Source organism: Micromonospora sp. NPDC051925, assembly GCF_044548625.1.
In the GTDB taxonomy this organism is placed as follows: domain Bacteria; phylum Actinomycetota; class Actinomycetes; order Mycobacteriales; family Micromonosporaceae; genus Micromonospora.
The window spans coordinates 187,461-244,366 of record NZ_JBIUCH010000012.1 but is presented as its reverse complement, the minus strand read 5'-3'; the positions used below and the strand labels follow the sequence as shown (position 1 = coordinate 244,366).

General features: G+C 72.1%; 53 protein-coding genes and 1 tRNA gene (2 of these 54 cut by a window edge). 35 read left to right on the top strand and 19 right to left on the bottom strand.

What is annotated here, in order from left to right:
- The 4 genes from ACIG87_RS18675 to ACIG87_RS18660 form a co-directional block, all read right to left on the bottom strand.
- Positions 1 to 236, bottom strand: partial view of a 4'-phosphopantetheinyl transferase gene (locus ACIG87_RS18675; RefSeq protein ID WP_396851804.1) — the start only. The gene continues 421 nt to the left of window position 1, outside the view; the window shows 236 of its 657 coding nt (coding positions 1-236); the start codon lies at positions 234 to 236; its stop codon lies off the left edge, out of view.
- A gap of 199 nt (positions 237 to 435) precedes the next feature.
- A complete protein-coding gene (locus ACIG87_RS18670; RefSeq protein WP_396851843.1) occupies positions 436 to 1,215 on the bottom strand; it encodes a peptidase in 780 nt (259 codons plus the stop codon).
- Positions 1,216 to 1,217: 2 nt separating this feature from the next.
- Complete coding sequence (locus ACIG87_RS18665) at positions 1,218 to 2,495, bottom strand: VWA domain-containing protein (protein ID WP_396851841.1); 1,278 nt, start codon at positions 2,493 to 2,495, stop codon at positions 1,218 to 1,220.
- A gap of 616 nt (positions 2,496 to 3,111) precedes the next feature.
- Positions 3,112 to 4,878 carry a dolichyl-phosphate-mannose--protein mannosyltransferase gene (locus tag ACIG87_RS18660; RefSeq protein WP_396851803.1) on the bottom strand — a complete coding sequence of 589 codons (1,767 nt, stop codon included), beginning with the start codon at positions 4,876 to 4,878 and terminating at the stop codon, positions 3,112 to 3,114.
- A gap of 92 nt (positions 4,879 to 4,970) precedes the next feature.
- On the opposite strand from ACIG87_RS18660, the gene rsmI reads away from it, so the two are divergent.
- On the top strand, positions 4,971 to 5,810 hold the full coding sequence (gene rsmI, locus ACIG87_RS18655) for a 16S rRNA (cytidine(1402)-2'-O)-methyltransferase (protein WP_396851840.1): 840 nt from the start codon (positions 4,971 to 4,973) through the stop codon (positions 5,808 to 5,810).
- A 51-nt stretch (positions 5,811 to 5,861) separates the two neighbouring features.
- Here rsmI and ACIG87_RS18650 read toward each other — a convergent pair whose 3' ends face one another.
- Positions 5,862 to 6,740, bottom strand: a complete 879-nt coding sequence (locus ACIG87_RS18650) for a hypothetical protein (RefSeq protein ID WP_396851802.1) — start codon at positions 6,738 to 6,740, stop codon at positions 5,862 to 5,864.
- A gap of 144 nt (positions 6,741 to 6,884) precedes the next feature.
- On the opposite strand from ACIG87_RS18650, the gene metG reads away from it, so the two are divergent.
- Positions 6,885 to 8,687: a methionine--tRNA ligase gene (gene metG, locus ACIG87_RS18645; protein WP_396851800.1), complete on the top strand. Its 1,803-nt coding sequence runs from the start codon at positions 6,885 to 6,887 to the stop codon at positions 8,685 to 8,687.
- A gap of 244 nt (positions 8,688 to 8,931) precedes the next feature.
- On the opposite strand, the gene ACIG87_RS18640 is transcribed toward metG, so the two are convergent.
- Positions 8,932 to 9,783, bottom strand: a complete 852-nt coding sequence (locus tag ACIG87_RS18640) for an alpha/beta fold hydrolase (protein ID WP_396851798.1) — start codon at positions 9,781 to 9,783, stop codon at positions 8,932 to 8,934.
- A gap of 65 nt (positions 9,784 to 9,848) precedes the next feature.
- Positions 9,849 to 11,093, bottom strand: coding sequence for a hypothetical protein (locus ACIG87_RS18635; protein WP_396851796.1), 1,245 nt, complete (start codon positions 11,091 to 11,093; stop codon positions 9,849 to 9,851).
- Between the two features lie 277 nt (positions 11,094 to 11,370).
- Here ACIG87_RS18635 and ACIG87_RS18630 point away from each other — a divergent pair, with 277 nt between their 5' ends.
- Entirely contained in the window at positions 11,371 to 12,270 is a 900-nt protein-coding gene (locus ACIG87_RS18630) for a TatD family hydrolase (RefSeq protein ID WP_396851795.1), read from the top strand.
- Between the two features lie 13 nt (positions 12,271 to 12,283).
- Here the strand turns inward: ACIG87_RS18630 and ACIG87_RS18625 are convergent, their stop codons facing one another.
- From ACIG87_RS18625 to ACIG87_RS18595, 7 genes are all read right to left on the bottom strand, one after another.
- Complete coding sequence (locus ACIG87_RS18625; RefSeq protein WP_396851793.1) at positions 12,284 to 13,318, bottom strand: Lrp/AsnC family transcriptional regulator; 1,035 nt, start codon at positions 13,316 to 13,318, stop codon at positions 12,284 to 12,286.
- An 11-nt stretch (positions 13,319 to 13,329) separates the two neighbouring features.
- Positions 13,330 to 14,178 (bottom strand): alpha/beta fold hydrolase, encoded by an 849-nt coding sequence (locus ACIG87_RS18620; RefSeq protein ID WP_145917809.1) that lies wholly within the window; start codon positions 14,176 to 14,178, stop codon positions 13,330 to 13,332.
- Between the two features lie 5 nt (positions 14,179 to 14,183).
- Positions 14,184 to 15,347 carry a M24 family metallopeptidase gene (locus ACIG87_RS18615; protein WP_396851791.1) on the bottom strand — a complete coding sequence of 388 codons (1,164 nt, stop codon included), beginning with the start codon at positions 15,345 to 15,347 and terminating at the stop codon, positions 14,184 to 14,186.
- A gap of 7 nt (positions 15,348 to 15,354) precedes the next feature.
- Positions 15,355 to 16,239 carry an ABC transporter permease gene (locus ACIG87_RS18610; RefSeq protein WP_396851790.1) on the bottom strand — a complete coding sequence of 295 codons (885 nt, stop codon included), beginning with the start codon at positions 16,237 to 16,239 and terminating at the stop codon, positions 15,355 to 15,357.
- Positions 16,236 to 17,201, bottom strand: a complete 966-nt coding sequence (locus ACIG87_RS18605; RefSeq protein ID WP_396851788.1) for an ABC transporter permease — start codon at positions 17,199 to 17,201, stop codon at positions 16,236 to 16,238. Before ACIG87_RS18605 ends, ACIG87_RS18610 begins: the two co-directional genes overlap by 4 nt.
- Before the next feature lie 71 nt (positions 17,202 to 17,272).
- Complete coding sequence (locus tag ACIG87_RS18600; protein ID WP_396851787.1) at positions 17,273 to 18,874, bottom strand: ABC transporter substrate-binding protein; 1,602 nt, start codon at positions 18,872 to 18,874, stop codon at positions 17,273 to 17,275.
- Positions 18,874 to 20,082, bottom strand: coding sequence for a dipeptidase (locus ACIG87_RS18595; protein ID WP_396851785.1), 1,209 nt, complete (start codon positions 20,080 to 20,082; stop codon positions 18,874 to 18,876). Before ACIG87_RS18595 ends, ACIG87_RS18600 begins: the two co-directional genes overlap by 1 nt.
- 217 nt (positions 20,083 to 20,299) lie before the next feature.
- On the opposite strand from ACIG87_RS18595, the gene ACIG87_RS18590 reads away from it, so the two are divergent.
- From ACIG87_RS18590 to ACIG87_RS18555, 8 genes are all read left to right on the top strand, one after another.
- Complete coding sequence (locus tag ACIG87_RS18590; RefSeq protein WP_396851783.1) at positions 20,300 to 21,343, top strand: ABC transporter ATP-binding protein; 1,044 nt, start codon at positions 20,300 to 20,302, stop codon at positions 21,341 to 21,343.
- Positions 21,330 to 22,364: an ABC transporter ATP-binding protein gene (locus tag ACIG87_RS18585; RefSeq protein WP_396851782.1), complete on the top strand. Its 1,035-nt coding sequence runs from the start codon at positions 21,330 to 21,332 to the stop codon at positions 22,362 to 22,364. The genes ACIG87_RS18590 and ACIG87_RS18585 overlap by 14 nt, the downstream gene beginning before the upstream one ends.
- A gap of 34 nt (positions 22,365 to 22,398) precedes the next feature.
- Positions 22,399 to 23,271 carry a 16S rRNA (adenine(1518)-N(6)/adenine(1519)-N(6))-dimethyltransferase RsmA gene (gene rsmA / locus ACIG87_RS18580; protein ID WP_396851781.1) on the top strand — a complete coding sequence of 291 codons (873 nt, stop codon included), beginning with the start codon at positions 22,399 to 22,401 and terminating at the stop codon, positions 23,269 to 23,271.
- 9 nt (positions 23,272 to 23,280) lie between these two features.
- Entirely contained in the window at positions 23,281 to 23,421 is a 141-nt protein-coding gene (locus ACIG87_RS18575) for a hypothetical protein (RefSeq protein ID WP_396851780.1), read from the top strand.
- The gene (locus ACIG87_RS18570) at positions 23,418 to 24,371 is read left to right on the top strand and encodes a 4-(cytidine 5'-diphospho)-2-C-methyl-D-erythritol kinase (RefSeq protein ID WP_396851778.1); all 954 of its coding nucleotides are present in this window, start codon (positions 23,418 to 23,420) and stop codon (positions 24,369 to 24,371) included. The genes ACIG87_RS18575 and ACIG87_RS18570 overlap by 4 nt, the downstream gene beginning before the upstream one ends.
- Positions 24,372 to 24,611: 240 nt before the next feature.
- Positions 24,612 to 26,414, top strand: coding sequence for an ABC-F family ATP-binding cassette domain-containing protein (locus ACIG87_RS18565; RefSeq protein WP_396851776.1), 1,803 nt, complete (start codon positions 24,612 to 24,614; stop codon positions 26,412 to 26,414).
- A gap of 90 nt (positions 26,415 to 26,504) precedes the next feature.
- Entirely contained in the window at positions 26,505 to 26,960 is a 456-nt protein-coding gene (locus ACIG87_RS18560) for a DUF4383 domain-containing protein (RefSeq protein WP_396851775.1), read from the top strand.
- Positions 26,961 to 27,058: 98 nt separating this feature from the next.
- A complete protein-coding gene (locus tag ACIG87_RS18555) occupies positions 27,059 to 27,535 on the top strand; it encodes a DUF4383 domain-containing protein (protein ID WP_396851774.1) in 477 nt (158 codons plus the stop codon).
- A gap of 18 nt (positions 27,536 to 27,553) precedes the next feature.
- Here the strand turns inward: ACIG87_RS18555 and ACIG87_RS18550 are convergent, their stop codons facing one another.
- Entirely contained in the window at positions 27,554 to 28,246 is a 693-nt protein-coding gene (locus tag ACIG87_RS18550) for a TetR family transcriptional regulator (RefSeq protein WP_396851839.1), read from the bottom strand.
- 180 nt (positions 28,247 to 28,426) lie between these two features.
- Between ACIG87_RS18550 and ACIG87_RS18545 the strand changes: the two genes are divergently transcribed.
- From ACIG87_RS18545 to ACIG87_RS18500, 10 genes are all read left to right on the top strand, one after another.
- On the top strand, positions 28,427 to 28,834 hold the full coding sequence (locus ACIG87_RS18545; RefSeq protein ID WP_396851772.1) for a helix-turn-helix domain-containing protein: 408 nt from the start codon (positions 28,427 to 28,429) through the stop codon (positions 28,832 to 28,834).
- On the top strand, positions 28,831 to 29,064 hold the full coding sequence (locus tag ACIG87_RS18540) for a hypothetical protein (RefSeq protein WP_396851771.1): 234 nt from the start codon (positions 28,831 to 28,833) through the stop codon (positions 29,062 to 29,064). Before ACIG87_RS18545 ends, ACIG87_RS18540 begins: the two co-directional genes overlap by 4 nt.
- A gap of 46 nt (positions 29,065 to 29,110) precedes the next feature.
- Positions 29,111 to 29,182, top strand: a tRNA-Gln gene (locus tag ACIG87_RS18535).
- A 103-nt stretch (positions 29,183 to 29,285) separates the two neighbouring features.
- Entirely contained in the window at positions 29,286 to 30,785 is a 1,500-nt protein-coding gene (glmU, locus tag ACIG87_RS18530; protein ID WP_396851769.1) for a bifunctional UDP-N-acetylglucosamine diphosphorylase/glucosamine-1-phosphate N-acetyltransferase GlmU, read from the top strand.
- A gap of 87 nt (positions 30,786 to 30,872) precedes the next feature.
- Positions 30,873 to 31,853 (top strand): ribose-phosphate diphosphokinase, encoded by a 981-nt coding sequence (locus ACIG87_RS18525; protein WP_396851768.1) that lies wholly within the window; start codon positions 30,873 to 30,875, stop codon positions 31,851 to 31,853.
- A 227-nt stretch (positions 31,854 to 32,080) separates the two neighbouring features.
- Positions 32,081 to 32,764: a 50S ribosomal protein L25/general stress protein Ctc gene (locus ACIG87_RS18520; RefSeq protein WP_396851766.1), complete on the top strand. Its 684-nt coding sequence runs from the start codon at positions 32,081 to 32,083 to the stop codon at positions 32,762 to 32,764.
- 97 nt (positions 32,765 to 32,861) lie between these two features.
- Positions 32,862 to 33,452, top strand: a complete 591-nt coding sequence (gene pth / locus ACIG87_RS18515) for an aminoacyl-tRNA hydrolase (RefSeq protein WP_396851764.1) — start codon at positions 32,862 to 32,864, stop codon at positions 33,450 to 33,452.
- A 120-nt stretch (positions 33,453 to 33,572) separates the two neighbouring features.
- A complete protein-coding gene (locus tag ACIG87_RS18510) occupies positions 33,573 to 34,376 on the top strand; it encodes a 3'(2'),5'-bisphosphate nucleotidase CysQ (protein ID WP_396851838.1) in 804 nt (267 codons plus the stop codon).
- A gap of 78 nt (positions 34,377 to 34,454) precedes the next feature.
- Positions 34,455 to 35,369 (top strand): sulfate adenylyltransferase subunit CysD, encoded by a 915-nt coding sequence (cysD, locus tag ACIG87_RS18505; protein WP_396851763.1) that lies wholly within the window; start codon positions 34,455 to 34,457, stop codon positions 35,367 to 35,369.
- On the top strand, positions 35,369 to 36,664 hold the full coding sequence (locus ACIG87_RS18500; protein WP_396851762.1) for a sulfate adenylyltransferase subunit 1: 1,296 nt from the start codon (positions 35,369 to 35,371) through the stop codon (positions 36,662 to 36,664). Before cysD ends, ACIG87_RS18500 begins: the two co-directional genes overlap by 1 nt.
- A 195-nt stretch (positions 36,665 to 36,859) precedes the next feature.
- Here ACIG87_RS18500 and galK read toward each other — a convergent pair whose 3' ends face one another.
- Together galK and galE are read right to left on the bottom strand one after the other, a co-directional pair.
- A complete protein-coding gene (gene galK / locus ACIG87_RS18495; protein ID WP_396851760.1) occupies positions 36,860 to 38,065 on the bottom strand; it encodes a galactokinase in 1,206 nt (401 codons plus the stop codon).
- Positions 38,062 to 38,991: a UDP-glucose 4-epimerase GalE gene (galE, locus tag ACIG87_RS18490; RefSeq protein ID WP_396851837.1), complete on the bottom strand. Its 930-nt coding sequence runs from the start codon at positions 38,989 to 38,991 to the stop codon at positions 38,062 to 38,064. The genes galK and galE overlap by 4 nt, the downstream gene beginning before the upstream one ends.
- A gap of 227 nt (positions 38,992 to 39,218) precedes the next feature.
- Here galE and ACIG87_RS18485 point away from each other — a divergent pair, with 227 nt between their 5' ends.
- The 6 genes from ACIG87_RS18485 (at position 39,219) to ACIG87_RS18460 (ending at position 43,961) form a co-directional block, all read left to right on the top strand.
- Positions 39,219 to 40,265, top strand: a complete 1,047-nt coding sequence (locus ACIG87_RS18485; RefSeq protein WP_396851759.1) for a hemolysin family protein — start codon at positions 39,219 to 39,221, stop codon at positions 40,263 to 40,265.
- A 33-nt stretch (positions 40,266 to 40,298) separates the two neighbouring features.
- Positions 40,299 to 41,324, top strand: a complete 1,026-nt coding sequence (trpS, locus tag ACIG87_RS18480; protein WP_396851758.1) for a tryptophan--tRNA ligase — start codon at positions 40,299 to 40,301, stop codon at positions 41,322 to 41,324.
- Positions 41,325 to 41,356: 32 nt separating this feature from the next.
- A complete protein-coding gene (locus ACIG87_RS18475; RefSeq protein ID WP_396851835.1) occupies positions 41,357 to 41,926 on the top strand; it encodes a 2'-5' RNA ligase family protein in 570 nt (189 codons plus the stop codon).
- A 143-nt stretch (positions 41,927 to 42,069) separates the two neighbouring features.
- Positions 42,070 to 42,981 carry a YhjD/YihY/BrkB family envelope integrity protein gene (locus ACIG87_RS18470; protein ID WP_396851834.1) on the top strand — a complete coding sequence of 304 codons (912 nt, stop codon included), beginning with the start codon at positions 42,070 to 42,072 and terminating at the stop codon, positions 42,979 to 42,981.
- Positions 42,981 to 43,349, top strand: a complete 369-nt coding sequence (locus tag ACIG87_RS18465) for a GntR family transcriptional regulator (RefSeq protein ID WP_396851756.1) — start codon at positions 42,981 to 42,983, stop codon at positions 43,347 to 43,349. The genes ACIG87_RS18470 and ACIG87_RS18465 overlap by 1 nt, the downstream gene beginning before the upstream one ends.
- A gap of 174 nt (positions 43,350 to 43,523) precedes the next feature.
- Positions 43,524 to 43,961 carry a hypothetical protein gene (locus ACIG87_RS18460; RefSeq protein WP_396851755.1) on the top strand — a complete coding sequence of 146 codons (438 nt, stop codon included), beginning with the start codon at positions 43,524 to 43,526 and terminating at the stop codon, positions 43,959 to 43,961.
- 148 nt (positions 43,962 to 44,109) lie between these two features.
- Here ACIG87_RS18460 and ACIG87_RS18455 read toward each other — a convergent pair whose 3' ends face one another.
- Together ACIG87_RS18455 and ACIG87_RS18450 are read right to left on the bottom strand one after the other, a co-directional pair.
- Positions 44,110 to 45,747, bottom strand: a complete 1,638-nt coding sequence (locus ACIG87_RS18455) for a glycoside hydrolase family 13 protein (RefSeq protein ID WP_396851753.1) — start codon at positions 45,745 to 45,747, stop codon at positions 44,110 to 44,112.
- A 245-nt stretch (positions 45,748 to 45,992) separates the two neighbouring features.
- Positions 45,993 to 47,057, bottom strand: coding sequence for a LacI family DNA-binding transcriptional regulator (locus ACIG87_RS18450; protein ID WP_396851752.1), 1,065 nt, complete (start codon positions 47,055 to 47,057; stop codon positions 45,993 to 45,995).
- Positions 47,058 to 47,255: 198 nt separating this feature from the next.
- Between ACIG87_RS18450 and ACIG87_RS18445 the strand changes: the two genes are divergently transcribed.
- The 8 genes from ACIG87_RS18445 to ACIG87_RS18410 all read left to right on the top strand — a co-directional run.
- Positions 47,256 to 48,509 (top strand): extracellular solute-binding protein, encoded by a 1,254-nt coding sequence (locus tag ACIG87_RS18445; protein WP_396851750.1) that lies wholly within the window; start codon positions 47,256 to 47,258, stop codon positions 48,507 to 48,509.
- The gene (locus ACIG87_RS18440) at positions 48,509 to 50,146 is read left to right on the top strand and encodes an ABC transporter permease subunit (protein WP_396851748.1); all 1,638 of its coding nucleotides are present in this window, start codon (positions 48,509 to 48,511) and stop codon (positions 50,144 to 50,146) included. Before ACIG87_RS18445 ends, ACIG87_RS18440 begins: the two co-directional genes overlap by 1 nt.
- Complete coding sequence (locus tag ACIG87_RS18435) at positions 50,143 to 51,102, top strand: sugar ABC transporter permease (protein ID WP_396851746.1); 960 nt, start codon at positions 50,143 to 50,145, stop codon at positions 51,100 to 51,102. The genes ACIG87_RS18440 and ACIG87_RS18435 overlap by 4 nt, the downstream gene beginning before the upstream one ends.
- Positions 51,103 to 51,121: 19 nt before the next feature.
- A complete protein-coding gene (locus tag ACIG87_RS18430; protein ID WP_396851745.1) occupies positions 51,122 to 53,029 on the top strand; it encodes a glycoside hydrolase family 13 protein in 1,908 nt (635 codons plus the stop codon).
- 96 nt (positions 53,030 to 53,125) lie between these two features.
- On the top strand, positions 53,126 to 53,467 hold the full coding sequence (locus ACIG87_RS18425; protein ID WP_396851744.1) for a hypothetical protein: 342 nt from the start codon (positions 53,126 to 53,128) through the stop codon (positions 53,465 to 53,467).
- A 271-nt stretch (positions 53,468 to 53,738) separates the two neighbouring features.
- Positions 53,739 to 54,809, top strand: coding sequence for a BMP family protein (locus ACIG87_RS18420; protein WP_396851833.1), 1,071 nt, complete (start codon positions 53,739 to 53,741; stop codon positions 54,807 to 54,809).
- A gap of 83 nt (positions 54,810 to 54,892) precedes the next feature.
- Positions 54,893 to 56,572: an ABC transporter ATP-binding protein gene (locus tag ACIG87_RS18415; protein ID WP_396851743.1), complete on the top strand. Its 1,680-nt coding sequence runs from the start codon at positions 54,893 to 54,895 to the stop codon at positions 56,570 to 56,572.
- A gap of 76 nt (positions 56,573 to 56,648) precedes the next feature.
- Positions 56,649 to 56,906 carry the 5' end (the start) of an ABC transporter permease gene (locus ACIG87_RS18410; protein WP_396851741.1) on the top strand. The gene runs 1,062 nt beyond the window's last position, so 258 of the gene's 1,320 nt are visible here — the first part of the coding sequence; it begins with the start codon at positions 56,649 to 56,651; its stop codon lies off the right edge, out of view.

Here is a 56,906-nt window from a genome sequence, read left to right as displayed (position 1 = left end):
ACCAGCCCGGCCGGCCAGACCGGCGCGCGGTTGGACGCGGCCGGCACCGGCGCGGCCGGTAGGCCGAGGGCGGTCATCGCCCGCCGGGCGCAGACCCGACCGGCGGTGAAGTCCCGCCGCCGGCTCTCCACCGCCCGCTCGCTCAGCCCGGCCCGCTCCGCCGGGAGCAGCTCACCCACCCAGTCGGCTTCCTCGGCCACCGCCACCGAGACCGTCGCCGGCAGCAGGTCGCGCATCGCCCACCCCTTTCCGGTACGACCACCGTCGCGCCCGTCCGGCAGGAAGGTGCGCGACAGCCATGGCTGGTGAACGTACCGCAGGGGGTGACGCCGGAGGGCCCCGACCGGCGGTCCGGGTGACCCGCCGGTGGCCGCCCCCGACCCGGGGACGGCCACCGGCCCTGGCCAGAACCGCCTTTCGGGGCCGCCCTCCGGGTCAGGGCCGGCGGGGGCGGCGAGTAAGCGCGAAACCGACCACCCCGGCGACGGCGGCGAGCGCGCCGCCGACGGCGCTCCACGCCCAGCGCGAGCCGAGCGCGGGCAGCCAGTCGCCGTCGAACCAGTCGTCGTCCTCCTCGACGGGGGCCGCCGCCGGCTCACCGGTCAGCACCGCGCCGGCCTTGGTGTTCGGCACCAGCGGCGCCTTCAACTCGCCGTCGTCGCGCGAACCCTCGCCGTCCGCGGAGACCAGCAGCTCCACGTCGATCGGGAGGCCCAGGTCGGGTTCGGGCAGGTCGGTCACGGACAGCCGGACGAAGTAGGTGCCGGGCAGCGGGTCGGCCGACCACGGCTCCGCCCAGGACCGCACCTGGCGCAGCGTGCAGCCCAGCGCCACGCTGCCGGCCGACGCGGCCACCGTCGGGGTCTGCGCCCCGGCCGTGCACGCCTGCCGGCGGCGCAGCCCGTCGAAGACCTCCACCGTCCAGGTGGACGCGCCGGTACGGGCCTTCGGCAGGGACACCGTCGCGGTGATCTCGTGGCGTTGCCCGGCCGACGCCGGGAACGACCAGTACAGGAAGTCGCCGGTGGAGGCGCCGACCCGGACCGGCTGACCGGCCGTGATGCCGGTGGCGGTGAGGAACGACGTCCCGGCCCGGGTGACCGGGGTGGCGCCGGGGGAGGGGGTGGGCGCGGCTGTGGCCGGGGCCGGGGCGGCGAGCAGGGCCAGCCCGGCGGCGGCCAGCGCCGCCCCGGCCCGGATGATCGGGGTACGCATCGTCAGTTCGTCCTCCACGTCGCCACCCACCAGCGGGTGAGCAGCCCGACGACCAGGCCGGTGAGCAGGCCGGCCAGGGTGAGCAGGAGCAGCAGCACCCAGCCGCGCCCCAGGTCCGGCGCGGCCGGGGCGGGTGACGAGGCGACCACGTCGATGGTCAGCTCGACCGGCATGCCCGGCTCCGCCCGGGTGCCGGGACGGGGCGAGAAGGCGTTGCTGACCACCAGGCAGACCGTGGTGGCCGGCACCGGCGTGTCGGTGGCCGACGGACTCGGCGTCGCCCCCTCCTCCGTCCCCGACCAGCGCAGCCCCGCCGACACCACGTCGGTACGGCCGCTGCCGGCGTCGACGCCCCGGACCAGTTCCCGGCCGTCGGTGGCGGTGGCTCGCAGCAGCACCGCGTGGTCGGGGTTGACCGGTCGGTCCAGCGCCACGCTGACCGACGCGCGCAGCTCCTGCCCCGGCCGGACGGGCACCCGGTACCAGCGGTGCTCGGAGAACGCCTCCCGGTCGGTGTAGACGCCGGGGGCGAGCAGCGGCGCGTTGGCGCACTCGGCCCTGCCGGCCACCACGGTCGGGGCGGCGGTGTAGGTGTCCTTCGCCCGGTCGACGAGCTGCTTGATCCGGCCGGTCAGCTCGTCGGCGCTCTGTGCCGCCGTGTAAGTGCCGCCGGTCGCGGTGGCGATGCAGAGCAGTTGCTTGCGAACCTTCTCGTCCGGGGCCAGGCCGAGCGTGTCGACCACCAGCTTGGTGCCCTGGGCGGCCAGTTCCCGGGCCACCTCGCACGGGTCGGGTGGGGCGCAGGTGTCCTCGCCGTCGGTGATCAGCACGATCCGTCGCGCGGTCGTGCCGGTGCCGAGATCCCGGGCGGCGGAGCGCAGGGCCAGCCCGACCGGGGTGAAGCCGGTCGGTCGCAGCGTCGCCACCGCCGCCTTGGCCGCGGTACGGTCCACCGGCCCGACCGGCACGATCTGCTGGGTGTCCAGGCAGCCCTGCTTCTTGTCCTTGCCCCGGTAGGTCGCGCCGAGCACCCGGATGCCGAGCTGGGTCTCCTCGGGCAGCGCGTCGACCACCTCGTTGAACGCCTGTTGGGCGACCGAGATCCGGCTGCGCCCGTCGATGTCGTTGGCCCGCATCGACCCGCTCACGTCGAGCACCAGCTCGACCTTGGGCGGCTCGGCGGGCTCCTCGTCATCGGCGAGGGCCGGTGCGGGGCCGGTCAGCGCGGTCGCCGCCAACACTCCGATCAGGACGGCCGTCGATCGTCGTCTCGTGATGATCACCGGGCGAGTGTAGTGAGATCCACTGTGGAGCTTCACCGGGGATCACCCAGCGGGTCTCGACGCCGAAGGCTCGGCACCCGGATGGGCCGAGCGGACGATTCGGGCGCCCGGTCGGCCGGAGACGACCGTCCGTTAGATGCTAGATGTAAACCATTTGCCGCGCGATGCGTCGGTCGGAAATCTGACCCAAGTCGACCCGTTGTGCCGGTGGCACAACGTGGTTAAGCTCTCCTTGCGCGCCCCAATCGCCCGCTTCCCCCGTGGCAGGCGATCGGGGCGCGCCCTTTTCTGCGGCATTGCTCCGCGAGGCCCGTCCCGGCGGGCAGGGCGCGTTGCGTCTGCCCGAACCCGGTGGCCGCCCAGCTCCGAACGCCGCGGTGCCCGTCCCGCCGCCCGGTAGGGCGCGCGCCGTTGATCTTCCTCGCCGACCAGCAAGGCGGCCCTGTCCGCGCCGAGTGCGGCATGCCGGTCGGACACCCGGTACGTGGGCGGGACTCGGCCTGCTGCGACCGTCTGGTCCACAGTGGCGGCGACTACCCGGAAACGGACACCGCCCCGACCGGGAGACGCCGATGCCAGCCAGGCCGGCGGCGGCTCCCGGACGGGGCGCGGGTCAGATCCAGCGGCCGTCCAGCCACATCCGGGCGGACCAGTCGTCGTACGGCAGGAGGTTGCCGACGAAGATCGGGTAGAAGTACGCGAAGCAGAGCGCCACCAACAGCACGTAGGCACCGACGATGACGCCACCGATCAGTCGCCGGTCAGCGAGCTGCTCGGCCGCCGCCGCATCAGCCTCCGCGACCAGGACCGCGGCCTTCGGGTCGGCCGGGTCGGCCGGGTCGGCCGGTGCGAGCCTGCCTGAGGCGGTGGTGCCCGGGGCGGCTCGGGCGGGACCGGTGGTGGTGGGGGTGGCGATCGCGCCGAGCACATAGACCACCGCCAGCACCAGGAACGGCAGCGCCGGGGCGGTGTAGAAGGAGAACATCGTCCGGCCGTCGAGGGCGTACCAGAACCAGGGCAGCAGGCCGGCGGCCACGCCCGTCAGGATCGCCCCGGCCCGCCAGTCCCGCCGGGCCACCCCGAGCCAGAGCGTGGCGCCCAGCGCCGGCAGGAACGACCACCAGAGCAGCGGCGTGCCCAGCAGCAGGATCTCGGAGGCGCAGGTCGGGGCGCCGCAGGCGCCCTCTCCGGACCAGTGGAACGCCACCGGTCGGCCCAGCAGCAACCACTGCCAGGGCCACGACTGGTACTTGTGCGCGGTCTCCAGGCCGGTGTGGAACTCGAACGCCGCCTTGTGGTACTGGAACAGGTTGTTCAGCGCTCCGATGTACGGGGTGTCGCTCAGCCCGGGGAGGGTCGGGTAGCGGGCGGCCAGCCGGTAGTAGCCGGCGTCGGAGAGCAGCCAGCCCGACCAGGTGAGGATGTACGTCCCGACCACCAGCAGCCCGGCGAGCACCAGCCAGGGCAGCTCGTCGAGGAGGGCGTCGCGCCACGGCCGGCGGACCCCGGCCGACCGGCGGACGCCGACCTCCCAGAGCAGGGCCAGCAGCCCGAAGGCCGGTACGAAGTAGATCCCGCTCCACTTCACCGCGCACGCGCAGCCGAGCAGCACGCCGACGAGCAGCCGCCACCAGGGCCAGTTCCGCCAGCCGCCGGCGGGGCGACCGGCCCGGCCGGCGACGGTCGGGTCGAGGCCCTCGTCCAACGCTCGGGCCCAGCGCCGTCGGCGGGCGTCCCGGTCGAGCACCAGCGCGCCGAAGGCGGCGAGCACGAACAGCAGCAGGAAGATGTCGAGCAGCGCGGTGCGGGAGAGCACCAGGTGGAAGCCGTCCAGGGCGAGCAGCAGGCCGGCGGCGCAGCCGAGCGTGGTGGAGCGGAACATCCGGCGGGCGATGCGGGTCAGCATCAGCACCGAGAGGATGCCGGCCACCGCCGCGCCGATCCGCCAGCCGAACTCCGGGGCGGTGGTCATCAGGTGGCCCGGGACGGAGATGTTGGTCTCCGCGTCCTGGTAGCCGAAGGCCCACTCGCCGAGCCCGATCAGCCACTTGCCCAGCGGCGGGTGGACCACGTAGGACGGGCCGTTGTCCTTGTAGTTCCACTCGACGCCTTTGTCGATCAGGCCGTAGCCGTCCCGGGCGTAGTAGATCTCGTCGAAGATCTTGCCCTTCGGGCTGCTCAGCCCGAGCAGGCGCAGGATGGCGGCGATCGTCACCACCACGGCGGTGGCGATCCACGAGTTCACGTCCAGCCGGGCCTCGACGGTGGCGAGTCGTCGACGGACGATCGCCGGCACGCCACCTCCTCCGCCCTCGGGAGGGGGTGCCTCCTGGCCGGACCGGTCCGCGCTCGCACTCTGTGCTGTCGACGCACTCGTCACCCGGCGATCGTAGGCTGCGAAGGTGCCCGGTGGCGTCCATCGTCCCCGGAATTGGTACGAGTGTCGATGAAGGAGCGCGCTTCGTGGGTGAAATGTCCGAGATTGGACGCCTGATTCTGCTCGGTGCACCGCTGGGCAACCCCGCCGACGCGTCCACTCGGCTCCGCGAGGTCCTCGCCACCGCCGACGTGGTCGCCGCCGAGGACACCCGCCGGCTCGCCCGGCTCGCCCGCGACCTCGACATCACCGTCGGCGGCCGGATCGTCTCCTACTTCGAGGGCAACGAGGAACGTCGTACCCCGGAACTGGTCGACGTGCTCCGCGAGGGCTACCTGGTCGCGCTGGTCACCGACGGCGGCATGCCCAGCGTCTCCGACCCCGGCTACCGACTGGTCACCGCCGCGCTCGACGCCGGGGTGCCGGTCACCGCAGCGCCCGGTCCGAGCGCCGTCACCACCGCCCTGGCCCTGTCCGGGCTGCCCTGCGACCGGTTCTGCTTCGAGGGCTTCCTGCCCCGCTCGCCCGGCGGCCGGCGGGCCCGGCTGAAGGCTCTCGCCGCCGAACCGCGCACCCTGGTCCTCTTCGAGGCCCCGCACCGGATCGCCGCCGCGCTGACCGACCTGGCCGCCGCGTTCGGCGACGACCGGCCCGCCGCGCTCTGCCGGGAGTTGACCAAGACGTACGAGGAGGTCGTCCGCCGGCCGCTCGGCGAACTGGCCGACTGGGCCGCCCGGGGCGAACCGCGCGGCGAGATCACCCTGGTGGTCGCGGGAGCGCCGGAGACCCCCGCCGAGCGCCCCGACGACGACACGCTGCGGGCCGCGGTGACCGACCGGGAGGCCGCCGGGCTGTCCCGCCGGGACGCGATCAGCGAGGTGGCCACCGGGTACGGGCTGCGTCGCCGGGACGTCTACGCCGTCGTGCACCGCTGACCGGGTTGTCTGTCCCACCGGCGCGGCCGGGTCGTCCGGCCGACTGCCCGTTCACCAGGCGGCGACGAGGAAGCCCAGGGTGATCAGCATCGGCCCGAGGTAGCCACCGACGGTCGCCCAGCGGCGCTGTCGAGGGTCGGCCAGCAGGGTCGGCCCGGTCCACCGGGCGATCCCCGCCCCGCAGCCGGCCACCGCCAGCAGGCCGAGCAGCCAGCGCAGGTGCCGACCCGCCCCGGTGTCCACGTACGCGGTGTCCGCGCCCGGCCCGGTCACCCGGGCCGCCAGCACCGTGCCGGTGGCGTTTCGCTCGGCCGGCACCCCGCTGACCCGTACCCCGTGGGTCAGGAACCGGTCGTCGTCGGCGGCGAAGATGCCCCGGCAGCGCTGGGTGATCCCACCGCCCGAACAGTCGGTGATCATCACCGTCCCCGCCGTGGAGTGCCCGACGGCCAGCCAGAGCGGCCCCGCGCTCACCCAGGCGAAGAATGCCGCCACCAGGCTCAACGCCAGCAGTACGGCGAGCCCCTGCACCGGGTCCGGCGGATGGGCGACGCGGGCGGGTTGACGCCGCCGCGGTGACCGCAGCCGCTGCTTCGGCTCCTTGCGCAACGGTGTGCCGTCCCAGTGCACCTGTTCGATCGGCGCCCAGAAGAACGCGTCGTCGTCCTCCGGCGTGTCGCCGTCGCCGGTGCGGCGGGTGCGGTGGGTGCGCGGCTGGCGTACCGGAACCCGCTGCGGCACCGCGTCGACCGGCGCCCCGGTGGTCGGCTCGACCTCGACGGTCGCCGGCTCCCGGCCCGGCACCGGGCGAGGCTGGGGGGCGACCCCGCCCGCCCGCGCCCCCGGGGTCTCGGCGCTGTCCGCCGGCGACGTCCGGGCGCTGGGTGTCGGCTTGTCGTGCCCCGCTCGTCTGCCCGTCACGACAGTCATTGGACACCGGGTGGCGGTCGGTGTCCGTCAGCTGACTCCGCGTGTTGGTGGGCAATTGGGGCGAACACCCGATTCCCGCCAGCGCGGTGCGGTGCGCCCTATTGGTTCGCGGGCCCCCGGTGCGGGTCACTAGGCTTGCTGGTCATGAGTCACGTTCTCGCTGCGGTCGCCTGGCCCTACGCCAACGGTCCGCGCCACATCGGCCACGTGTCCGGCTTCGGCGTTCCCTCCGACGTCTTCGCCCGGTACATGCGGATGGCCGGCCACGACGTGCTCATGGTCTCCGGCACCGACGAGCACGGCACCCCGATCCAGGTGCAGGCCGACGCCGAGGGGGTCACCCCGCGCGAGCTGGCCGACCGGTACAACCGGGTGATCGCCGAGGACCTGCTGGCGCTCGGGTTGTCGTACGACCTGTTCACCCGGACCACCACCCGCAACCACTACGCGGTGGTGCAGGAGCTGTTCACCGGGCTGCACCGCAACGGCTACATCGTCCCGAAGGTCACCACCGGGGCGATCTCCCCGTCCACCGGGCGGACCCTGCCCGACCGCTACATCGAGGGCACCTGCCCGATCTGCGGTTACGACAGCGCCCGTGGCGACCAGTGCGACAACTGCGGCAACCAGCTCGACCCGATCGACCTGATCAACCCCAAGTCCAAGATCAACGGCGAGACGCCGGAGTTCGTGGAGACCGAGCACTTCTTCCTCGACCTGCCCGCCCTCGCCGACGCGCTGCGCCAGTGGCTGGACACCCGCGAGGGCTGGCGGCCCAACGTGCTGCGCTTCTCCCGCAACCTGCTCGACGACCTCCAGCCCCGGGCCATCACCCGGGACCTGGAATGGGGTGTGCCGATCCCGCTCGAAGGCTGGCAGGACCGGGGCGACAAGCGGATCTACGTCTGGTTCGACGCGGTCATCGGCTACCTGTCCGCGTCCATCGAGTGGGCCCGGCGCACCGGCGACCCGCAGGCGTGGCGGAAGTGGTGGTCGGCCGACGGGGAGGGCAAGGACTCCCCGAGCCACTACTTCATGGGCAAGGACAACATCGTCTTCCACTCGGTGATCTGGCCGGCGCTGCTCGGCGGCTACTCCGGGGCGGGGACGCACGACGGCCAGCCCGGCGAGCTGGGCCGGCTCAACCTCCCCACCGAGGTGGTCTCCAGCGAGTACCTGACCATGGAGGGGCGCAAGTTCTCCTCGTCCCGCAAGGTCGTCATCTACGTCCGCGACTTCCTGGCCCGGTACGACGCCGACGCGCTGCGCTACTTCATCGCCGTCGCCGGGCCGGAGAGCAACGACACCGACTTCACCTGGGCCGAGTTCCTCCGCCGCAACAACGACGAGCTGGTCGCCGGCTGGGGCAACCTGGTCAACCGGTCGATCTCCATGGCGGCGAAGAACTTCGGGGCGATCCCGCCGGTCGACCCGGCCGGGCTCACCGAGGCCGACGAGGCGCTGCTCGCGGTGGCCCGCGCCGGCTTCGCCACGGTCGGCGACCTGATCGGCCGGCACCGGCAGAAGCAGGCCATCGGCGAGGCGATGAAGGTCGTCGCCGAGGCCAACCGCTACCTGTCCGAGCAGGCCCCGTGGAAGCTCAAGGCCGAGGCCGACAAGCCCCGGATGGGCACCATCCTGCACGTCGCCCTCCAGGTGATCAGCGACGCCAACACGCTGCTCACCCCGTTCCTGCCGCACGCCGCGCAGCAGATCCACGAACTGCTCGGCGGCACCGGCGTGCACGCCCCGATGCCGGTGCTCGAGGAGGTCGACGACCTCGACGGCGGGCCGGGCTACCCGGTGCTCACCGGCGACTACACGGTCGGCGCACGCTGGGAGTCCGTGCCGTTGGAGGCCGGCCTGCCGCTCGCCGCGCCGAAGCCGGTCTTCCGCAAGCTCGACCCGTCGATCGTCGACGAGGAGCTGGCCAGGCTGGAGAGCTGACCGGCCCGGCCCACCGGCCCGCGCAGCGCGCCCGACCCGGCCCGCCGCCGACCCGGCCTGACCCGGCTCACCGCCGACCCGGCCTGACCCGGCTCACCGCCGATCCGACCCGATCCGGCTCACCGTCGACCCGGCCTGACCGGGGGCGGCCTGCCGGCCGCGCGTTCGGCTTCGGCGGCGTCGGCAACCCGCCACGACGGACGCGGCCCCGGGGGGAATTCCCCGGGGCCGCGTCGGCCGTACGTCAGGCGCGGGCCATCGCCGGTGCGCCGATGAACTCCATGAGCGCCTTGTTCACCTCGGTCGGGTGCGTCCACGGAATGCCGTGCGGCGCACCCTTCAGGGTGACCAGCTTGCCGTTGGGCAGCATCGGGGCCAGCCGCTGACCCGTCTTCGGGTACGGCAGCACGTTGTCCTTGTCGCCCTGGATGATCAGCACCGGGACGTCGATGTTCGGCACGTCGGCCCGGAAGTCGGTCTGCCAGGCGTCCACCGAGTCGTGGGTGCCCTTCGCCGACGCCTGCGCGCCGATCTGCCAGTGCGCCCGGAACGCCTCCTCGCTGACCCACTTGCCCTTGTTCTCGCTGTAGTTGAAGAACGCATCGCAGAACTGGGTCAGGTAGGCGAACCGGTCCGCGATGATCGCCTGCTGGAACCCGTCGAAGAGGCTCTTCTCGACGCCCTCCGGGTTGTCCTTCGTCTGCAACAGGTACGGCGCGAGCGGCGCCATCAGCACCGCCCGGTCCACCCGGTCCGACCCGTACGCGCCGAGGTAGCGGGTCACCTCGCCGGTGCCCATCGAGTGGCCCACCAGGATCGCGTTGCGCAGGTCCAACTCGTTCATCAGCACGTCAAGGTCGGCGGCGAAGGTGTCGTAGTCGTACCCCATCGCCGGCTGCGCGGAACTGCCGTAACCACGCCGGTCGTAGGTGATTACCCGGTACCCGGCCGCGAGCAGCGGACCCGACATCTTCTCCCAGGTCGCCCCGTTGAACGGGAAGCCGTGGATCAGCACGATCGGCTGACCCTGGCCGTGGTCCTCGTAGTACAGGTCGATGGGGGCGGAGTTCTCCGTACCCACGGTGATGAAGGGCATGCTCGTCTCCTGATCCGTCGGTGTCGGACGCCCGCGCTTTCCCCGGCCGGCCACCGTTATGCCCTTCAGAGCGCGTACGGCAGGTCCACCACCTGGTCGTCGGTCACCTCGGCGGTCGGGGCCCACGTCTCGTACACGCCCCGTTCGTGGCACTGCGCCCCGGTGTCGAGCACCGAGTCCGGATCGGGCCGGCGCAGCCGCAACCGCAACCAGTCCCCCTCCTCGCGGAGCACCAGGCACGCCACGCCACGCCACCGCGCGTACCGCAGCCGCCGGGCCACCGACTCCACCGGATAGCGGGCCGCCCGGGTCATCGCCAGCACCCGGAACTCGCCCGGCAGATCCGCCACCGCCTCGTACTCGCCGCCCGCGTACCCGCCGACGAGCTGGGTGGAGCGCGGCACCTCACCGGTCGGCACGTACTCCTGATCGGGAGAGAGCCCCGGCACCGCGGCCAGCAGGTGCCGCCACTGCGGCCCCACCATCCGCAACCAGCCCCGCTGCTCCGCCTGGTAGCTGTAGAGCACCACCTCGGCACCCTCGGCGGTGTACGCCAGCAGGCTGGCGTTGGCGGGCATCGGCAGGTCGGCGAAGTCCCGGGTGACGAACTCGGGGATCAGCTGCGCCGAACTCGGCACGAACCCGGTGCCCAGCACCGGCGGGCCGAGCCGGTCCCGGGGCGGCAGCCCCAGCAGGCCGCGGTGCGCCGCGCCGACCGGGACGTCGTAGTCACCGGGGTCGGCGGCCCGCCAGCGCAGCGCATACCCGATGTCGGTGCCGTCGCCGCTGGTGCCGTCGCCGCGCAGCACCGCCAGGGCATTCGGCGTCCGCAGGTGGGCCACGTCGTGCTCGCGGTAGCAGAAGCCGTGCGGCAGCCAACCCCGCACGTACCCGGCGAGCTGCCGGGCGGAGAGCACCTTGACCATCCGGGTGCCCCGCCGGAGCACCGCCGAGCCGCGTACCGCAGCCAGCGTCGGATCGCCGGCCGCCGTCGGCTGCTGGCTGAGCTGATGCACGTACGACCAGCCCCGGTCGCGGTGCAGCGGCATCAGCAGCGACGCCTCCGGCTCCTCGACCGGATCACCGCCACCTGACACCTCGGTGACCTCGGTCACGTGCACGAACCGCCGCCACGGCCAGGCCGAGCCCGGCCGGGGCGCCCACTCGAAACCGGGCGCCGCCTCGGCGCTGAACAGCTCGTAGGCCGCCCCCCGGGCCAACTCCTCCGCCGGGTGGACCACCCCGCCGTACGTCACGCGCAACCCGGTCCGCTCGGAGGCGGTGCCGCTGGCCCGGTCGGTGACGCTCATCCCCGCGACGCTAAGCCGGCCAGGTGCCGACCCGGTGAACAGCCGGTGGCCGCCCGGGAACACCCCCGGACGCGGCACGGCCCGCCGAGCCGACGGCACGGCCCGCCGGACCGACCCGGGGCGTGCCACCCGGCGACCCGGACCGGTCCGGGCGTGCCGTCGAGCGAACCCGGACCGGTCCTGGCTGTGCCGTCCGGCGAATGCGGACCGGTCCCGGTGTGCCGTCCGGCGACGCGGACCGGTCCGGGTCGGCGCGGTCGGTGCTGCCGGGTGTGTGATGCTGACCGCGATGACCGAACCGACCGCCTCCCGCAAGCAGCGTGCCGCCCGCCGGGCCGGTGAGTTCCCGCCCGCCCCGCCGCCGCTGCCCCGTCCCGTGCTGGACAGCCACACCCACCTCGACATCACCGTCAGCGAGGCCGGGGTGCCCGGCGGCGGCGACGCCGCCGACCCGGTGGCCGCCGCGATCGAGCTGGCCGCCACCGTGGGTGTCGACCGGCTGGTGCAGGTCGGGGTGGACGTCGACTCGTCCCGCTGGGGCGCCGACGTCGCCGACCGGTACCCGGCGGTGCTCGCCACCGTGGCGCTGCACCCCAACGAGGCCCCCCGGCTGGCCGACCTGGACGCCGCGCTGCGCGGGATCGAGGCGCTCGCGGCCCGGGACCGGGTCCGGGGCGTCGGCGAGACCGGGATGGACTTCTTTCGCACCGGGGACGACGGCCGGGCCGCCCAGGAGGAGAGCTTCCGGGCGCACATCGCCATCGCCAAGCGGTACGGCAAGGCCCTGGTCATCCACGACCGGGACGCCCACGCCGACGTGCTGCGCATCCTCGACGACGAGGGCACCCCGGACACGGTGGTGCTGCACTGCTTCTCCGGCGACGCCGACTTCGCCCGCGAGTGCGTCCGCCGGGGGTACCTGCTCAGCTTCGCCGGCACGGTCACCTTCGGCAGCGCCGCCGGGCTACGCGAGGCCGCCGCGCTCACCCCGATCGACCAGCTTCTCGTCGAGACCGACGCGCCGTACCTGACCCCGATGCCGCACCGGGGCCGGCCCAACGCGTCGTACCTGATCCCGCTGACGGTGCGGTCGCTGGCCGAGACCACCGGTGCCGACCTCGACGCGCTCTGCGCGGCCATCTCCGCCACCGGGGACCGGGTCTTCGGCCCCTGGTGACGGGGGAGCGGCGTCAGCCGCGGCGGGCCCGGGGGGTGCGGGGGGCCGGGGCGGCGGGGCGCTGTTCCGGGGCCGTGCCCAGCCGGCGGGCCGCCCACGGGGTGACCACGAAGCCCCGCTTCACGGTGAGCAACTGCACCCCGGCGGTCCACGCCTGGATGCCGTCGATCCCGGCCAGCGTCTTGGTGGTGAACTCGAAGACGTCGGCGTGGGTGGGCAGGATGACCTCGCACATCAGCGACTCCTGCCCGAGGGTGGCCGCCACGTAACGCACCCCGCGCAGCGCGGCCAGTTCCCGGGCCACCCCGTCGAGCCGGGCCGGCGCCACCGACAGCCAGAACAGGATCTCCGCCTCGAAGCCGAGCGCCGCCGCCGGCACCAGCGTGATCACCTGTACGCAGCCGGCCTGGTGGAGCGCCTCGAACCGGCGGCGGACGGTGCTCTCGCTGACCCCGAGCCCACCGGCGACGGCCTGGAAGCTGGCCCGACCGTCGGCCTGGAGGGCGGCGACGATCCGCTCGTCCACCTCGTCCAGGTGGTTGGCCGAGCAGTTGTGCACCGGGGGCGGGCCGGCGAGCTGGCCGGCCTCGCCGAGCAGGTGCTGACTCCACTCGTGGCTGGCCTTGTAGGTGTGCAGCTCCAGGTCGGCCACGCTGCCCTGCACCCCCTCGATGGCCTGTAGGCCGCTGAGCAGCACGCTGTGCATGCTGGTGCCCTTCGGCACCAGCACCTCGGCGACCAGGTCGTACACGCCGGTGACCAGGGCGACGAAGCGGACCTCGGGCATCGCGGCGAGCGCCTGCGCGGCGGGCAGCTGACTCCCCGGCGAGCAGCGGAGCCGGACGATCAGCAGATCGCCGGGGCCGCCGCCGCCCGGCTGGGGCACGGCGGCGACCTTGACCAGCTCGTCGGCGAGCAGATGCTGGGCCCGGCGGGCCACAGTGGTCACCGAGGTGCCGGTGAGCTGGGCGATGTCCGTCCAACTCGCCCGGCCGTCTACCTGGAGCGCCGCCACGATCCGGCGGTCGGTGGAATCGAGGTCATACATCTCGATCGGCATCATGCCGTAGTGGCCGGCAACTCGGCCAGGAAGGCGCGGACCACCGCCTGGAACTTCTCCGCCTCCTCCACCTGCGGCGAGTGTCCGGAGTGCTCGAAGATCTCCAGCCGGGCCTGCGGGATCAGCGCCGCGATGGTCTCGCTGCACGCCACCGGCGTGATCCAGTCGTGCCGGCCCACGGTGACCAGGGTCGGGCAGGTGATCCGGGGCAGCAGCGGCGTGATGTCGTACTGCGGCTGGTTGACGGAGAAGGCGAAGTTGTGCGTGGCGTACCGGTAGGGGGTGGTCTCGACCCGCTGCCGGACCTTCGCCCAGTCCAGGTCGTGGTCGTAGAGCGGGAGGATCTCCGCCCAGCAGTCCCGCAGGTCGGCGTCGTCGCGCACGGTCCCGGACATGATCCGGTCCAGCTTCGCCCGGTCGATCTCCACCCGGGACGAGGCGAGCGCGTTGCGCAGCGCCAGCTCCTGGTTGGCGTTGTCGGCGGCGGTGTCCCGCAGCACCAGGCCGGCGACCCGGTCCGGGTAGCGGATCGCGTACTCCATGGCGATGAAGCCGCCGTACGAGCCGCCGGCCATCACGATCCGCTCCGCGCCGGCCCAGGCCCGCAACCCGTCCACGTCGGCCGCCCACTGCTCGTGGGTGAACGGCGGGTTCCCCTCGCTCGCCCCGGAGCCGCGGGCGTCGAACACCACCACCCGGTACGTGTCGGCGAACGCCGCGAACGAGGCGCGCGGTTCGGCCTTCGAGCCCAACCCGGGTGCGCCGTGATGCACGATCATGGTCGGCTTGCCGGGCGCGTCGCCGAGCACCTCGACGTCCAGCCGGTTGTCGTTGATCTCCACGAACATGTCAGTCAGGCTCCGATCACGATGTCGTCGAGCTCCCGGGGGTAGCCGGTCAGCCGGCGCGGTCCGGCCGCGGTGACCAGCACGGTGTCCGAGATCCGGTAGCCGGCGTGGCCGGGCACGTACAGGCCGGGTTCGCTGGAGAGCACCATTCCCGGCTCCAGCACGGTCTCGTCGCCGTCGGCGACCCAGGGCGGCTCGTGGAAGCCGAGCCCGATCCCGTGCCCCTGCCGGTGCCGCAGGAACCGGGCCAGCCCGGCCCGGCGGATCACGTCCAGGCAGGTCCGGTTGGCGTCGACGCAGCGGACGCCGGGGCGCAGCGCCTCGGTGCCGGTCTCCTGCGCCTCGCGGACCACCTGGTAGTACCGCCGCTGCTCGGCGGTGGGCTCGCCGAGCAGGAAGGTCCGTTCGCTCTCCACGAACCGGCCCCCCACCGCGCAGCCCAGCGAAAGCATGAACGGCTCGCCCCGGCGCAGCCGGTCCCCGGTGGGCAGCCGGTGCGGCTGGGCCGAGTTCGCCCCGCCGTAGACCAGCCCGCCGGTGAGCATCGGCACCACCACGACGTCGTCGTGCTCGGCGTACATCATGGTGGTGCCGAACCGGGTGACGTGCCCGGCGAGTTCGGTCTCGGTGGGCAGGTCGTCCGGGCCGGTGGCGGCGGCGACCAGCCGGGCACCCTCGGCGAGCATCGCGTCGGCGATCCGGGCCGCCTCGGTGTGCAGCGTGATCTCCTCCGGCGTCTTGCGCAGCCGCAGCCGCCCCACCAGGTCGCTGGTCACCGGCTCGACGCCGGGGAACGCGGCGGCGAGCGCGGCCACCCGACCGGTCGAGGTGGACGGCGCGTGCCCGACCCGCCGGACGGCACCGGTCACGGCGTCGGCCAGCACCGTGAACGGGCCGCGTTCGCCGGGGAACTCGGGGTAGACCACCAGCCGGGCGGCGGCCCGCTGGTCGAGCGCGTACTCCCGTTCCAGGTCCGGCACCAGCAGCAGCACCTCGCCGTCGCGGGGCACCCAGGCGGCCACCGGCCGCTCGTTGGGGAAGTGCGCGAACCCGGTCAGGTACGCGACGTCCAGCGGGTCGTCCAGCAGCAGCGCGTCCAGTCCGGCCCGGTCCAGGGCGACGCGGACCCGGTCGTGCAGGGCGGGGTAGAAGGTCGGTGGCAGTCGCACCGGGTGGTCACCTCGTCCGGGGGTTGCGGGCGTCGTTGTACGCCACGGCGAGCAGGGTGGTGGCCACCACCAGCAGCAGGATGGCCAGGGAGGGGAAGAGCGTGGTCCACCACGCGGTGGCCAGCGACCCGGAGCGCTGCGCCTGGTGCAGGATCGTGCCCCAGGACCAGCTGTTCGGGTCGCCCAGACCGAGGAAGGAGAGGCCGGCCTCGGAGAGCACCGCGCGGGAGGTGGTCAGCACCACCGACACCGCGATGACCGGGGCCACCCCGGGCAGGATGTGCTTCCGGATGATCCACAGGTGCGAGCCGCCGATCACCCGGGCCGCCGACACGTACGGCATCGGCACCACGGCCAGGCCCTGCGAGCGGACCACCCGGGCCACCTCGGGCCAGCTGAACAGGGCGATCACCACCACCAGGGTCGGCACGCTCGGCCCGGCCAGCGCCGCGACCAGGATCATCAACGGCAGCACCGGCAGGGACAGCGACAGGTCGACGACCATGCCCAGGACGGCGTCGGCCCACCGGAAGTAGGCGGCGGCCACCCCGACCACGACGCCGATCACGATGGCCAGCACGCTGGCCGCCAGCCCGACCACGATGCTGACCCGGGTGCCCCAGACCACCTGGGCGAAGACGTCCCGGCCCAGGTCGTCGGTGCCGAACCAGTGCGCGGCGCTCGGCCCGACGAGCACGTCCTCGCCGTACCCGCTGGGGTAGTCGGCGATCAGCCCGGCGGCGACGGCGACCACCATCAGCACCAGCAGGACGGCGGCGCTGGCGAGGCCGAGCGGGTTGCGCCGGAACGCCTGCCAGGTCTGCTGGGCCACCGACTCGGGTGGCGGCAGGGCGGTGGCCGGTTCGGTGACGGGAGCCAGTGGAGTGGTCATGTGGTCCGTACCCTCGGGTCGAGCAGCCCGTACGCGATGTCGGTGAGCAGGTTCGCCACGATCACGGCGAAGGCGAGCATCAGGAAGGCGCCCTGGAGCACCGGGAAGTCGAGCTGCCCGACGGCCTCGAAGATGCTCCGTCCGACACCCGGGTAGGCGTAGATGGACTCGGTGAGCACCGCGCCGCCGACCAGGAAGCCGAGTTGCAGGCCGATCAGGGTGGTGGTGGGCAGCAGCGCGTTGCGCAGGGCGTGCCGCCAGACCACCGTCCGGTTCGGCAGCCCCTTGGCGCGGGCCAGCGCGCAGTAGTCCTCGCCGAGCGCGTCGATGAGGGTGCTGCGCAGGGTGAGCACGTACGAGCCGAGTTGCACCAGCACCAGCGACAGGCAGGGCAGGATCAGGTGCCGGCCGATGCTCAGGTAGGCCGCGAAGCCGGTCACGTCGTCGTCGATCGCCCCGCCGATCGGCAGCAGCCCGAACTGCACCCCGAACAGGTAGAGCAGGAACACCCCGATGCTCGGGACGAACAGCGACTGGCCGGTGATCCCGCCGACCTGGATGAGCCGGTCCACCGGCCCCTTGGCCCGGGTGGCGGCGAGCACGCCGAGCGGGATGCCGAGCGCGACGGTCACCACGAGCGCCGACCCGGCCAGCAGCAGCGTCCACGGCAGCCGTTCGAGCAGGATGTCCAGCACCGGCTGGTTCTGCCGGAACGACATCCCCAGGTTGCCCTGCGCGAGCTGGGTCAGGAACTCCCAGTACTGCACGCCCAGCGGTTGGTCGAGGCCGTAGTCGTTGAGCAGCTTGGCGCGCAGTTCCTCGGTCATCCCGGGGTCGGCGATGGCCAGCGCCGGGTCGCCGGGCAGGAGTCGGAGCAGGAAGAACGTCACGGTCACCGCGAACCACATGGTGAGCAGGCCGCGCAGCAGGCGGCGCAGGATGAAGCTGGTACCGGCGGGCACGGTGCCTCCTTCGCAGGTCGTGCCGGTGCCCGCCGGGCCGGGGTGCGGCCGGCCCGGCGGGCGTCTGGGGGTCAGTCCCCGGTGGCCTGCGCCAGGGACTGCGGGTTGACGATGGAGAGCAGCTCACTCGGCTGGACGAGGAAGTTCGACCACTTCGCGGAGTGCGCGAAGGTGAACTCCTCGACGTAGAGCACGTTGTCGTACACCTGGTCCGAGATGATCTTCGCGGCGGCCTGGATCGAGGTCTTCTGCGACGGCTGGTCGAGGTGGCTGCGGGACTCGTCGATCAGCTTGTCGAGCTGCGGGTCACAGGCGTTGGCGTAGTTGATGAACCCCTCGCATTTGAAGGCCAGGGTGAGGTTGGCCGGCGGGTTCTCCATGATCGCCCAGGAGCCGGCGTAGATGTCGAAGTCCCGCTCCTTGGTCTTGGCCAGGTAGGTGTTGCGCTCCAGCCCCTCCAGCTTGATCTCGATGCCGGCCTCCTTGGCGGAGTCCCGCACGAGCTGCGCCCACTTGGCGATGTTCGGGTCGGCCTGGTCGTAGATCATCCGCAGGCTCAGCCCGTCGAACAGGCCGTCGCCGTTGCCGTCGGCGTAACCCGCCCCGGTGAGCAGGGACTTGGCCCGCGCCGGGTCGTGGGTGTACTCCTTGGCCGACGGGTCCTGCCACTGCTTGAGCGTCGGGGTGAGCACCGAGGAGTTCGACGACACCGCCGAGCCCTGGAGGGCGACCCGGCGGATCGCCTCGTAGTCCACCGCCGCGGCGAGGGCCTGCCGGACCTCCAGCTTGTCCAGCGGCTTGCGGGCCAGGTTGTACTGCATGTGCGCCCAGCCCAGCGACGGCACCTTGACCAGCTTCAGCTTGTCGTCGTTCTCCAGAGTCTTGGCCAGCGCCGGGGGCAGCGCGTTGGCGATCAGGTCGATCTCGCCGTTGCGCAGCGCCAGGGCCTCGGTGTTGACGTCCGGGAAGACCCGGAAGACCACCTCGGCGGTCTTCGGCCCGCCGTCGACCAGCGGGTAGTTCGCCACCTTCTTGAGCACGTACCGCTGACCCCGCTCCACGGTGGTGAGTTGGTACGGGCCGGCGGAGACCCAGTCGGCGTCGTTGGCGAACTCGGCGACCTTGCCCACCTTGCCGAAGACGTGCGCGGGCACCACCGGCATCCAGAAGCCGACGTTCTCCAGGAACGTGCCGTCGGGCTGGGACAGGGTGAACTCCACCTCGGTGGGGGAGACCGCGGTCGCCTTCTGGAACGCCGGGATCAGGCCGGCGACCACGCCGATCTTCTCCTTGGCCACCGCCTCGATGGTGAAGACCACGTCGTCGGCGGTGACCTTCTTCCCGTCGGTCCAGGTGAAGTCGTCGCGCAGGGTCACCTTCGCGCTCCTGCCGTCCGGGGCGTACTCCCACTTGGTGGCGAGGTACGGCGTCCGGACGCCGTCGAGGCCCATGCCCATCAGGCGCGGGTACATCAGGTTGGTGACCCAGGTGTCGGTCCGGCTGTTGCCGACCAGCGGGTTGTAGTTGACCACGTCGGCCGTGGTGCCGACGACGATCCGGTCGGCCCCGCCGGACCCACCGGAATCGGGGCTGCTGGGCGAACACGCGGTCGCCGCCAGCCCTATCGAGAGCAGCCCCACCGCCGTGGCGAGGGCGCGCAGTGTGCCACGCATCAGTGCCAGACCTCCTCAAGAACGCGCAGGATGTTGCCCCCCAGGACCTTGCCGATCTCGTCGTCCGAGTAGTCGTGGCTGACCAGCCAGGAGACGATGTTCCAGTAGCACTCGGCCGGGTTCTCCAGCCCGTCGACGTAGGGCACCCGGGGGTGGTCGACGTGGCCGTGCACCTCGGCGATGGACAGGTGGGCGGCGAAGGTGTCGTGCAGCCCGACGTGGTCACCGAAGAGGGTGTCCGGGCCGAACGCCACGTGGTCGATGCCGACCAGGTCCACGCAGTGGACGAAGTGGTCCATCACCGAGTCGAGCGAGTGCCGGGGGTGGGCGGCGGAGAGGGTGGTGTGCGGTGCCGCCTCCAGGCCGATCACGCCGCCCCGGTCGGCGCAGGCCACGATCACCTCGTCCGGCTTCATCCGGTTGGTCGGCCAGACCGTGCGGGAACCGGCGTGGGTGATGAAGATCGGCTTGCTGGAGTGGGTGATCACGTCGAGTGACGTGCGGTCCCCGGAGTGCGAGACGTCGATGGCGATGCCCAGCTTGTTCATCCGCCGGACCGCCTTCTCGCCGAAGTAGGTCAGCCCGCCGTCGGTGCGCTCCTTGAGCCCGCCGCCCAGGGTGTTCGCCTCGCTGTAGGCGATGCCCATCTGCCGGACGCCGAAGCCGTACAGCATGTCCAGCCGGTCCAGCTCGTTCTCGATCATGGTGGCCGCCTCGGTGGCGAGCACCAGGCCCATCCGGCCGGTCTCGTGCGCGTACCGGATGTCGGCCAGCCGCTCCACCCGGATCAGGAAGTCCTGGTGCGCCAGGTCGGACAGGCGCATCCCCAGGTCGGCGATGACGTCCGTCCACTTCCAACCCATCTGGCTGGTCACGCAGCAGGTGCCGTCCATCAGGTTGTCGAAGACGGCGGTCATGCCGGAGCGGGCCAGCCCGGCGTAGCCGGTGTGGTGGCGGGCGGTGCGGTTGTAGTCGACGGTTTCCCGAATGTCCTCGGGGAAGACCGACGGGTGGTCGTGCAGGGAGATCACGATCTCGTCGGTGAGCAGCCGGACGACCCGGGCGCGCTGGGCCTCCGTCAGCGTCACCCCCTGGTACGCGGGCACCCGGCCGAGTTCGGGCGACAGCTTGAACTCTCGGTAGTCGGTGCCGGCCTCCAGGTAGCCGTAGGAGGTGTACCCGGTGTAGCGCGGCGCGGAGTTGAGCACGCGGCCTCTCCCTTCGTGTGGTGGTCCGGCCCGGGGGGAATGGTGGGAGATTCCGTCGTCCGGTCTTGGTCTGGGTGCCGATTCTCGGCGCTGTGAGACGGAAGATTGCCAGGATTAGGCGCGACGTGTCAATATCCTGAGCAACTCCGGCGCCGATCGCCGGATCGGTGCCAGAAGTCGTTACGCCCGGAAATCTGCCGGAAACCAGGGGGCCACAGTGGCTCGACGATCAACACAGCCAGTAGCCGGTCCCGCGCCGGCCACCGTCCCGACCGACGCCGCGCTGCGGGTCCGCGGGCTGGACGTCACCTTCACCACCCGCCGCGGCGACGTGCCCGCCGTCCGCGGGGTCGACCTGGACATCGCGGCCGGCGAGGTGCTCGTCCTGCTCGGCGAGTCCGGCTCCGGCAAGTCGGTCACCGCCCGGGCGGTGATGGGCCTGCTCGACTCCGGCGGGGTCCGGGTCGACGCCGGGGAGATCCGGGTCGCCGGCCACGACGTCGCCACCGGCGACCCGGACCACGTCCGGTCCCTGCGCGGCAGCACCATGGCCCTGGTCTTCCAGGACGCGCTCTCCGCCCTCAACCCGGTGCTCTCCATCGGCGACCAGCTCGGCGAGGTGTTCCGGCTGCATCGGGGCGCGTCCCGGCGGGCCGCCCGCGCCGAGGCGGTGGAACTGCTCCGGCTGGTCGGCATCCCGGCCCCACAGCGCCGGGTCCGCGACTTCCCGCACCAGTTCTCCGGCGGGATGCGGCAGCGAATCCTGATCGCGATGGCCGTCGCCCTCGGCCCCCGGCTGCTGATCGCCGACGAACCCACCACCGCCCTCGACGTGACCGTGCAGGCGCAGATCCTCGACCTCATCGACCGGCTCCGCCGGGAACTCGGCATGGGCGTCCTGCTCATCACCCACGACCTCGGCGTCGCCGCCGAACTCGCCGACCGGGTCGCCGTCATGTACGCCGGCCGGATCGTGGAGACCGGCACCGTCACCGAGACGCTCGACGCGCCGGCCCACCCGTATACCGCCGCCCTGCTGCGCTCCGTCCCCGACCTGGCCGACCCCGGCGAACCGCTGCGGCCCATCCCCGGCAGCCCACCCAACCTGCTGGCGCTGCCCACCGGATGCGCGTTCCACCCCCGCTGCCTCCGGGCGGACGACCGGTGCCGCGCGGACCGGCCACCCCGCCGGGCCCTCGCCCGCCCCGGCCGGACCACCGCCTGCCACCACGCCGAGGAGGACGTCGATGCCACCGTCTGAGTCACCCACCGCGACCCGCCCACCGGTCCCGACCGGCGAGCCGCTGCTGGTCGCCACCGGCCTGCGCAAGACCTACCGGGCCGGTCGCGGCACCGGCCGGTCCGCCCGGGTGCACGCCGTCGACGGGGTCGACCTGAGCGTCGCCGCCGGGGAGACCCTCGGCGTGGTCGGCGAGTCCGGATGCGGCAAGTCCACCCTGGCCCGGATGCTGGTCGGGCTGGAACGCCCCGACGCCGGCACGGTCCGCTACGCCGGCTCGGACGTCGCCACCGCCCGCGGCACCCGCCGCCGCGACCTGCGCCGCGCCGTGCAGATGGTCTTTCAGGACCCCCTGACCTCGCTGAACCCCCGACTGCCGGTGCTCGACCTGGTGGCCGAACCGCTCGACGTGCACCGGCTGGCCCGGGGTGCCGCCGCCCGCCGGGACCGGGTCGCCGAGCTGCTGGAACTGGTCGGCCTGGCCCCGGAGATGATGCACCGCTTCCCGCACGAGTTCTCCGGCGGGCAACGTCAGCGCATCGGCATCGCCCGCGCCCTGGCCACCGAACCCCGGGTGGTGGTCTGCGACGAACCGGTCTCCGCGCTCGACGTGTCGGTGCAGGCCCAGGTGGTCAACCTCCTCGCCGAACTCCAACGACGGCTCGGGCTGACCCTGGTCTTCATCGCCCACGACCTCGGCGTGGTGCGGCACGTGTCACACCGGGTGGCGGTGATGTACCTGGGCCGGCTGGCCGAGATCGGCCCCGCCGCCGCCGTCTACCAGCAGCCCGCGCACCCCTACAGCCGGGCCCTGCTCGGCTCGGTGCCGGTGCGGCACCCGTCCCAGCGCGGCCGGCAACGGGTCACCCTGGCCGGCGACCCGCCCAGCCCGGTCGACCCACCCGCCGGCTGCCGCTTCCACACCCGCTGCCCGATCGTCCACGACCTCTGCCGGACCGGCGAACCACCGCTGCTGGCCGGGCCCGGCGGCAGCATCGCCGCCTGCCACTTCGCCGCCGAGGCGAAACCACCGGTCGGCTGAGCGGGTGCGCGGGCGGCCCGTACCCTGTCGGGTTATGGCCGCAGACCTGCTCGGCCCGGCGGAGATCCGGGAACTCGCCGCGCGTCTGGGCGTCAACCCGACCAAGAAGCTCGGCCAGAACTTCGTGCACGACCCGAACACCGTCCGCCGGATCGTCACCGCCGCCGGTCTCACCCCCGACGACGTGGCGCTGGAGGTCGGCCCCGGCCTCGGCTCGCTCACCCTGGCCCTGCTGCCGGCCGCCGCGCACCTGCACGCGGTGGAGATCGACCCGGTGCTGGCCGGCGCGTTGCCGCAGACCGTCGCCGGGCACGCCGGCCCGGACGCCGGCCGGCTCACCGTGCACCGGGCCGACGCGCTGCGGATCACCGCCGCCGAGCTGGCCGACCCGCCGCCCACCGCGCTGGTGGCGAACCTGCCCTACAACGTCGCCGTGCCGGTGGTGCTGCACCTGCTCGCCGAGCTGCCCACCCTGCGGCACGGACTGGTGATGGTGCAGAAGGAGGTCGCCGACCGGCTGGTCGCCGGCCCCGGCTCCAAGGTGTACGGCATCCCGTCGGTCAAGCTCGCCTGGTACGCCCGGTCCCGGGCCGCCGGCCGGGTGCCACCGAACGTGTTCTGGCCGGTGCCGAACGTCGACTCCGGCCTGGTCGCCTTCACCCGCCGCGAACCACCCCGGGACGACGTCCCCCGATCGGCCGTCTTCGCCGTGGTCGACGCCGCGTTCGCCCAGCGGAGGAAGACGTTGCGGGCCGCGCTGGCGGGCTGGGCGGGTGGCCCGGACCGGGCCGCCGCGGCGCTCACCGCCGCCGGGGTCGACCCCGGCGCACGCGGGGAGTCACTCACCGTGGAGCAGTTCGCCGCGATCGCCGCGTCGGCTCCGACCGCCGCGTCCGGCGCACAGTAGGCTGACGCCGTGCCTGCCGAGGGTACGCCGCACCTGCGCGCGTACGACCTGGTTGCCGGCCGGTTCGGGCCGGCCGCCGACTCCGCCGAGGAGCTGATCGTGGAGATGCCGTTCGACATCCGCCTGTGCCGGTGGGACGTCACCCGGTGACCGAGGCCTGGCGACCGGACGACGATGACGACCAGCGCCGGGGCAGCAGCGGCCCGGTCCGGGTCCGGGTTCCCGCGAAGGTCAACCTGCACCTCGGGGTGGGCCCGCTGCGCCGGGACGGCTACCACGAGCTGAACACCGTCTACCACGCGATCTCGATCTACGACGAGCTGACCGCCCGACGCGGTGACACGCTCACCCTGACCATGGAGGGTGAGGGCACCGGCGAGCTGGCCCTGGACGACTCCAACCTGGCGATCCGGGCCGCCCACGCCCTCGCCGGGTACGCCGGTGTCCTGCCGCACGTCCGGCTGCACCTGCGCAAGCAGATCCCGCTCGCGGGCGGGTTGGCCGGGGGCAGCGCCGACGCCGCCGCCGCGCTGGTCGCCTGCGACGCCCTGTGGGGCACCGGGCTGTCCCGCGACGAGTTGGCCGGGATCGCCGCCGACCTCGGCTCCGACGTGCCGTTCCTGATCCACGGCGGCACCGCGCTGGGCACCGGCCGGGGCGAGGCGGTCAGCCCGGTGCTGGCCCGCCCCACCTCCTGGCACTGGGTGGTGGCCGTCGCCGACGGGGGGCTGTCCACCCCCGCCGCCTACCGGGAGCTGGACCGGCTGCGCGACGCCGGCACCGCCGGTGCGCCGTTGGGCAGCACCGACGGCCTGCTCGGCGCGCTGCGCCAACGGGACCCCCGGGTGCTGGCCGGCTGCCTCGGCAACGACCTCCAGGACGCCGCGCTGTCGATGCGCCCGGCCCTGGCCGACACGCTGAAGGCGGGGGAGGCGGCCGGTGCGCTCACCGGCATCGTCTCCGGCTCCGGCCCGACCTGTGTCTTCCTGGCCCGTGACGCCGTCGACGCGGAGCGGATCGCCGCCGAGCTGGCCGGCACCGGGGTGTGCCGGGAGGCCCGGGTGGCCCACGGCCCGGTCCCCGGCGCCCGCGTCGCCTGACCTTCCGCCCCGACCCGGTCCGCCCCACCCCGTGGGAGATCCACTCCGTAGGGGCAATGGTGCGGTGTCCCGCCTCGGGCGATACCGCCACACCGCCCCGCGAAGGTCGGTCAACACGGCGGTCGGCCCCGAAGGGTGGGTGGGACGGCGTGGGCGGGCGGGGTGTCCGCGTACCCTTGCCCCAGGCGTCCCGAGGTGCCCGCCGGCACCGGGACGCCTTGATCATGGGAGGTGAGGTACGTGGCCAACATCGTCAACCTGGACCGGGTGTCCAAGGGGTACGGCGCCGCCGGGCCGCTGCTCACCGACGTCTCGCTCGGCCTCGACGACGCCGACCGGATCGGTGTGGTCGGCCTCAACGGGGCCGGCAAGTCCACCCTGCTGCGGCTGCTCACCAAGCAGGAGGACCCCGATGACGGCCGGGTCACCCACCGCCGCGACCTGCGGGTGCTCTGGCTGCCGCAGGCCCTCACCCTGACCCCCGAGGCCACCGTCCGGGACGTGGTGCTCGGCACCGCCTGGCTCGGCGAGAGCATGGGCGCCGAACACGAGTGGGCCGGCGACGCCGGGGTCCGGGCCATCCTCGACGGCCTCGGCATGCCCCACCTCGGCCTCGACCAGCCGGTCGGCCCGATGTCCGGTGGCGAGCGCCGCCGGGTGGCGCTGGCCGCGCTGCTGGTCCGCGAGTCGGACCTGCTCATCCTCGACGAGCCCACCAACCACCTGGACGTCGGCGGGGTGGACTGGCTGGCGAAGCACCTGGTCGGCCGCCGGGGCGCGCTGGTCGTGGTCACCCACGACCGGTGGTTCCTCGACGCGGTCTGCACCACCACCTGGGAGGTCGCCGACCGGACCGTCCGGGCGTACGAGGGCGGCTTCGCCGCCTGGACCCTGGCCCGGGTCGAGCGGGAGCGGGTCGCCGCCGCCACCGAGGCCCGCCGGCAGAACCTGCTCCGCAAGGAGATCGCCTGGCTGCGGCGCGGCCCGCCGGCCCGTACCTCCAAGCCGAAGTTCCGGATCGACGCGGCCAACGCGCTCATCGACGACGTGCCGCCGCCGCGCGACACCATGTCGTTGCAGCGGATGGCGACCGCCCGGCTCGGCAAGCAGGTGTACGACCTGGAGCACGTCCGGCTGCACGCCGGGCCGAAGGAGATCCTGCACGACACCACCTGGCAGGTCGGCCCCGGCGACCGGATCGCCATCCTCGGCCGCAACGGCGCCGGCAAGACCACCCTGCTGCGGCTGCTGGCCGGGATCACCCGCGCCGACGGCGGCCGGTTCCACACCGGGTCCACCGTCAAGCCGGCGTTCCTCTCCCAGGAACTCGCCGAACTCCCCGGCCACCTGCGCGTCCTGGAGGCCGTCGAGGAGGTCGCCCGCCGGGTGCAGCTCGGCGACCGGGAGATCTCCGCCGCCCAGCTCGCCGAGGTGTTCGGCTTCGACGACCGGCGGCTCTGGACCCCGGTCAGCGACCTCTCCGGCGGGGAACGCCGCCGACTCCAGATGCTCCGGCTGCTCGCCGGGGAACCCAACGTGCTCCTCTTCGACGAGCCCACCAACGACCTGGACACCGACACCCTCGCCGCGCTGGAGGACCTGCTCGACTCCTGGCCCGGCACGATCATCGTGGCCAGCCACGACCGGTACCTGATCGAACGGGTCACCGACACCGCGTACGGGATGTTCGGCGACGGACGGCTGGTGCACCTGCCCGGCGGCGTCGACGAGTACCTGGCCCGCGCCGGTGGACCCGGCCCGGCCCGTACCGTGACCGGCACCGCCGCCACGCCCACCGCCCCGGCCGGGGGCGGCATGTCCGCCGCCGACGCCCGGCAGGCCCGCAAGGAGCTGACCCGGCTGGAACGGCAGATCGGCAAGCTCGACCAGCGGGAGGCCGCCCTCCTCGACCAGCTCGCCGCGCACGCCACCGACTACGCCAAGGTCGCCGAACTCGACGCGCAGCTCAAGGAGGTACGCGCCGAACGGGAACGGACCGAGGAGACCTGGCTGACCCTGGCCGACGAGATCCCGCCGCTGTAGACCCGGACGGCCCCCCGTGTGCGGCGTCACACCCCGGCGTACGGGACAATCGTCGGCGACCCTCAACCGAACGGCGTTGGAGACACAGTCATGGCCCACACCCCCGTCAACCACCCCGCGCGGCCGGTCTACCGGGCGATCGGCGGGCTCCTCGGTCTGTACCTGGTGGTCTTCGGCGCGCTCGGCGTCATCGCCAGCGCCGGCAACGACTTCTTCGCCCAGGACGACACCAAGGTCCTCGGCCAGGGCACGAACCTCGGGTTCTCGCTGCTGTCCGTCCTGTTCGGGGTGGTCATCCTGGCCGGCACCGCGATCGGCCGCAACCTCGACGTGGCGATCAACCAGTGGCTGTCCTACACCCTGATGGTGATCAGCCTGGCCGGCCTGGCCTTCATCGAGACCGACGCCAACGTCGGCAACTTCAGCATCGTCACGGTGATGGTGCTGATGACGCTCAGCCTCGTCCTGCTGATGGCCGGCATGTACGGCAAGGTCGGCACCGACGACGAGAAGGAAGCCTGGCAGAAGGCCCGCCTGGTCCTCTGATCCACTCCGGGCGTGCGGGGTGGCCTGGCGTTTTGCCGACGTCGGACGGCGGTACGGGAGACAATCGTCCCGGAACGCCGTCCGACTCAGGAGGGGCCATGGCGCACTTTCCGGTCAACCATCCGGCCCGCCCGCTGTACCGGGTCTTCGCCGGGCTCGTCGGCGTCTACATCCTGGTCTTCGGCGTCTGGGGCGTCATCGTGACCTGGGGCGAACCGCTCTTCGACCGGGGTAGCCACTGGGCGCTGGGCCTGCGTACCAACCTGGCGTTCTCGCTGGCGTCGGTGATCTTCGGGATCGTCCTGATCGTCGGGGCGTCCCGGCGCGGCAACCTCGGCCACTTCATGAACCTCGCCGCCGGGGTGGTCTCCATGGTCACCGGGATCGCGATGATGAGCGTGCTCCAGACCCGCGCCAACTTCCTCAACTTCTCCATGTCGACGGTGATCGTCTCGCTGCTGTTCGGGCTGCTGCTCCTCGCCACCGGCCTGTACGACAAGATCGGCACCGACGAGCACGCCGAACGGGAGAAGGCCGACCGGCTCCACCCGGCCAGGGGGGCCGGCGCCCACTGACCCCTGACCGCCCGCCGCTCAGGTGCGCTTGCGGACGGTGATCAACCCCGGCTTGGCCTCCAGGTGGGACAACCCGTTCCAGGCCAGGTTCACCAGGTGCGCCGCCACCGTCTCCTTGCCCGGCTTGCGGACCTCCAACCACCAGCGGCCGGTCAACGCCACCATCCCCACCAGCGCCTGCGAGTACAGCTCGGCCAGCTTGGGGTCGTAGCCCCGGCTGGAGAACTCGGCACCCAGGATGTGCTCCACCTGGTGCCCCACGTCGTTCATCACGCTGCTGAAGTTGCCCGTCGCCGACATCAACGGCGACTCCCGCACCAGCACCCGGAACCCGCTGGTCTCCTCCTCGATGTAGCCCAGCAGGGCCAGCGCCGCCTGCTCCAGCAACTCCCGGGGATGACCGGCGGTCAACGCCGTGGTGATCCGGTCCAGCAGGGCCCGCACCTCGCGGTCGACGACCACCGCGTACAGGCCCTCCTTGCCGCCGAAGTGCTCGTAGACCACCGGCTTGGAGACCCGCGCCCGCGCCGCCACCTCCTCGATCGAGGTCGCGTCGAACCCCTTCTCGGCGAAGACCTGCCGACCGATCGCGATCAGCTGCTCGCGCCGCTGCGCGGCCGACATCCGTACCCGGGACGTCGGTTTCCCGCCTGTCGCCGGCACCGCCCGCTGCCGCGGACCGGTGTCCTTCCCGCCCGAGGGCTGCGCCATCTCGTCACCTCGCCGGCGCTCGGTGACGCCCTGTCGTGGAATGCTCCGGTCGTGCCCGTCTGTCTCGGTCACCCGGCCATCCTGCCAGGTGATCCACCCGGGCACCGCCGGGTTCGGCGCCGTACGGTTCCCGCACCCGCCTGCCGACCGGTGTCATACGGGTGTCCTAACCTGCCGGTCATGACCGATCCGACGGCCGCCGAGGTGCGCCGGCTGCGTGCCGAGGAAGGTCTCTCCGTCCGGCAGATCCAGGCCCGCACCGGCCTCGGCCGCAACCGGGTGTACGCGCTGCTGCGCGGCGTCCCGCCCCCGGCGTGGACCCGGCGGCCTACCGCCAAGGACGGGCTGCGCGCGGCGGCGGTGGCGCTGCGGGGCGAGGGCTGCTCGGTCAACGACATCGCCACCCGGCTCGGGGTGGCGAAGTCGACCGCCTATCTCTGGGTGAAACATGCGAAGGCACGAAGTCCAAACCCTGGCGACGCCATGACCATGTGCAGTTCGTCAACACCGACGCGGGGCTGCTGCGACTGTTCCTCCGCTTCCTCGCCGCCTGCGGCGTCGCCCGGAGTGTGCCCACCTACCGGGTGAGCATTCACGAGTCGGCCGATGCCACGGCGGCCGAGCACTGGTGGGCCGAGACCCTCGAGCTGCCTCCGGACCGGTTCCGGCGGGCCACCCTCAAACGTCACCATCCGACGACCAGGCACCACACCGGGGAGGACTACCGAGGCTGTCTGGTGATCGACGTGCCGAGGAGCAGGGAGTTGTACTGGAGGATCGAGGGCATCGTGGCGGGGTTCACCGAGGAGATCACGTAGGGGTGGGGACCGTCCGGCGGAGGCGCTAAGCTGTCTTGCGTCACATTCGGCCGTGGTGTAATTGGCAACACCCGGGTCTTTGGTACCCGTGTTTCAGGTTCGAACCCTGGCGGCCGAGCCGTCCGTTCCATCTCTCCCCGATCGGGGTAAAGGGCGAGAAGTCCCCACGGTCTGGTTAGCATGGCGGCGAGACTGTCGCCTTCCCCGACGGGAGCCCACCCGTGTCCCAGCCCCACCGCCGTACCGTCGTCGTGCTCGCCGCCGGGGAGGGCAAGCGGATGAAGTCGGCGCTGCCCAAGGTGCTGCACCCGTTGCTCGGCCGTACGCTGCTCGGTCACGTGCTGGCCGCGGCCGGGCCGCTCGGCGCGGACCGCACCGTGGTGGTGGTCGGGCACGGTGCCGAGCAGGTGCGTGCCCACCTGACCGGGATCGCCCCGGACGCCACCCCGGTCCTGCAGGCCGAGCAGCTCGGCACCGGGCACGCCGTGCGGATCGCGCTGGATGCCGTGCCGGAGGCCACCGGCACCGTCGTGGTGATCAACGGGGACGTGCCGCTGCTGCGGGCCGAGACGGTGGACGCGCTGGTCGCGGCACACGAGGGTGAGGGCGCGGCGGCCACCGTGCTCGCCGCCGAGGTGCCCGACCCGACCGGCCTGGGGCGGATCGTCCGGGACGCCGCCGGCCGGCTGGAGCAGATCGTCGAGGAGCGTGACGCGACCCCGGCCCAACGGGCGCTGCGGGAGATCAACGCCGGCATCTACGCCTTCGACGTCCCCCGGCTGCGGGCCGCGCTGGGCAAGCTCTCCGCGGACAACGACCAGGGCGAGGAGTACCTCACCGACGTCTTCGGGCTGCTCTTCTCGGCCGGGGAGCCGGTCGGCGTGCACGTGGCCGCCGACCACGTCGAGACGCTGGGCTGCAACGACCGGGTGGAGCTGGCCGGGCTGCGCCGGATGCTGCGGGACCGGGTCAACGAGGCGTGGATGCGGACCGGGGTGACGATCCTGGACCCGGCGACGACCTGGATCGACGTGACCGTCACCGTCGAGCGGGACGCGGTGCTCGACCAGAACACCCAGCTGCGAGGTGCCACGGTGGTGGGCGCCGAGGCGGTGGTGGGGCCGGACGTGACGCTTGTCGACACGGTGGTGGGTCCGGCGGCGACCGTGTTGCGCAGTCACGCGGTGGGCGCGGAGGTGGGCCCGGGGGCGAGTGTCGGCCCGTACGCCTACCTGCGGCCGGCGGCGCGGCTGGCCGAGAGGGCGAAGGTGGGCACCTTCGTCGAGGTGAAGAACTCGGAGGTCGGGCCGGGCGCGAAGGTGCCACACCTGTCGTACGTGGGGGACGCGACGATCGGGGCGAAGGCGAACATCGGCGCGGCCACGATCTTCGTGAACTACGACGGGGTGAACAAGCACCGCACGGTGGTCGGTGAGGGCGCGTTCGTCGGCTGTGACACCAACCTGATCGCGCCGGTCGAGGTGGGTGCGGGGGCGTACGTGGCGGCGGGCAGCGCGCTCAGCCAGGACGTGCCGCCGGGGGCGTTGGGGGTGACCCGGGCGCCGCAGCGCAACATCGAGGGCTGGGTGCTGCGCAACCGGCCGGGCACGGTCTCCGCGCAGGCCGCCGAGCGGGCCCGGACGGCTGACGAGGGTGCGTCGGGCGGGTCGCCGTCGGCAAGCGAAGGTGAGGCAATCCACCGGGGTGCCGAGACGGTGTGAGGGTCGTCGGGGTCGGGGGATACTGCAACCGAATAGCCCCGGCCCACCGCCGCCGGGCACCACCGACCAACAGGAGCAGACGGGCCCATGGGCAGCATCGTCGCCGAAAATCGCAAGAGCCTGATGCTCTTTTCCGGACGTGGCTTTCCGGAGTTGGCCAAGGAGATCGGTGAGGTGCTCGGTGTAGCGCCGACCCCTTCCGACGCGTACGAGTTCGCCAACGGCGAGATCTTCGTACGGTTCCGGGACTCGGTGCGTGGTTCGGACGCCTTCGTGGTGCAGTCCGTCACGCACGGGGTCAACACCTGGGTCATGGAGACCCTGATCATGATCGACGCGTTGAAGCGTGGCTCGGCGAAGCGGATCACCGTGGTCCTGCCGTTCTACCCGTACTCCCGGCAGGACAAGAAGCACCGGGGTCGGGAGCCGATCTCGGCCCGGCTGGTGGCCGACCTGCTCAAGACAGCCGGGGCGAACCGGATCCTCACCGTCGACCTGCACACCGCGCAGATCCAGGGCTTCTTCGACGGCCCGGTGGATCACCTGTTCGCGATGGACATCCTCGCCGAGTACGTGGAGCACAAGTTCGCCGGCCGCCCGATGACCGTGGTGGCACCGGACTCGGGCCGGGTGCGGGTGGCGGAGCGGTGGACGGACCGGCTCGGCGGCTGCCCGTTGGCCTTCATCCACAAGACCCGGGATCCGTTGAAGCCGAACCAGGTGGTGGCGAACCGGGTGGTCGGCGAGGTCGAGGGACGGGTCTGTCTGATCGTCGACGACATGATCGACACCGGTGGGACGATCAGCAAGGCGGCGGACATCCTCAAGGAGTCCGGCGCGGCGGAGATCGTGGTGGCCTCCACCCACGCCCTGCTGTCCGACCCGGCGACCGAGCGGTTGAAGAACAGCCCGATCACCGAGGTCGTGGTCACCAACACGCTGCCGCTGCCGCCGGAGAAGCAACTGGACAAGCTCACCGTGCTGTCGATCGCGCCGCTGTTGGCGCGGGCGATCCGGGAGGTCTTCGACGACGGGTCGGTGACCACCCTCTTCGGCGGCCTGAGCTGAACTCCTGACTGGGGGACTGCCGGAAAGCGCGGAAAGACCTCGGGTAGACTGGTGCGGTTGCCACGGCGAGGGTGCCCGGCGGGCCGCTGATAGAGCGCCGCACGGAGGCACCGTCATCGACGCGGTGCTCCGGGCAGTCGTTCATGACGCATGAGCCCCAAGCGAGCCCCTCGCCCCAGCACCGCCAGACGACAAGCCGCCGTAGCGTTAGCATCAGGAGTTTCCCCGTGTCCGAGGTAAAGATCAGCGCCGAGCCCCGTACGGAGTTCGGCAAGGGTGGTGCCCGTCGTACCCGCCGAGCCGGCAAGGTGCCCGCTGTGCTGTACGGCCACGGCGAGAAGCCCAAGCACATCGCGCTGCCGGCGCGCGAGTTCGCCGCCGCGATCCGCAAGGGCGGCGCCAACCAGCTCTTCGCGATCGAGGTCAGTGACGGCACCCAGGTGCTGGCGCTGCCGAAGGCGATCCAGCGTGACCCGATCCGGGACAGCTTCGAGCACGTGGACCTGCTGCTGGTCCGTCGGGGTGAGAAGGTCACCGTCGAGGTTCCGGTCCAGCTGACCGGTGAGGCCGCGCGGGACACCCTGATCGTGCACGACCACGACACCCTCTCGGTGACCGCCGACGCCACCAAGGTGCCGGACCACCTGGAGGCGTCGATCGAGGGCCTGGAGGCCGGCAGCCAGGTCACCGCCGCCGACGTCGAGCTGCCCACCGGCGTCGAGTTGGCCGCCGACGCGGACCAGACGGTCGCCTCGGTGACCGCCGCCCCGACCGCCGAGCAGTTCGAGGCGACGCTGCCGGAGATCGAGACCCCGGAGGCGGAGGCCGAGGAGGCTGCCGAGGGCGAGGAGGCCGTCGAGGCTCCGGCCGCCGAGGGCGCCGAGAACACCGAGGCGAAGACCGAGGCCTGATCGGTCGCATCGTTCACGGCAGGCGCTCCCGTCGCGGGGGCGCCTGTCGGCGTATCGGGGCACCGGCGGCGCGGAGACGGAGCGGGAGGTACGGGACGTGACAGACGAGACGGGACCGTGGCTGGTGGTCGGCCTGGGCAACCCGGGGCGGGAGTACGCCGGGAACCGGCACAACGTCGGTTTCATGGTCGTCGAGTTGCTCGCCGTCCGGTTGGGCGCGCGGTTCGGCCGGTACAAGCGGGTGGTGGCGGACGTCGCGGAGGGGCGGATCGGCTTCGGTGGGCCGAAGCTGGTGCTGCTCAAGCCGCAGACGTACATGAACCTGTCCGGTGGGCCGGTGGCCGCGCTGGCGCAGTTCCACAAGATCCCGGCCGATCGGGTGGTCGCGGTCCACGACGAGTTGGATATTCCGTACGGTCAGCTGCGGGTGAAGCTGGGCGGCGGCGAGGGCGGACACAACGGCCTGCGTTCGATGTCGCAGTCGTTGGGGACGAAGGAGTACGTCCGGGTGCGGTTCGGCATCGGTCGGCCGCCGGGGCGGCAGGACCCGGCGGACTACGTGCTGTCGGATTTCGCCACGGCGGAACGCAAGGAGTTGGAGTTCCTGGTGGATCGGGCCGCCGATGTGGTGGAGTCGGTGGTCACCAAGGGTGTCGAGCCGACCCAGAACGCGTATCACGGGGCCTGAGTCGCGGGGGCGTACTCGAAGCGGGGTGGGGGTGCCGGTAGTCTGCGCCTTCTGACGTGGCGCGATCCCGCGCCGGGGCCGTGGTGAGGCGACGGGAGCGAGTTCGTGGGCAGTCCTCCGATGATCGACGGCGCGTTCGCCCGATGGCTGGCGGACCGGGCCGGGCAGGCCCTGATGGAGCTTCGCGCCGAGCTGGGGTTCGCGGACGCCGGGGCGTTGAAGTCGGCCGGGGACAAGATCTCGCACGACCTGATCCGCAGCGAGTTGGCGAAGTGGCGACCCGGTGACGCCGTCCTCTCCGAGGAGGACGAGGGGTCGCGGCTGGTGGACACCGCCAGCGGGGTCTCCCGGCTGACCGCCGACCGGGTGTGGATCATCGACCCGTTGGACGGCACCCGGGAGTTCTCCGAGGAGGGGCGGTCGGACTGGGCGGTGCACGTGGCGCTCTGGGCGCGCAACGCGCCGTCGCCGCACGGGCTGGTGGCGGGCGCGGTGGGTCTGCCGGCGCAGCACCGGGTGCTGGGCACGGACTATCCGCCGGCGTACCCGCCGATGACGGTGGAGGCGGCCACCTCGGGTGTCCGTACGCTGCGGTTGGCGGCGAGTCGGAGCCGGCCGCCGGCCTTCCTCACCGGCCTGGCCGAGGACGTGGGCGCCCAGCTGGTGCCGATGGGCTCGGCCGGGGCGAAGATCGCCGCGGTGGTGACCGGTGACGTGGACGCCTACATCCACGCGGGCGGCCAGTACGAGTGGGACTCGGCGGCCCCGATCGCTGTGGCGACGGCCACCGGCCTGCACGCTTCCCGAATCGACGGTTCTGCGCTGAGATACAACGAGGCGGATCCGCGCCTGCCGGACCTGCTGGTCTGCCGTAAGGATCTCGCCAGCCGGTTGCTTGCAGCGTTGCAGAGGCATTCCGGGTAGCCTGAGCGCTGTTTTTGATTTATCCGACCGGAAAGGTCTGGAATCCATGAACGGATCCGTGCCGATCGAGCCCGTGGCATGACCGCCCCCGCCCGCTTCTACCAGGTCTCCCACCTCGACGCGCTCGAGGCGGAGAGCATCTTCGTGATGCGTGAGGTGGTCGCCGAGATGGAGCGGCCGGTGTTGCTCTTCTCCGGCGGCAAGGACTCCATCGTGATGCTCCGGTTGGCGCAGAAGGCGTTCGCCCCGGCCAACATCCCGTTCCCGGTGATGCACGTCGACACCGGGCACAACTTCCCCGAGGTGCTCGAGTACCGCGACCAGCGGGTCACCGAGCTGGGCCTGCACCTGATCGTGGCGAGCGTGCCCGATGCCCTGGCCGCCGGGATGGTCCGCGAGTCGGCCGACGGGATGCGCAACCGTATCCAGACGCCGGTGTTGTTGGACGCGGTGGAGAAGCACCGGTTCGACGCGTTGTTCGGTGGGGCGCGGCGGGACGAGGAGAAGGCGCGGGCCAAGGAGCGGGTGTTCAGCTTCCGCGACGAGTTCGGGCAGTGGGATCCGAAGAACCAGCGGCCGGAGCTGTGGTCGCTGTACAACGGCCGACGTCATCCGGGTGAGTCGATCCGGGTGTTCCCGCTGTCGAACTGGACCGAGCTGGACGTGTGGCACTACATCGCCCGGGAGGCGATCCCGCTGCCGTCGATCTACTTCGCGCACGACCGTGAGGTGATCGAGCGCGACGGCATGTTCTACGCGGTCAACGAGTTCTTCCGCCCACGGGCGGGTGAGCAGCGGTTCAAGGCCCGGGTGCGGTACCGCACGGTGGGGGACGCCTCGTGCACGGCGGCGGTGCGCTCGGATGCGGACACGGTGGAGAAGGTGATCGAGGAGGTGGCCGCGACGCGGATCACCGAGCGGGGCGCGACCCGGGGCGACGACCGGGTCAGCGAGGCCGCCATGGAGGACCGCAAGCGAGAGGGCTACTTCTGATGAGCACCGAGACGGTGTCGCCCGAGGTCGAGGCCCGGCCGATGGATCTGCTGCGGTTCGCCACCGCCGGGAGTGTGGACGACGGTAAGTCGACCCTGATCGGTCGGCTGCTGTACGACACGAAGTCGTTGTTCACCGACCAGTTCGCCGCGGTGGAGGCGGTCAGCGCGGCCCGGGGTGACGAGTACACCAACCTGGCGCTGCTGACCGACGGCCTGCGGGCGGAGCGGGAGCAGGGCATCACCATCGATGTGGCGTACCGGTACTTCGCCACGCCACGGCGGAAGTTCATCATCGCCGACACCCCCGGGCACACCCAGTACACCCGGAACATGGTCACCGGCGCGTCCACGGCGGATCTGGCGTTGATCCTGGTGGACGCCCGCAAGGGCCTGGTGGAGCAGTCGCGGCGGCACGCGTTCCTGTGCTCGTTGCTGCGGGTGCCGCACCTGGTGTTGTGCGTCAACAAGATGGACCTGGTCGACTTCTCCCAGGAGGTCTTCGAGCAGATCGCCGACGAGTTCACCGCGTTCGCGGCGAAGCTCGACGCGCCGGATCTGACGGTGGTGCCGATCTCGGCGCTGCGCGGCGACAACATCGTCACCCGGTCGGAGAACATGCCGTGGTACGAGGGACCGTCGCTGCTGCACCACCTGGAGCGGGTGCACATCGCCTCGGACCGGAACCTGGTCGACGTGCGGTTCCCGGTGCAGTACGTCATCCGCCCGCAGTCGACCACCGTCACCGACTACCGGGGCTACGCCGGTCAGGTCGCCTCCGGCGTGCTCAAGCCCGGCGACGAGGTGATGGTGCTGCCGTCCGGCTTCACCAGCCGGATCAGCGCGGTCGAGACCGCAGACGGCCCGGTCGACGAGGCTTTCCCCCCGATGTCGGTCACCGTCCGCCTCGATGACGAGATCGACATCTCCCGGGGCGACATGATCTGCCGACCGAACAACGCCCCTACCGTCTCCCAGGACATCGAGGCGATGGTCTGCTGGATGGACGAGACCCGTCCGCTCCAGATCGGCGGCAAGTACACGATCAAGCACACCACCCGGTCGGCGCGGGCGATCGTCCGTGGCCTGTACTACCGCCTCGACGTCAACACCCTGCACCGCGACGAGACCGCCGGCGAGTTGCGACTCAACGAGATCGGCCGGGTCCGGCTGCGCACCACCATCCCGCTCCTCGCCGACGAGTACCGCCGCAACCGCACCACCGGCGGCTTCATCATCATCGACGAGGCCACCAACCGCACCGTAGCCGCCGCCATGATCGTAGACACCGCCTAACCCCCCACCCCCACCCCCCACCTCCCTCCTCCCTCCCTCCCTCCTCCCTCCCTCCCCCTGATGCCTCGGTGATCAAGAGGTTTACGTCAGGGGCCGGCTCCCGGATGACACAAACTTCTTGATCACCGGGGTCGGGCGGGCGGGGGAGCGGGGGCGGGGTCGGGGGAGCGGGGAGTGGGGTGGGGAGTGGGGTGGTTAGGGGAGGCGGGTGGTGCCGGGGGCGGGGAGGACGGTGCGGGTGCCGGGGGCGGCGAAGCCGCGTTCGGCGTACGCGGCCGTGACGGCGGCCGCCACGGTGTCGGAGCGGTCCGCCTCGACCAGGGCGAGGACGCAGCCGCCGAAGCCGCCGCCGGTCATCCGGGCACCGAGCGCGCCGGCCGCGAGCGCCGCCTCGACGGCGGTGTCGACCTCGGGCACGGTGATCTCGAAGTCGTCCCGCATGGAGGCGTGCGAGGCGGTCAGCAGCGGCCCGATCTCGGGTACCCGGCCGGCACGCAGCAACTCGACGGTGTCGAGCACCCGCTGGTCCTCGGTCACCACGTGTCGGACCCGTCGTCGGGTCTCGTCGTCGGGCAGCCGACCCAGGGCGGCGTCGAGGCCGGTAACCGGCACGTCGCGCAGCGCGGGCACCCCGAGCAGGTCGGCGGCCCGCTCGCAGGCGGCGCGGCGGGAGGCGTACTCGCCGTCGGCGTGCCGGTGCGGGGCTCGGCTGTCGACCACCAGGATGGCCAGGCCGGCGGCGTCCAGGTCGAACGGGATGTGTTCGACGGACTCGTCGCGGCAGTCGAGGAAGAGGGCATGCCCGGCGTGGCAGCGGATCACCGCGGACTGGTCCATGATGCCGGTCGGTGCGCCGACGTAGGCGTTCTCGGCGCGCTGGGCGAGCCGGGGTCGGCGCTCGGTGGGCAGGTCCAGCCCGCCCAGGTCGGCCAGGGCGGTGAGCACCGCCGCCTCCAGGGCCGCCGACGAGGAGAGCCCGGAGCCGAGCGGCACGTCCGAGGCGATCGCCAGCCGGGCGCCGGGGACGGCGTACCCGGCTTCTCGTAGGGCCCAGACCACCCCGGCGACGTACCCGCCCCAGCCGGTGACCCGGCCGGGGGCGTCGGTCTCGGCGGCGCCGAAGTCGATCGGCTGGTCGGCGATCTCCGACCAGACCGTCCAGCGTTCGCCGGGCCGGGGGGCGGCGGCGACCACGGTACGCAGCGGAAGGGCGAAGGGGAGCACGAATCCGTCGTTGTAGTCGGTGTGCTCGCCGATGAGGTTGACCCGTCCGGGCGCTGCCCAGCGTCCTGTTGGCTGTTCGTCGTACGCGGAGTGGAAGCCGGCGGTGGCGCGGTCCGCGACGTCGGTCCGACCCTGGGCGGGTGCGGTGGCGGACCGCCCCTGCGGTGCCGGCGTCACGACTGTTCCAGGATGTGCGCGCGGTAGAAGGCCCAGGCGTCGCCCACCATGTCGGTCAGGGTCGCCTTCTCGGGCACCCAGCCCAGTTCCTGACGGGCCAGGGCCGAGGAGGCGACGAGTTCGGCCGGGTCACCCTCGCGGCGGGGCGCGATCTCGACCGGGACCGGGTGGCCGGTGACCTCGCGGACCACGTCGACGACCTGGCGGTTGGTGAAGCCGCTGCCGTTGCCGAGGTTGTAGACGCGGTGCCGGCCGGGCACGGCGGCGGTGAGCGCCAGCAGGTGCGCGCGGGCCAGGTCCTCGACGTGGATGTAGTCGCGCACGCAGGTGCCGTCGACGGTGGGGTAGTCGTCGCCGAAGAGCTGGAGCTTCTCCCGCCGGCCGGCGGCGACGTCCAACGCGATGGGGATGAGGTGGGTCTCCGGGTCGTGTCGTTCGCCGATGGCGAGGCCGTCGCGCAGGTACGCCCCGGCGACGTTGAAGTAGCGCAGCGAAACGGCGGCCAGGTCGTGCGCGATCGCCTCGGAGGTGAGCGCCAGGTCGACGGCGAGCTTGGTGGCGCCGTACGTGTTGGTGGGGGCCTTGACGGCGGTCTCCGGGATGGGCAGCTCGACCGGGTTGCCGTAGACGGCGGCGGTGGAGGAGAAGACCAGGCGCGGCACCCGGGCGGCCCGGACGGCGTCGATCAGCGCGATCGAGCTGACCGTGTTGGCGTGCCAGTACAGCTCGGGGCGGACCATCGACTCACCGGCGGCGATCAGCGCGGCGAAGTGCAGCACCCCGTCGTAGCCGGCGTCGGGGGTGAGCACCCGGGCGGCCTCGTGCACCGGCAGGTCGACGTGGGTGGCCTCGGCGGCCAGCGCCTCCCGGTGACCGGTGCGCAGGTCGTCCAGGACGGTCACCTGGTGGCCGGCGTCGAGCAGCATCCGGGTCACCACGCTGCCGATGAACCCGGCGCCGCCGGTGACGAGCAGTTTCACGTCGGTCCTCCTGACTGGCCATGCCCGCTGCGGCCGTTCGCGATCACCTTACGGCGGGGTGCTGTCGCCGCGCTGTGTGTCGGGGGTCGCCGCTATTCCATCATGAACGTTCATGATTGAACAGATACGAACATTGCCCACCGTCGGTGACCGACGGCCCTACCATCACTTCCATGCGGGAAGCGGGTGGTCCCGGGCCCCGGAGACGCGCGCCGGGGCGGCCCCGACGCGCACCCGGGCCGGTGGCCCGCAGCGTCGCCCGGCTGGTCGTCCGGGCCGCCGACGGTGCCACCCGGCTGGTCACCGACCTGCTCGGCGCGAACCCCGCCGCCGGTCGGGAACGGATCAGCGAGCACGAGCTGCGCGACCTGGTCGCCGCCAACACCGTCATCGATCCGGACGAGCGGCGGATCATCGACGAGGTGCTGGTCGCCGGGGCCAGCCTGGTCCGCGAGGTGATGATGCCCCGCACCGAGGTGGTCTTCCTCGCCGCCGGGTTGACCCTCGCCGAGGCCGAACGGCTGGTCCGCGTCGAGCCGCACACCCGCTATCCGGTGGTCGACGGCACCCACGACGACGTGGTCGGCTTCATCCACCTGCGGGACGTGCTGCTCCGCCCGGATCTGGACCCGGCCACCACGGTGGGACGGCTGAGCCGGGAGGTGAAGCGGCTACCCGGCAGCAAGCGGGTGCTCGCCGCGCTGACCGAGATGCGCCGGGAGGGCCACCACCTCGCCGTGGTGGTCGACGAGTACGGCGGCACCGCCGGCATCGTCACCTGCGAGGACCTGATCGAGGAACTGGTCGGGGAGATCCATGACGAACACGCCGGCCCGCCCGAACCGGCCTCCGTCGGCCTGCCCGCCGTGGTGGACGGTCGACTCAACCTGGCCGACTTCGCCGAGCGGACCGGGGTGCCGCTACCCGCCGGCCCGTACGAGACGGTCGGCGGGTACGTGATGGCGGCGCTCGGCCGGCTCCCGATGGCCGGGGACGAGGTTCCCGTCACGTCGTCGGATGCCCCACCACCGCCGGAGTCGGCCGACGGTTGGCTGTTGCGGGTGCTCGCCCTCGACGGGCGTCGGGTGGCCCGGGTCGCGGTCTCCGCCACCCGCCTGCCGGAGCCGCGACGCGAGGTCACCACCCCGACGGGACCGGCGGGACGCGAGGTCACCACCCCGGCGGGATCGACGGCGAGCCGACCCGCCGGCCCGTCATGACGTATGCCGGGGGTTGCTGACAGAATTGCCGGCATGTCCGACGCTCCCGCCCGCCCCCGCGTCTTCTCCGGCATCCAGCCGACGGCCGACTCGTTCCATCTCGGCAACTACCTGGGCGCGTTGCGGCACTGGGTGCCGTTGCAGGACACCCACGAGGCGTTCTACTGCGTGGTCGACCTGCACGCGATCACCGCCGGGCACGATCCGGCGGTGCTCCGGCAGCGCACCCGGGTGGCCGCCGCGCAGCTCTTCGCGGTCGGTATCGACCCGGAGCGCAGCGCCCTGTTCGTCCAGTCGCAGGTGCCCGAGCACGCGCAGCTGGCGTGGGTGCTGGGCTGCATCACCGGCTTCGGCGAGGCGAGCCGGATGACCCAGTTCAAGGACAAGTCGCAGAAGCAGGGCAACGACCGGGCCAGCGTCGGCCTGTTCACGTACCCGATCCTCCAGGCCGCCGACATCCTGCTCTACCAGGCCGACGCGGTGCCGGTCGGCGAGGACCAGCGGCAGCACCTGGAGCTCTCCCGCGACCTGGCCCAGCGGTTCAACTCGCTGTTCGGGCCGACCTTCACGGTGCCCGCCCCGCACATCGTGAAGGACACCGCGAAGATCACCGATCTTCAGGAGCCGACGGCGAAGATGTCGAAGTCGTCGTCCTCGCCGGCCGGCATCATCGACCTGTTGGAAGATCCGGCCCGCTCGGCCAAGAAGATCCGCTCGGCGGTCACCGACACCGGTCGGGAGATCGTCTTCGACGCGGTGACCAAGCCCGGGGTGTCCAACCTGCTGACCATCTACTCCGCGCTCTCCGGCCGGAGCATCGACGACCTGGTGGCCGCGTACGCGGGCCGGGGCTACGGCGATCTCAAGAAGGACCTCGGCGAGGTGGTCCGCGAGTTCGTCACCCCGATCCAGGAGCGCACCCGGAGCTACCTCGACGACCCCGCCCAGCTGGACAAGCTGCTCGCCGCCGGTGCGGAGAAGGCCCGTGCGGTCACGGTGCCGACCCTGCGGACGGCGTACGAGCGGGTCGGGTTCCTTGCGCCGGTCCACTTCGAGTAGCGGTGGTTGGTGCGGCGGTACGGGTCGAGACGATGGCCGGAGGGGTGGCGCGAAGCGTGGATCGCAGGGACGGGGTGCCGGTGGCCGGCGACACCATCCAGATCGGGATCGCGGTGGACATCCCGCAGCCCTGGGGTGAGCTGCTCACCCGGCGTCGGGTGCAGACAGGCGACCCGCAGGTCGTCCCGGCGCACGTGACCCTGCTCGGCCCGACCGAGATCCCGGTGGCCGCGCTCGGCGCGGTCGAGGCGCACCTGGTCGAGGTCGCCGCCGCCCACCTGCCGTTCACCCTGCACCTGCGGGGCACCGGCACGTTCCGGCCGGTGACCCAGGTGGTCTTCGTCGCGGTGGCGGCCGGGATCAGCGAGTGCGAGCTGCTCGCCGCCGCCATCAACGCCGCTCCGCACCTGCACCGGGAGCTGCGCTTCCCGTACCACCCGCACGTCACCGTGGCCCAGGACGTCGCCCCCGAGGCGCTGGACCGGGCGTACGAGGATCTCGCCGACTTCTCGGCGATGTTCGAGGTGGAGGCGTTCACCCTCTTCTCGCACAGCGGTCAGACCCGGTGGCAGCCGCGCCGGGACTTCCGGCTCGGCGGCTGACCCGCCCGTCGGTGGCCGCTTCCAACACCCCGCCGGTGTCCGGTGGGGCGGCACCCCTCCCGCCGCTGGTCGGTTGACCGGCCCGGCGACGACAGATCGGCGAGGATGACGTGGTGGACGCGTGGGGCCGGTGGACGGCCGGCATCGACCGCCGGTTCACCGTGGCCCGGCACCGGTGGCCCCGACTCGACCACGTCTGGCGGGCGGTGGACCTCTACGGCGAGGTGCTCGGCGGTCGGTTGGCCGCCGCGATCGCCTACTACGGCTTCTTCGCGGTCTTCGCCCTCGCCCTGGTCGCGTACTCGGTCTTCGGGGCGATCCTGGAGGACAACGACGACGTCGCCGACGCGGTGGCGCAGTTCCTGCGGGACAACCTGCCCTTCCTCGACCCGCAGCAGATCGCCGAGAGCAGCAACGCGGTCGGCGTGGTCGGCCTGGTCATCCTGGTCTTCACCGGGACCGGCTGGGTGGAGGCGATCCGGTCGTCGCAGCGGCTGATGTACGGCTTCAACCAGCAACCGGGCAACCTGGTGGTGCGCCGGCTGGTGGACCTGGGCGTGCTGCTGCTCGTCTTCGTCATGCTCGGCATCTCGGTGGCGGCCGTGGACGCCCTGGAGTCGGTGCTGCGGCTCCTGCTGCGGGCCACCGGCTCGGTGGGGCTGACCACCGTCAGCGCCGTGCTCAGCGTGCTGGTCAACGCGGTGCTGGCGACGGCGCTGCTGGTGGCGGTGCCCCGGCTGCGGATGAGCCGGCGGCGACTGCGGCCGGTGGTGCTGCTGGTCGCGGTCGGGATCACCCTGCTCAACACGGTCGGGCGGTTCTACATCGTGCGGACCGAACGGAACCCGGCGTACGCGGTGGTCGCCGGCGCGGTCGCCGTGCTGCTCTACCTGTACCTGCTCAACCAACTGGTGCTCTTCGGCGCCGCGCTCGCCGCCACCAGCCGGCACGGCCGGGTGGTCGACCTCTCCGAGGGGGCGGTGATGCGGCAGGTCAACGTCGAGGCCGGCGTAGACGAGGAGACCGATCCGGGTACCCCGGGAGGGGCGGGCTGATGCCGGTCGAGATCGACCCGGACTCGGCGGTGCCCCCGTACGAGCAGGTGCGGGGGCAGCTCGCCGCGATGATCGGGGACGGCCGGCTCGCGGTGGGCACCCGGCTGGCCCCGGTCCGGCAGTTCGCCGCCGAGCTGGGGCTGGCGGTGAACACGGTGGCCCGCGCCTACCGCGAGCTGGAGTCGGCCGGGCTGGTGCAGACCCGGGGCCGGCACGGCAGCTTCGTCGCCCCGGGGCGGGACGACGCGGCGGACCGGTTGCAGCGGGCGGCAACCTCCTACGCCGAGGAGGCGGCCCGGCTGGGCGTCCCGCCCGACCGGGCGCTGGCCCTGGTCCGCGCCGCCCTGGGCACCCCGCCCCCGGCCTGATCCCGGCCGCCGTGCCCGGCCTCGATCCGGGTCGCGGTGCCTGCCCCGATCTCGGCCACGGGCCGTGCGGGGGATGGCCACGCCGGGGGTGGAAGCGGAAGGCCGACAGCCGGGGAAAAGATGAATGGGGCAAATGCCACCCGGGGCTCCGGCCGGACCGACCATGATGAGCCGGTGGGCGCACTCGTGACACTGGACCTGCCGGACGACTCGCCGATGCTCGACCTGCCGTGGATCATCACGTTCGGCCCGCTCGCCGACCCGGCGGAGTGGGAACCGGTGGTCTGCGGCCCGTACGAGCGCCCGCACGCGCTGGCCCTGGCCGAGGCGGTGGTGGCCGAGGAACAGCTGATGGCGGTGGTCGAGCCGTTGCTGCCGGCGCTGTCGGCCGAGGAGATCCGGGGCGAGATCGCCGCCGCGCAGCTGGCTGCCGACGACGAGGCCGCCCGGATCGAGGCGTCCGACCTCTACGGCGACTTCGACGACGTCGTCGACGACCAGTGGGAGCCGGCTGCCGCCGGTGCGGAGCAGCCGGAGCCGTTGCCCGCGCCGACCGAGGCGGAGGTGCGGGCGGGCTTCGGGCGGATCGCCGGGCTGCTGCGCGAGCGGTGAGGGTGTCCGGTGGAGCACCGGTGTCCCGGGAAGCGGGCTCCCCGGGACACCGGTGCCACCTCACCCCCCCACCACAAGGGGTCGGCAGCCCAGTCGCCCGTCGGCGCGGGGCACAACGGACGACCAGGTCAAAGGCGGGTTACCCGGCTCAGCGCCGTTCGAACCACGCGGCGGCGTCCACCGGCAGGACGTGTCCGGCGTCCTGCGCGGTGAGGTCAGCGCTGGCCACCACCGGCTGGCCGTACCCGTCGACCCGCACCGGGGCGCCGCTGAGGTTGACCACGCAGGTCAGCGCGGTGCCGTCCAGGGACCGGCGGAACGCCAGCACGCCGGGCCCGGTCTCCAACCAGACCACCTCGGCGGCGGTGGCAGCCAGCGCGGGGTGCTCGTGCCGGACCCGTAGCGCGGCGCGGTACAGCTCCAACGTCGAGCCGGGCGTACCGGTCTGGGCGGCCACCGAGAGGGCACGCCAGGTCGCCGGGGCCGGCAGCCAGCTCAGCGCGCTGCCCTCCGGACCGAAGCCGTACGGGGCCAGCTCGCCGCTCCACGGGATCGGCACCCGACAGCCGTCGCGGCTCTCACCGGTACGCAGGAACGCCGGGTCCTGGCGCAGCGCGTCGGGCAGGTCCAGCACCTCCGGCAGGCCCAGCTCCTCGCCCTGGTAGAGGTAGGTGGAGCCGGGCAGGGCCAGCATCAGCAGGGCGGCGGCACGGGCCCGGCGCAGGCCGATCTCGCCGTCGCCGTACCGGGTGACGTGCCGCTGCCGGTCGTGGTTGGACAGTACCCAGGTGGTCGGCGCACCGACGATTGTCGACTCGGCCAGCGCGGTGTCGATCACCTTGCGGAACGAGTCGGCCGACCAGGTGGCGTCGAGGAAGTCGAAGCTGAAGGCCTGGTGCAGCTCGTCCGGGCCGATGTAGCGGGCCAGCCGCTGCGGGGTCTCCGCCCACGCCTCGGCGACCGCCATCCGGCCGCCGGGGTAGCTGTCCAGGATCGGCCGCCAGGCGCGGTAGATGTCGTGCACCTCGTCCTGGTCGAAGTAGGGCAGCCGGCCCTTGCCGAGCAGCTCCGACTGACGCCGTCCGGTGGTCATCGAGTTGAAGCCGACGTCCGGCAGCCCGTCGGCCTTGATCATGCCGTGGGCCACGTCGATCCGGAACCCGTCGACGCCCCGGTCGAGCCAGAAGCGGAGCACGTCGGCGAACTCGGACCGCACCTCCGGGTGCCGCCAGTTCAGGTCCGGCTGGGCCGGGTCGAACAGGTGCAGGTACCACTGGCCGTCGGGCAGTCGGGTCCAGGCGGGGCCGCCGAAGATGCTCTCCCAGTCGTTCGGGGGCAGCTCGCCGTGTGTGCCCTTGCCGTCGGCGAAGAGGTAGCGGGCGCGCTCCGGCGAGCCGGGGGCGGCGGCGAGCGCGGCGGTGAACCACGGGTGCGCGCTGGAGGTGTGGTTCGGCACCAGGTCCACGATGATGCGCAGGCCCAGCGTGTGCGCGTCGGCGATCATGGCGTCGAAGTCGGCGAGGGTGCCGAAGAGCGGGTCGACGTCCCGGTAGTCGGCCACGTCGTAGCCGGCGTCGATCTGCGGCGAGGTGTAGAACGGGGTCAGCCAGAGCGCGTCCACGCCGAGGTCGCGAAGGTAGGGCAGCCGCTGCCGGATGCCCTGGAGGTCGCCGACGCCGTCGCCGTTCGCGTCGGCGAAGCTGCGGACGTACACCTGGTAGACGACCGCGGAGCGCCACCAGTCGTCGTCGGAAACCGGCTGCGCGGGGTGGGTGGCGGCGGTCATCGGTGGAGATCCCCGTTCTGTGGCGGGCCGGTGGTGACCCGCGCGGCGGTGGGTGACGGACGCGGGTGCTGAGAGAATGCCGGCCGGATGCTGCAAGCGTCAAGCAGTCCTTGCGCAAGAAATGACGTCCGTCACCCGCTGCCAGGGTGGTGTCCCGATCCGGGTGGTCCCACCAAACGGGATGCCACGTACCGCCCGGCACCCGGGAGGCGTGTCCTCGGGAGGGCCGGGAGGTGAGGGCTCTGTCAGGCGGGGACGGCGAGGGCGGGAGGTGTCGGGTGGTGCCGGCCGGGGCCCGCCTGCCGCACCACCGCGGTCGACCCGCGTACCACAAGCTCCGGGCGGAACAGGTACTCCGAGTGCGGGGCGGCGTGCCCGTTGATCTCGTCGACCAGGGCCCGGACCGCGGCCACCGCCATCGCGGCCACCGGTTGCCGCATGGTGGTCAGCGGCGGATCGGTGAAGGCCATCAGCGGCGAGTCGTCGTAGCCGACCACCGACAGCTCGCCGGGGACGGACATGCCGCGCTGCCGGGCGGCCCGGACCGCGCCCAGCGCCATCAGGTCGGAGCCGCAGACGATCCCGGTGACCCCGCGCTCGATCAGTCGACCGGCGGCGGCCTCGCCGCCCTCGACGCCGAACAGGGACAGCTCGGCGAGCGCGTCCAGCTCGCTGCCGGTCGGGCCGAGGCGGGTCATCGCGGCCCGGAAGCCGGCCACCCGGCGCTGCACCGGCACGAACCGGTCCGGGCCGGTGATCAGGCCGATCTGGCGGTGCCCGAGCGCGACCAGGTGGGCCACGGCCAGCTCGGTGGCCTCCCGGTCGTCGCAGGAGACGAAGGGCGCGGCGATGCCGGGGGCGTACCCGTTGATCATGACGACGGGCAGCGGCCGGGCGATCAGCGCGCGGTACCGGTCGTGGTTGGCCGCCGTGTCGGCGTGCAGGCCGGAGACGAAGACGATGCCGGAGACCTGCCGGTCCAGCAGCATCTCCACGTACTCGTCCTCGGTGACCCCGCCGGGGGTCTGGGTGCACAGCACCGGGGTGAACCCGCTCTGCGCCAGGGTCGACTCGATCACCTGGGCGAACGCGGGGAAGATGGGATTCTCCAGCTCCGGCACGACCAGGCCGACGAGTCCGGCGCTGCGCTTGCGCAGTCGGGCGGGACGCTCGTAGCCGAGCACGTCGAGAGCGGTCAGCACGGCCTGCCGGGTCTCGGGGGCCACGCCGGGGCGGTCGTTGAGCACCCGCGACACCGTGGCCTCGCTGACTTCGGCCTGTTGGGCGATGTCGGACAGTCGAGCGCGCATGGCGGCACTTTAGCTCAAGGGCAAGTTCTTGCGTACTCTTCTGCAAGCCCTTCCATCACCTGCAACCTCTTGCTAACGTCCCGGCAACACATGACAGCAGCGGCGCGGCCTGACCGGCGCCGGTTGGCAAGAACTTTCAGTGGGTTTCCACGGCGAGCCGCCCTCCCCCGGCGGTTCGCCATGACGACAGGAGTACCGATGCGCATCCGTACCGCGGGTGTGGTCACCGTTCTCGGCCTGGCGCTCGCCGCGTCGGGCTGCGGCGGCGACAACAGCAACGACGAGCCGGCCACGAAGGCCACCCCCCAGGCCGCGAGCGGCAAGCTCGTCATCTGGGCGGACGACAAGCGGACCGCGGCGCTCAAGCCGTTCGCCGAGAAGTTCGGCCAGGAGAACGGGGTCACCGTCGAGGTGCAGGCCGTCTCCAAGGACCTCCAGACGAACTTCGTCACCGCCTCCCAGCAGGGCAGCGGCCCGGACGTCGTGGTCGGCGCGCACGACTGGATCGGCAACCTGGTCTCCAACGGCGCGATCGACCCGGTGCAGCTCGCTGCCGAGCAGCGCAGCGGCTTCAACGAGACCGCGATCAAGGCGGTGACCTTCAACGGTCAGCTCTACGGCGTCCCCTACGCCACCGAGAACATCGCGCTGATCCGCAACACCGCGTTGGCCCCCGAGGCGCCGAAGACGATCGAGGACCTGGTCGCCACCGGCAAGCGGCTCAAGGCCGAGAAGAAGGCCAGCGAGATCCTCTGCCTCCAGTCCGGCCAGAACGGCGACGCCTACCACGTGTACCCGCTGTACACCTCGGCCGGCGGTTACCTGTTCGGGACCGCGGCCAACGGCGACTACGACCCGAAGGACCTGGGCGTGGGCAAGCCGGAGTCGATCGAGGCGTTCACGAAGATCGGCAAGCTCGGTGAGAAGGGCGACGGCGCGCTGAAGCGCTCCATCACCGGCGAGAACTCGATCGCCACCTTCACCGGCAAGAAGTGCGCCTTCCTGGTCTCCGGCCCGTGGGCGATCGCCGACGCCAAGAAGGCCAACATCGCCTACGACATCTCCCCGGTCCCCGGCTTCGCCGGTGGCAAGCAGGCTCAGCCGTTCGTGGGCGTCCAGGCGTTCTACGTCGCGGCCAAGGGCAAGAACAAGGCGCTGGCCCAGGAGTTCGTCACCAACTACGTCACCAAGCCGGAGTTGGCCGTGGCGCTGTACCAGGCCGAGCCGCGCCCGCCGGCGCTGACCGCCGCGTTCGACCAGGTCAAGGGCACCGACCCGGACCTGGCCAAGTTCTCCGAGGCGGGTAGGAACGGCCAGGTGCTGCCGGCGATCCCGGCCATGGCCGCGATCTGGGACCCGTTCGGCAAGGCGGAGGCAGCCGTCATCGGCGGTGCCGACCCGACGAAGACCGTCACCGCCGCCGGCAAGACGATCTCGGGTCAGATCAAGTAATGAGCACGCTGTCCGGCCCGGGGTCTGCCCAGCAGGCCCCGGGTCGGGGGCCCGTCCGCTCCGGGCTCCCGGGCACGCCCCGTACCGCGCGGAACCACGCGCCGATCACCGCGACCGGTCTGGTCGTCAAGGTGGTCCTGCTCGGCCTGGTGGCCGGGCTCGCGATCTGGGCGGCCTTCCCGCTCATCGCCGCCGAACTCTGGGTCGGGCTGGCCGTCCTGATGGCCACCACCGCCGGCCTCTTCTACCTCTACCTCACCCGCCGGCACATCCCGGCCAAGTACCTGGTGCCGGGAACGATCTTCCTGATCGCCTTCCAGGTCTTCCCCGTGCTCTACACCGCGAGCACCGCGTTCACGAACTTCGGCGACGGCCACCGCGGCTCCAAGGACGACGCGATCGTCGCCATCCAGAGCTCCTCGGTCAGGCAGGTCCCCGGCTCCGCCGAGTACGCCCTCTCCGTCGCCACCGAGGGCGACCCGGCCACCGGGCCACTGGTCTTCCTGGTCACCGACCCGACGACCGGCACGGTCTCGGCCGGTGACGCCGGCGGGCTGCGTCCGCTCGACGCCGCCGACGTGACCGTCGCGCCCGGCGGCAAGGTCACCGCCGCCCGGGGCTACACCGTGCTGAACTTCGGCCAGGCCAGCGTGCGGAGCCAGGAGATCACCGACCTGGTGGTGCCGACCTCGGGCGGCGCGCTGCGCTCCACCGGCCTGTCCCGGGCCTACGAGGGCAAGGCCATCCGGGCGTACGACGCGGCGTGCGACTGCGTCAAGGACACCGAGACCGGCCGGACCTGGACGGCGGACGCGGCGGCCGGCGCCTTCGTCGCCGCCGACGGCGAGCGGCTCGCCCAGGGCTGGCAGGTCGGCGTCGGGCTGAAGAACTTCGCCCGGGTGCTCACCGACTCGACCATCTCCGGCCCGTTCTTCGGCACCCTGCTGTGGAACTTCGCCTTCGCGATCGGCTCGACCGGCCTGACCTTCCTGCTCGGCATGGCGATCGCACTGGCGCTGCACTCGCCCCGGATGCGGGGCACCAACCTCTACCGGGTCTTCCTGATCCTGCCGTACGCCATGCCGTCGTTCGCGATGCTGCTGGTCTGGCGGGACATGTTCAACACCGACTTCGGCCTGATCAACAACCTGTTCGGCCTCGGCGTCGACTGGTTCGGTGGGGCCTGGTCGGCCCGGCTCGCGGTGCTGCTGGTGCAGCTCTGGCTGGGGTACCCGTACATGTTCCTGGTGGCCACGGGTGCGCTCCAGGCCATCCCGAGGGAGCTGACCGAGGCCACCTCGGTCGACGGCGCGTCGCCGTGGCAGTCGTTCCGGGCGGTCACCCTGCCGCTGCTGCTGGTCGCGCTCTCCCCGCTGCTGATCGCGTCGTTCGCGTACAACTTCAACAACATCAACGCGATCTGGTTCACCACCGAAGGCGGCCCGTTCGCGCCGGACAACCCGACCAACGGGGCCACCGACCTGCTGATCACCTACACCTACCGGCTGGCCTTCGGTGCCCAGGGCGCCGAGTTCGGCCTGGCCGCCGCAGTGTCGATCTTCATCTTCGCGATCGTGGCCACGGTCTCGGCGATCAGCTTCCGCCGTACCCGCCAGCAGGAGGAGGTCTACTCGTGACGACCTACCCGGAGGCTGCCGACCCGGGCGCTGCCCGGATGCACGCCGGCCGCTCGCGGGCTGCTCAGCCGGATGCTGTGCCGAGTCGACGCGGCGGAACCGGCCGGCGGGGGAACCGGTGGTTCACCCAGGTCGGCTGGCGGCACGTCGTCGGCGTGCTGGCGGTGGCGTTCAGCCTCTTCCCGATCCTGTTCGTGCTCTCCGCGGCGCTCAACCCGCTCGGCACCCTCTCCTCGACCGAGCTGCTGCCGACCGGGGCCTCGCTGGAGAACTTCGGCAACCTGTTCGCGCGGACCGAGTTCGGCCACTGGTTCCTCAACTCGCTGCTCATCGCGGGCGGGGCGAGCTTCGTGTCGATCTTCCTGTCCTCGCTGGCGGCTTACGCGTTCTCCCGGATGCGCTTCGCCGGACGGCGGTTCGGGCTGCTGACCCTGCTGCTGATCCAGATGTTCCCGCAGTTCCTGGCGATCGTGGCGATCTTCCTGATCTTCACCAGGGTCACCGACCTGTGGCCGTCGATCGGCTTCAACACCCCGTGGGGCCTGTTCCTGCTCTACATGGGCGGCGCGCTGGGCATGAACACCTGGCTGATGAAGGGGTTCTTCGACACCCTGCCCCGCGAGCTGGACGAGTCGGCCACCATGGACGGCGCCAGCCACGCCCAGGTCTTCTTCCGGATCATGCTGCCGCTGGTGGCGCCGATCCTGGCGGTGACCGCGCTGCTGTCGTTCATCGGCACGATCAACGAGTTCATGATCGCCAACGTGTTCCTCACCGACACCGAGTCGAAGACCCTCGCGGTCGGCATGTTCGGCCTGGTGGCCGGGGAGCGGAACAACAACTTCGGGATCTTCGCGGCGGGCACCCTGCTCACCGCGATCCCCACGGTGCTGGTCTTCCAACTGCTCCAGCGCTACATCGTCTCCGGCCTCACCGCCGGGGCCGTCAAAGGGTGAATCGGAGAAAGGTCCTGACATGTCTCTGCACCCGCACCACGACGGGTCCGCCCTGTACGTACCCGAGCAGGAACCCGCCCTCGGTCAGACGGTGCCGGTCTTCGTCCGGGTCCCCGACGGCACCGATGTCCGGCAGGTGCACGTCCGGACCACCGGGGACGGTGAACCGCGCTTCGTCGAGGCCACCGTCGACCGCCGGGACGGCCACGACGTCTGGTGGCGGGCCGACGTCGAGGTCCGCAACCCGGTCAGCAACTACCGGTTCATGCTCACCGGGACGACCGGTTACCGCTGGCTCAACGCCGCCGGCCAGGTCGACCACGACGTGCCCGACCACGGCGACTTCAAGCTGGTCAGCCATGCCCCGCCGCCGGCCTGGGCCCGGGACGCGCTGATCTACCAGATCTTCCCCGACCGGTTCGCCCGGTCCGCCGCCGCCGACGGCCGGACCCCGCCGGACTGGGCGATCCCCTGCGACTGGGACACCCCGGTGATCGGGCGCGGCCCGGAGACCCCCCGCCAGTTCTACGGCGGCGACCTGGACGGCATCACCGAGCGGCTGGACCACCTGGACCGGCTCGGCGTCAACACCGTCTACCTGACGCCGATCTTCCCGGCCCGCTCCAACCACCGGTACGACGCGGCCAGCTTCGACACCGTCGACCCGCTGCTCGGCGGGGACGCGGCACTGGTCCGGCTGGCCGACGCCGTCCGGGCCCGGGGCTGGCGGCTGCTCGGCGACATCACCAGCAACCACACCGGGGACGCGCACGAGTGGTTCACCCGCGCCCTCGCCGACGTCCGCGCGCCCGAACGGGAGCTGTACTACTTCGACGGGGACGGCTCCGGGTGCGGTTACGAGTCGTGGAACGGGGTGCGGTCGCTGCCGAAGCTCAACTGGGGCAGCGCCGAACTGCGTCACCGCTTCGCCACCGCTGCGGACTCGTTGCTGCGCCGCTGGCTGCGCCCGCCGTACGGGCTCGACGGCTGGCGGGTCGACGTGGCCAACATGACCGGCCGGCGCGGCGCGGACGCCTACACCCACGAGGTGGCGAAGCTGCTGCGGGAGGTGGTCGCACAGACCCGGGCCGACGGGCTGCTGCTCGCCGAGCACGGCCACGACCACACCGGCGACCTGGACTCCGACGGCTGGCACGGCACGATGAACTACGTGGGCTTCACCGACCCGATCTGGTCCTGGCTGCGGCACGAGGGCGCGTCACCGCGGCCCGGCGGCTCGTCACGGGACGTCGGTCCGTCACGGCCGGGCGGCTCGTCGCGGGTCGCCGGCCTGCCGCGGGACGGCGACGAGCCGGTGCCGAACTTCCTCGGGACACCGGGTGGCGTGCGGCGGCGGGACGCCCACGCGGTGCTCGCCACCATGAACAGCTTCCGGTCGCTGATCTCCTGGCGGTCGTACACCCACTCGTGGCAGTTGCTCGGCTCACACGACTCGGCCCGGATCCGCACCGTGGTCGGGGACGCCGCCCGGCAGGAGGTGGCCGCCGGGCTGCTCGCCACCATGCCCGGCACCCCGGTCGTGTTCGCCGGCGACGAGCTGGGCCTGACCGGCGGCAACGGCGAGGGCTCGCGTACCCCGATGCCGTGGCACCGGCCGGAGCGCTGGGACGCCGGCACGTTCGCCGCGTACCGGGCGTTGCTGGCGCTGCGCCGGGACACCCCGGCGCTGCGGCACGGCGGGCTGCGCTGGGTGCACGCGGACGCCGACACGCTGGTCTTCCTGCGCGAGGCGACGACCGGCACGGCGCTGGTGCTGGCCCGTCGGGCGGCGGCCCCGCCGGTGCGGCTGGTCGGACTTGCGGCGGGGGAGAACATCTACGGCGGCGCGGCGGCCCTGCGCCCCGACGCCGACGGCGCGGTGACCCTTCCCGGCGACGGCCCGACCTTCCAGGTCTGGCACTTCTGATGCCGGCCTGTCGTGGCGACCGGCGGAGATCACGGATTGAACTCAGCTGGTGGGGCACCTACTACGAAGCGTCGTTGATGGGGGAGGATGGCCGGCGTGGAAGCTCTTCGACTGATCCTTCTCTATGTCCATCTGATCGGGTTCGCGCTGCTGCTCGGCGGTGCGGTCGCCCAGTACGTCAGCGGCCGGCTGCGGATCAACGCGGCGATGCTCTGGGGTGCGGTGATCCAGCTGCTGACCGGCCTCGGCCTGTCCGCGCCGCTGCGCGACGGCGACGAGCCGGCCCCCGCGAAGCTTGTTACCAAGTTGGTGCTGGCCCTGCTCATCTTCGTCATGGTCTTCTTTTCCCGTAAGCGGGAGCAGGTGGCCCGTGGTCACTTCCTGGCGATCATCGGATTGACCCTGGTCACGGCCGCCGTGGCGGTGTTCTGGCGGTAGTCGGCCGGGGTCGGCGGGGTCACCGGGAAACGGACGTTCGCGACACCTACCTGGTCATTGCCAGCACGATGGGTGATGTGCCCCACCCCAGGGTTACGCCGGGATAACGAGCGTTCAACAGTCGTGCACGATTGGCGGCCGCTGGGTGGGCGCGGGCGTACGCTCCCGTCCGTAACGTGGGATGCCGGCAGCACAGCGCTGGTCGGTCAAGGGCTGCCACCGCACAAGGCGGTGTGCAATGGAAGGAGACGTCTTGCGCTCTGTGCGTGGGATGCGGATCGCCTCCGCTGTCGTGGCGGGTGGGCTCGTGCTGGGTGCCGCCGCATGTGGTGAGGCCCCCGAGGACGACAACAACGCCGGTGGCAGCGGCGCCAAGAAGTACAGCGCCTGCATGGTGACCGACGTCGGCGGCATCGACGACAAGTCGTTCAACACCTCCGCCTGGAAGGGCCTGGAGGAGGCCAAGAAGGCCAACGACAACATTGACATCAAGTACGTCGCGTCCAAGGCCGAGGCGGACTACGAGGTCAACCTGACCGGGTACGTCAACCAGAAGTGCGACTTCATCCTGGCCGTCGGTGGCCTGATGTCGGACGCCACCTCCAAGATCGCCAAGGCGAACCCGAACCAGCAGTTCGGCATCGTCGACGCCAAGCCGGGCGACGCCAACGTCTACCCGATGCAGTTCGACACCGCCCAGGCCGCCTTCCAGGCCGGTTACCTGGCCGCCGGGATGAGCAAGACCGGCAAGGTCGGCACCTACGGCGCCATGCCGATCCCGCCGGTGACCATCTTCATGGACGGTTTCGTCGACGGTGTGGCCTATTACAACAAGGCCAAGACCAAGAACGTCCAGGTGCTGGGCTGGGACAAGGCGTCCCAGAAGGGTTCGTTCTCGAACTCCTTCGACAAGCAGGACGAGGGCAAGAAGGTCTCCGACGCGCTGGTCGCCCAGGGCGCGGACATCGTCATGCCGGTCGCCGGTGGCGCGGGCCTCGGCACCACCTCCGCGGCGAAGGCCTCGGGTGGCAAGTACTCGGTCGTCTGGGTCGACGTTGACGGCTGCGAGAGCACCCCGGACTGCGCGGCGCTGCTGACCACCGTGGTCAAGAACATCCCGGACGCCGTCAAGGAGGCCGTGGTCAAGGCCGCCGGTGGCGAGAAGCTCGCCGCCACCCCGGGCTTCGTGGGCAACCTGGCGAACAACGGTGTCTCGATCGCCCCGTACCACGAGTTCGACAGCAAGGTCCCGGCGGACCTCAAGGCCGAGGTCGAGAAGATCAAGGCGGACATCGCCGCCGGCACCATCACGGTCACCTCGAAGGCACAGCCGACCAAGTGATCGCCGCGCCGGCCGCCGCGGTGAGATCATCGGCAGCGGAGGCCGGCGGGCACCAGGCATGACGACCGGCCGTCCCGGCGTACGTGGGTGATCCCACGGGCGTCGGGGCGGCCGGTCCGCTCCCCGGTCGGCCGGCACCCTCCGGAGACCGGCCGACCGGCAGCTACGCTGCACCATCGCTCGCACTCCAGGAGGTTGCGCTGAGACTCGAACTGCGCGGCATCACCAAGCGGTTCGGTGATCTGGTCGCCAACGATCACATCGACCTGACGGTGGAGCCTGGAGAGATCCACGCCCTGCTCGGCGAGAACGGCGCGGGCAAGTCGACCCTGATGAACGTGCTCTACGGGCTCTACCAGCCCGACGAGGGCGAGATCCTGGTCGACGGCCAGCCGCTGAAGCTGAAGGGCCCCAGCGACGCGATCGCCGCCGGGATCGGCATGGTGCACCAGCACTTCATGCTGGTGCCGGTCTTCACCGTGACCGAGAACATCATGCTCGGCGCCGAGCAGGTCCGGGGTGGCATCGTCGGCTTCCTGGACCGGCGGCGGGCCCGCCGTGAGGTGGCCGAGGTCTCCGAGCGGTACAACCTGCGGGTCGACCCGGACGCGGTGATCGAGGACTTGCCGGTCGGTATCCAGCAGCGCGTCGAGATCGTCAAGGCACTCACCCGCGACGTCGACCTGCTCATCCTGGACGAGCCGACCGCCGTGCTCACCCCGCAGGAGACCGAGGAGCTGCTCACGGTCATGCGGTCGCTCAAGGCGGCCGGCAAGTCGATCGTCTTCATCACCCACAAGCTCGGCGAGGTCAAGGCCATCGCCGACCGGATCACCGTGATCCGGCGGGGGCGGACCGTCGGCACCGCCGCCCCGCAGGCGAGCCGGGACGAGTTGGCCGCGCTGATGGTCGGCCGCAACGTCCGGCTCACCGTGGACAAGCAGCCCGCCACCCCGGGCCGGCCGATCCTGGAGGTCGCCGGCCTGGTCGTCGACGACGACCGGCAGATCCGCGCGGTGGACGGCATCGACCTGACCGTACGCGCCGGTGAGGTGCTCGGCATCGCCGGAGTGCAGGGCAACGGGCAGACCGAGCTGATCGAGGCGATCATGGGGCTGCGGCCGACGCTCGGCGGCTCGGTGACCCTCGACGGTCAGCCTATCCACGGCTGGTCCACCAAGAAGGTGCTCCGCGCCGGGGTCGGCTACGTGCCCGAGGACCGCAGCGTCGACGGCCTGGTCAAGGAGTTCAGCGTCGCCGAGAACCTGGTCCTCGACATCTACGACCGGCCGCCGTTCGGCAAGGGCCTGGCGCTGCGTCCGGACGCGATCGCGACGTCGGCGAAGGAGCGGATCGAACAGTTCGACGTGCGTACCCCGTCGGCGGACGCGGCGGTGGGCACCCTGTCCGGCGGCAACCAGCAAAAGGTGATCGTGGCCCGGGAGCTGTCCCGGCCACTGAAGCTCTTCATCGCCGCCCAGCCCACCCGGGGCGTGGACGTCGGCTCGATCGAGTTCATCCACAGCCGGGTCATCCGCGAGCGGGACGTCGGCACCGCCGTCATGGTCGTCTCCAGCGAACTGGACGAGGTGATCGGCCTCGCCGACCGGATCGCGGTGATGTATCGGGGCCGGATCATCGGCATCGTCGGCCCGGACACCCCGCGCGAGGAGATCGGCCTGCTGATGGCCGGCATCACCCCGGACGCACCCGCCGGAACCGCCCCGGCCCCCGAGAGCCCTGGTAACGAGGACGAGGCATGAGCGAGCGCCAGCGAGCGAATCATCGACCCGGCGCACTGGTGCCTCAGGCCGGCACCGAGCGCAGCGAGGTGACGGCATGAGCGACCCCAACCCGGCGTCCGGCTCCGCGGACAAGCAGCCGGCGACCGAGGCGGAGCTGAGCACGGCCGGCCGGACCGACCGTGCCGCCAGCATGACCGCCCCGAAGCAGCCCGCGCCCCGGCCCGCGCTGGGCCGGCTCTTCCTGGACAACCTCTGGGCCGCCAACACGTTGACCGTCACCGTCCTCGCGTTGGTCCTGGCGATGCTGGTCGGCGCGGTCCTGATCATCGTGTCGGACCCGGAGGTGCTGGCC

Coding starts and splice junctions, on each gene's coding strand:
- ACIG87_RS18670 (WP_396851843.1), bottom strand. CDS start 1,215: ATGCGTACCCCGATCATCCGGGCCGGGGCGGCGCTGGCCGCCGCCGGG.
- rsmI (WP_396851840.1), top strand. CDS start 4,971: ATGTCCGAGATTGGACGCCTGATTCTGCTCGGTGCACCGCTGGGCAAC.
- ACIG87_RS18650 (WP_396851802.1), bottom strand. CDS start 6,740: ATGACTGTCGTGACGGGCAGACGAGCGGGGCACGACAAGCCGACACCC.
- metG (WP_396851800.1), top strand. CDS start 6,885: ATGAGTCACGTTCTCGCTGCGGTCGCCTGGCCCTACGCCAACGGTCCG.
- ACIG87_RS18640 (WP_396851798.1), bottom strand. CDS start 9,783: ATGCCCTTCATCACCGTGGGTACGGAGAACTCCGCCCCCATCGACCTG.
- ACIG87_RS18635 (WP_396851796.1), bottom strand. CDS start 11,093: ATGAGCGTCACCGACCGGGCCAGCGGCACCGCCTCCGAGCGGACCGGG.
- ACIG87_RS18630 (WP_396851795.1), top strand. CDS start 11,371: ATGCTGACCGCGATGACCGAACCGACCGCCTCCCGCAAGCAGCGTGCC.
- ACIG87_RS18625 (WP_396851793.1), bottom strand. CDS start 13,318: ATGTATGACCTCGATTCCACCGACCGCCGGATCGTGGCGGCGCTCCAG.
- ACIG87_RS18620 (WP_145917809.1), bottom strand. CDS start 14,178: ATGTTCGTGGAGATCAACGACAACCGGCTGGACGTCGAGGTGCTCGGC.
- ACIG87_RS18610 (WP_396851790.1), bottom strand. CDS start 16,239: ATGACCACTCCACTGGCTCCCGTCACCGAACCGGCCACCGCCCTGCCG.
- ACIG87_RS18600 (WP_396851787.1), bottom strand. CDS start 18,874: ATGCGTGGCACACTGCGCGCCCTCGCCACGGCGGTGGGGCTGCTCTCG.
- ACIG87_RS18585 (WP_396851782.1), top strand. CDS start 21,330: ATGCCACCGTCTGAGTCACCCACCGCGACCCGCCCACCGGTCCCGACC.
- rsmA (WP_396851781.1), top strand. CDS start 22,399: ATGGCCGCAGACCTGCTCGGCCCGGCGGAGATCCGGGAACTCGCCGCG.
- ACIG87_RS18560 (WP_396851775.1), top strand. CDS start 26,505: ATGGCCCACACCCCCGTCAACCACCCCGCGCGGCCGGTCTACCGGGCG.
- ACIG87_RS18555 (WP_396851774.1), top strand. CDS start 27,059: ATGGCGCACTTTCCGGTCAACCATCCGGCCCGCCCGCTGTACCGGGTC.
- ACIG87_RS18550 (WP_396851839.1), bottom strand. CDS start 28,246: ATGGCGCAGCCCTCGGGCGGGAAGGACACCGGTCCGCGGCAGCGGGCG.
- ACIG87_RS18545 (WP_396851772.1), top strand. CDS start 28,427: ATGACCGATCCGACGGCCGCCGAGGTGCGCCGGCTGCGTGCCGAGGAA.
- ACIG87_RS18525 (WP_396851768.1), top strand. CDS start 30,873: ATGGGCAGCATCGTCGCCGAAAATCGCAAGAGCCTGATGCTCTTTTCC.
- ACIG87_RS18510 (WP_396851838.1), top strand. CDS start 33,573: ATGATCGACGGCGCGTTCGCCCGATGGCTGGCGGACCGGGCCGGGCAG.
- cysD (WP_396851763.1), top strand. CDS start 34,455: ATGACCGCCCCCGCCCGCTTCTACCAGGTCTCCCACCTCGACGCGCTC.
- ACIG87_RS18500 (WP_396851762.1), top strand. CDS start 35,369: ATGAGCACCGAGACGGTGTCGCCCGAGGTCGAGGCCCGGCCGATGGAT.
- galE (WP_396851837.1), bottom strand. CDS start 38,991: ATGCTGCTCGACGCCGGCCACCAGGTGACCGTCCTGGACGACCTGCGC.
- ACIG87_RS18485 (WP_396851759.1), top strand. CDS start 39,219: ATGCGGGAAGCGGGTGGTCCCGGGCCCCGGAGACGCGCGCCGGGGCGG.
- trpS (WP_396851758.1), top strand. CDS start 40,299: ATGTCCGACGCTCCCGCCCGCCCCCGCGTCTTCTCCGGCATCCAGCCG.
- ACIG87_RS18475 (WP_396851835.1), top strand. CDS start 41,357: ATGGCCGGAGGGGTGGCGCGAAGCGTGGATCGCAGGGACGGGGTGCCG.
- ACIG87_RS18465 (WP_396851756.1), top strand. CDS start 42,981: ATGCCGGTCGAGATCGACCCGGACTCGGCGGTGCCCCCGTACGAGCAG.
- ACIG87_RS18455 (WP_396851753.1), bottom strand. CDS start 45,747: ATGACCGCCGCCACCCACCCCGCGCAGCCGGTTTCCGACGACGACTGG.
- ACIG87_RS18450 (WP_396851752.1), bottom strand. CDS start 47,057: ATGCGCGCTCGACTGTCCGACATCGCCCAACAGGCCGAAGTCAGCGAG.
- ACIG87_RS18445 (WP_396851750.1), top strand. CDS start 47,256: ATGCGCATCCGTACCGCGGGTGTGGTCACCGTTCTCGGCCTGGCGCTC.
- ACIG87_RS18440 (WP_396851748.1), top strand. CDS start 48,509: ATGAGCACGCTGTCCGGCCCGGGGTCTGCCCAGCAGGCCCCGGGTCGG.
- ACIG87_RS18430 (WP_396851745.1), top strand. CDS start 51,122: ATGTCTCTGCACCCGCACCACGACGGGTCCGCCCTGTACGTACCCGAG.
- ACIG87_RS18420 (WP_396851833.1), top strand. CDS start 53,739: ATGCGGATCGCCTCCGCTGTCGTGGCGGGTGGGCTCGTGCTGGGTGCC.